Here is a 55,922-nt window from a genome sequence, read left to right as displayed (position 1 = left end):
GCAGGCGATGATCAGGACCGCGACCGCGGCGGTGAAGGCGGCCACCGCGCCCTCGCCGGTGCCGAGCCAGTAGCCGAGGGTGCCGACGGCGAGCGCGATGACGACCGGTACGAAGACCGCGGAGATCCGGTCCGCGAGCCGCTGCGCCGCGGCCTTGCCGTTCTGCGCGTCCTCGACGAGCCGCGCCATCCGGGAGAGCTGGGTGTCCGCGCCGACCCGGGTGGCCTCGACGACCAGCCGGCCGCCCGCGTTGACGGTGGCGCCGGTGACGGTGTCGCCGGGGGCGACCTCGACCGGGACGGACTCGCCGGTGAGCATCGACGCGTCCACCGCGGAGGACCCCTCCACGACCCGTCCGTCGGTGGCGATCTTCTCGCCGGGGCGTACGACGAACCGGTCGCCGACGTTCAGCTCCGCGGTGGGGATGCGGACTTCGCGGCCGTCGCGCAGTACGGCGACGTCCCTGGCGCCCAGTTCGAGCAGCGCCCGCAGCGCCGCGCCCGCCTTCCGCTTGGAGCGCGCCTCGAAGTAGCGGCCGGCCAGGATGAAGGTGGTGACTCCGGCCGCCGCCTCCAGATAGATGGAGCCGCTGCCGTCGGTGCGCGCGATGGTCAGCTCGAAGGGGTGCGTCATACCGGGCATGCCCGCGGTGCCGAAGAACAGCGCCCACAGCGACCAGCCGAACGCCGCCAGGGTGCCCATCGAGATCAGCGTGTCCATCGTGGCGGCGCCGTGCCGCAGGTTCGTCCAGGCGGCCTTGTGGAACGGCCAGGCGCCGTACACCACCACCGGGGCGGCCAGGGTCAACGACAGCCACTGCCAGTTGGTGAACTGCAGGGCCGGGACCATCGCCATCAGGATCACCGGTACGGAGAGGACCAGGGCGGTGAGCAGGCGCTGGCGCAGCGGGGCGAGCGCGTCGGCGTCCCGGTCCGCGCCGGCCGTGCCCTCGTCGTCGCGGGCGGCCGGCGGCGCCGGGACCGCGGCGCTGTATCCGGTCTTCTCGACGGTGGCGATGAGGTCCGCGGCCTCGATCCCGCTGCCCTCCGCGACCGCCACCTCGGCCTTCTCGGTGGCGTAGTTGACGGTGGCGGTGACGCCCTCCATGCGGTTGAGCTTCTTCTCGATGCGGGCCGCGCACGAGGCGCAGGTCATCCCGCCGATCTCCAGCTCGACGCGGTGCGCGTCGGTCGCGGTGGTCATGACTGCTCCTCGGTGGGCTGGGAGTGCCGGACGGGCTGCACGGGCAGTACGGGTTGCGAGTGCTGAGAGTGCTGCGAGTGCTCTGCGGGCCGGGAGTGCGGTGCCGGACCGGCCCGGCCGTCGCCGCCGACCGCGCGGCCGAGGCCGAAGCCGCCGGCGAGGACGACGAGCAGGATCAGTGCGTAGCCGCCGAGCTTCACCGGGGTGGTCAGGGCCGTCATGGCGTACTCCTCATCGCGGGATTCCCGTATGCCGTCGGACGACGGCGGCACCGTCATCCATCACGGAGAACCATATACCCCCCTGGGGTATTCCCGCCATGCGTCCGTCACACGGCACCGGCTTCCTCGTCCGCCGCGCCGGGGGCCGTCTGCGGAGCCGCCCGCGGGACCGCCTTCGGGACCGTCTCCGGGGCGGTGTCCGCGGTGGCGCCCGTTGGCACGCCCGGCCCCGCGACCCCCGTCGCCTCCGTATCCCGTGTATCCCCCGCATCCCTCGCGTCCCCCGCGTCCGGCTCCGCCGCGCGCGTGGCCCGGCCGCCCAGCGCGCGCAGGTACGCGGCCAGTTCCGGCGGTTCGTGGACCGTGAACTCGCAGCCCAGCAGGGCCAGCCGGATGGCCAGCCGCTCCAGCGAGTCGGGCTGGCTGACCACCCGGCAGGACCCGGCGTCGACCGGCTCGACCGTGCCCGCCGCCGGGCCGCCCAGCCGGGCGGAGACCGCCGCGGCCGGTGCGTACACCGTCGCCACCGCCCGGTAGGAGGGGTGCAACCCGCGCATCCGCTCCCGGACGTAAGCGGCGGCGTCGGCGGCGGGCAGCGTGCGCGGCGGGGTCCGGACGCCGGTGGGGAACGGCTCGGTCAGCCGGTCCACCCGGAAGATCCGCCAGTCCTCGCGGTCGTTGTCGTATGCCACGAGATACCAGCGGCGCCCCGCCGCGACCAGCCGGTGCGGTTCCACCAGGCGCTCGCTGCGGGCGCCGGCGCCCGCCCGGTAGCGGAACCGCACCCGCTCGTGGTTGGTGACCGCCGCGGCGAGCACCGTCAGATGCTCCGGGTCGACGGTCGGGTCGTCGCCGGCCGGCATCGGGACGGTGGCCGTGCCGAGCGTGCCGACCCGCCGGCGCAGACGGGCGGGGAGTACCTGTTCGAGTTTGGCGAGCGCCCGTACGGATGCCTCCTCGATGCCCTCGATGGCGTGCCCGGCGGCCGACCGCAGGCCGACCGCGATGGCCACCGCCTCCTCGTCGTCCAGCAGCAGCGGCGGCATGGCGGTCCCCGCGGCCAGCCGGTAGCCGCCGTCCGCGCCCATCGTCGCGTGGACCGGATAGCCCAGTTCGCGCAGCCGCCCGATGTCGCGGCGGATCGTCCGGGGGGTGACCCGCAGCCGCTCGGCCAGCTCGCGGCCCGGCCATTCGCGCGGGGTCTGGAGCAGGGACAGCAGATTCAGCAGGCGTGCCGATGTCTCACTCATGTGTCCCACCCATGTGTCTCACTCATGGCACCGATGATGCCCCTCGATATAGGACCGAAGCCGTCCTACAGGGGACCTAGTGTCGAGACGTCGTCGCGGCAGTGGCGCCGGACATCGGCCCGCCACGGCTCACCCGCGGCTCGCTCCTCGGCGCCGCCCGCAGCCGGTCCTCCGGCCGGTCCGTTCGGCCGTCCGCGCAGCCCTTTCGCTCAGCCTTTCCGCTACTCAGGAGAACGCCTTGACCACCACCGCCCCGTCCGCACCACCCGAGGCGGCCGACCGCAGACGCTGGATCGCGCTCGCCATCGTCCTGACCGCCAGCTTCATGGATCTGGTCGACGCGACCATCGTCAACATCGCCATCCCGAGCATCCGGCGCGACACCGGCGCGTCCTTCACCGCGCTGCAATGGGTCACCGCGGCCTACGCCCTCGCCTTCGCCATCGGCCTGATCACCGGCGGCCGGCTCGGCGACATCTTCGGCCGCAAGAAGCTCTTCCTGCTCGGCATGGGCGGTTTCACGCTCGCCTCCGCGCTGTGCGGGTTCGCCGCGAGCCCGGGAATGCTGATCGGCGCGCGGGTCGTGCAGGGCGCGATGGCGGCGCTGATGGTCCCGCAGGTGCTGGCGATCATCCACGTCAGCTTTCCGGCCCATGAACGCGGCAAGGTCTTCGGGATGTTCGGCGCGGTCATCGGCCTCGGCGCGGTCTGCGGTCCGCTCATCGGCGCCCTGCTCACCGAGGGGGACCTCTTCGGCCTCGCCTGGCGGCCGATATTCCTGATCAACCTGCCGGTCGGCCTCGCCGGCATCCTGCTCGGCCGCCGCTTCATCACCGAGTCCCGGGCGGCCGGGGCACTCCGCCTCGACCTCGTCGGCACGGCGCTGGCCACCGTCGGCCTGCTGATGGTGCTCTACCCGCTCACCCAGGGGCGCGAGGCGGGCTGGCCGGTGTGGGGCTTCGTCTCGATGGCCGCGAGCCCGCTCGTCCTCGCGGTGTTCGTCCGCTACGAGCGCGCCAAGGCCCGCAAGGACGGCTCGCCGCTGGTGGAGCTCTCCCTCTTCCGGGTACGGACGTTCGCCGCGGGCAGCGGTGTCCAGCTGACCTTCGGCGCCGTCAACGGCCTGTTCTTCCTGATCTGGACGCTCCATATGCAGCTCGGGCTGGGCTGGAGTCCGCTGCACGCGGGGCTGACCGGGGTGCCGTTCTCGGTCGCCTGCTCGGCCGCCGCCGGGCTGTCCGTACAGAAGCTGGTGCCGCGCTTCGGCCGGCGGGTGCTGCAAGCCGGTGCGCTGATCATGCTCTCGGGCGCACTGCTCTACATCGGCGTGGCCGGGCACTACGGCACCGCGCTGGTGTCCTGGCAGATGGTGCCCGCGATGGTCCTGATGGGCGTCGGGATGGGCCTGATCGTCGCCCCGATCACCGATTCGGTGCTCTCCGAGGTGCCGGCCGAGCACTCCGGTTCGGCCTCCGGGATCTTCAACACCACCGGCCAGCTGGGCATGGCGCTGGGGCTCGGTCTGTCGTCGGTGGCCTTCTTCGGAGCCGTCGGCGATCCGGACGGCGCCGGGGCCGCCCCGGGTGCCCCGTTCGTCGCCGCCACCACGAACGCCCTGTGGTGGGTGGCGGGCGGTCTGGTCCTCGTCTTCGGGCTGCTGTTCCTGCTGCCGCGGCGGGCACGGACGCGGGGCGCGGCGGCGCCGGCGGCGGACGGCCGGGCCGCGGCGGAGACCGGGACCGAGGCCGGGACGGAGACCGGGCGGGAGCAGCCGGCGCTGGTCTGAGGGCCGGCCCGTGGTCCGGGCGGGGCGTGCCACTGGGCACGTCCCGCCCGGACCCGTCCCGCCCGCCCTGAAAGCCGGGTCCGGCGCATACCCCTGCCCCGCCCCCGCGCGCGATACTGGCCCGGTGTCGATGATCAGCAACCTCCGCAGAGCCGTCCGGCTGCCGCAGCCGCGCACCCGCGGGGTCGACCTCAGCCACCCCGCGCGCTCACCGCTCGGCACCGCCGTCGTCAACTGCGCGGTGTACGCCGACGGGGTACGGCAGCCCGGCGACCACCCGGCCGACGTGGCGATCCGCCAGGTCCGGGAGGGCGGGAACGGTTTCGTGTGGATCGGGCTGCACGAGCCGTCCGAGCGGGAATTCGCCGGCATCGTCGAGCTGTTCGGGCTGCACCCGCTCGCCGTGGAGGACGCGGTCCACGCCCACCAGCGGCCCAAGCTGGAGCATTACGACGACTCGCTGTTCACCGTCTTCAAGACCGTCCGCCATGTCGGGCACGACCGGCTGACGGATATCAGCGAAGTGGTGGAGACCGGCGAGATCATGCTCTTCACGGGCACCGACTTCGTGATCACCGTGCGGCACGGCGGGCACGGCTCGCTGGGCCCGCTCCGCGAGCAACTGGAGAGCGTGCCCGAGCAGCTGGCGCTCGGCCCGTCCGCCGTGCTGCACGCCGTCGCGGACCTGGTCGTGGACGACTACCTGGACGTGACGGCCGCCGTCCAGGACGACATCGACGACGTCGAGAGCGAGGTCTTCTCCGTCCGGGGCAGCCGCGGGGCCGGCCGGATCTACCAGCTCAAGCGCGAACTCCTCGCCCTCAAGCGGGCGGCGGCTCCGCTGGTCCGGCCGGTGCAGGCGCTGGCCGGTGAGCCGATGGACCATGTCGACCCGCGGCTGACGACGTACTTCAGGGACGTCGCCGACCACCTCGACCGGGTCACCGAACAGATCACGGCCTTCGACGAACTGCTGAACTCGATACTCCAGGCGCATCTCGCCCAGGTCACCGTCGCCCAGAACGAGGGCATGCGCCGGATCAGTTCCTGGGTCGCGATCCTGGCCGTACCGACCATGGTCTGCGGCATCTACGGCATGAACTTCACCTACATGCCGGAGAAGGACTGGACGTTCGGCTATCCGCTGGTGGTGGCCGTGACCCTCGCCGTGTGCGGGCTGATCCACCGCGGCTTCAAACGGAACGGCTGGCTGTAGGACCGGCAGGGGTGTGCCGGGCGTCCGGCCGCACCGCCCGCCGGGCCGCCCCGCCTACCGTCCGGACACGTGCCGGGGCCGCGCTGCGCCCCAGCCCACCGCGATCTGCGGCACCAGCAGCACCAGCAGGACGACGAGCGGGACCGTCCAGCTGCCGGAGGCGTCGTGGACGGCGCCCAGGACGGCCGGGCCGGTGGCCGCGAGGATGTAGCCGAAGCACTGGGCCATGCTGGAGAGCTGGGCGGTGTGCCGGGTGTCCGGCGCGCGCTGGACGATGAACAGCAGCGCCAGGCTGATCGCCGCGCCCTGGCCGAGGCCGAGCAGCGTCATCCACACATAGGCGCCGCCGACCGGCGCCACCAGCATCCCCGCGAAGCCCGCCGCGCACAGCACCGCGCCGAGGGTGACCAGCGTCCCGGCGCGCAGCCGCCGGCCGACGACGACGGGGGCCAGGAAGGAGCCCGCGATACCCAGCAGGGACGAGAAGGAGAGCATCCAGCCGGCGTCGCCCGCGCTCATCCCGGCGTCCTTGAGCATCGTCGGCAGCCAGGCGGCGGCCGCGTAGTAGCTCAGCGACTGGAGGCCCATGAAGCCGGTGACCTGCCAGGCCAGCGGGGAGCGCCACAGCCCGCGTACGGGGTGCGCCGCCTGCCGGGCCGCGTCCGCCGATACCCGGGTACGGGCACGGGTCTGCGGCAGCCAGCAGACCAGCGCGACCACCGCCAGCGCGCCCCAGCAGGCGAGCGTCGCCTGCCAGCTCATCCCGGTCGCCTGCTGGACGGGCACGGTGATACCGGCCGCGAGCGCGGCGCCGCCGAACAGCGACATGGAGTACAGACCGGTCATCAGCCCGGCGCGGGCCGGGAAGTCCCGCTTGATCAGGCCGGGCAGCAGCACATTGGCGACGGCGATACCGGCGCCGATCACGATCGTCCCGGCGAACAGCGCCACCACCGAGTCCAGCAGCCGCAGCGCGGTGCCCACGCAGATCAGCGCCATCGTGGCGAGCAGCGACCGCTCCATGCCCAGCCGCCGCCCCAGCCGGGGCGCGAGGGGCGCCAGCAGGCCGAAGCAGAGCAGCGGCAGCGCCGTGAGCAGGCTGGTGGCGGCGGCCGACATCCCGCTGTCGGCGCGGATGGTGCCGGCCAGCGGGGAGACGGCGACCAGGGCGGGCCGCAGGTTCAGCGCCAGCAGGATGACGCCGACGCCGAGGTAGAGCGCCTGCCGTCCGGTGATGCCGGACGGGGCGGCGGTGGGCGCGGGTCCGGCCGGTGCCGGGGCGGCGGGGGAGACGGTGGCGGTGGGGCCACCGGTCGGTATCGGTCCTTCGTCAGGCATGGTCGCCCTCTCCGCCCGAGCTGTCCGCCGGGATGTCCGTGATGGTGTCCGTCGTGGCCGCCGCCGGGGTGCGCCCGGCTCCGGCGCCGTCGTCGGGGCCCGGTTCGCGCAATGCGTCCATGGCCTCGGTGAGGTGTGCGAGCGCCGCCCGCTCGGCGGCGTCGGCGTCCCGCGCCTCGATGGCGTCGACGATGGCGGTGTGCGCGTGGAGCTGATGGCGTACCGCGTCGGGCAGCGGCGTACGCACCACCGCCTGCAGCGTCGCGTGCAGCGCGTCGCCGAGATGCTCGTACAGCTCGGCCAGCACGCTGTTGTGCGCCGCGGCGGCGACCGTGCGGTGGAAGTGCATGTCCGCGTCGATGAAGGCGGCCACATCGCCGCTGTCCCAGGCCCGGCCGCGCTCGGCCAGCGCCCCGCGCAGCGCGGCGAGGTCCGCGTCGGTGCGGCGTTCGGCGGCGTAGCGCGCGGCGTCCCGCTCCAGGCTGGCGCGTACCTCGTACGCCTCCAGGTTCTCGGCCCGCCGCAGCCGCCGCTGCACGGCCGCGCCGAAGTCGCTGCGGGCGCGGACGTAGGTCCCGTCGCCCTGCCGCGGCTCCAGCATCCCGGTGTGCACCAGCGCGCGGACCGCCTCCCGGACGGTGTTGCGGCCGACGTCGAGCTGCTCCACCAGCACCGGTTCCGCGGGGATCTTCGTCCCGACCTCCCACTCGCCCTCGGCGATCAGCCGTTCCAGTTGCTCGATGACCAGGTCCACCAAGCTCGTACGGGCGGTGCTGCGCAGCGGCATCGGGCGCCGTCCTCCTTCTCGTCGGCCACGTCCATGACGTCCCCCGGCGCATGGGCATGCCATCCGCACAGGTATTCCTCACCATGGATATTCCACCGGTGATGGGAACATCCCATGTTTAGCGCTGTCAAATGAGCGGGGTTAACCTGAGGGCGTCGGCGGTCCCCGTGACCGCCGCGCGGCGGTGGGGCCCGCCGTACCCGAACCGCGGCGCATCCGCCGCCAACGGTCCCTGCTTGCACCGGAACGCGACGCGGCGGCGAGTGGGAGACGTATGAGCAAGGAATCGGGCGGGCAGCCGCCCTGGCGCGGGCAGTGGCCGGTGATCGGCGCGGTCGCGGTGGGCGGCGCCCTCGGCGCCTCGGCCCGCTACGGCGCCTCGCTGATCTGGCCCACACCCGGCGGCACCTTCCCCTGGACGACCCTGGGCGTCAACGCCGTCGGCTGCGCGCTGATGGGCGTCCTGATGGTGCTGATCACCGAGGTGTGGTCGCCCCACCGGCTGGTCCGCCCGTTCCTCGGCACCGGCATCCTGGGCGGTTTCACCACCTTCTCGACGTACGTGGTGGACATCCAGCGGCTGGTGGCCGCCCGGCGGGCGGCCCTGGGCATGGCCTGTCTCGGCGCCACGGTGCTCGCCGCGCTGACCGCCGTCTGGGCCGCGATGGCGGCCACCCGCGCACTCCTCGAACGAAGGCGGCGATCGGCATGACGCGTGACGCGATGCGGCGCGACGGGGCGCGCGGCGCCGCCCGCCTCGACGGCCCGGCGCTGCGGCTCACCGTCCTGGTCGGGGAGCGCGATGTGTGGCACCACCGGCCGCTGTACGTGGAGATCGTGCACCGCGCCCGCGCGGCGGGGCTCGCCGGGGCCAGCGTCTTCCGCGGTATCGAGGGCTTCGGCGCCGCATCCCTGATCCACACCCAGCGGCTGCTGTCGCTGAGCGAGGATCTGCCGGTCGCGGTCGTCATCGTCGATACGGAGGAACGGGTGCGCGCCTTCCTCCCGCAGGTGGACGAACTCCTCGTGACCGGCGGCCTGGTGACCCTCGAAGCCTGTGAGGTCATCACCTACCGGGGCCCGGCCCCGGCCGGCGGCGCGCACCCGGACCCGGGCACGGATACGGGCATGGATACGGATACGGGCATGGACGGTACGGACAGGGGAGCGGAGAAGGGCGGGCGCGGGTGAACTGGGTGCTGGTGGTGGTGGGCGCGATGGTGGGGGCGCCGCTGCGATTCCTCACCGACCGCTTCGTGCAGTCCCGGCACGACACGGTCTTCCCCTGGGGGACGTTCACCGTCAATGTCGTCGGCAGTCTGATCCTCGGCGTGCTGACCGGCGCGGTCGTCGCGGGCGCCGCCTCCGCACACGTCCAACTCCTCGTGGGGACCGGGCTGTGCGGTGCGCTGACGACCTATTCGACCTTCTCCTACGAGACGCTCCGGCTGGCCGAGGACGGCGCCCGGTTCTACGCCGTCGCCAATGTCCTGGCCGGTGTTGTCGCCGGACTGGGCGCCGCGTTCGCCGGCGCGGCCATGGCCCAGGCGCTGTGGGGCTGATCCGGCCGGGCGGACACCGGCCGGCCGTGGACCACACCGCCCCGGACCGCCCCCGATCCTGCCCTGATACCCGACTTGCCCCCGTCTCCGCCACCGGCTCGTTTCGTCCCTGATCGCCGACTTGATTCCGACCGGGGCCTGACGAACGATCACCCCGTAAACTTGCGGGTATCTCCGACACGGGTTCCGGCGCAGTCCCGCCGCGAGTTCGGCGGGACGGGTGGGGTCGGCGGGACCGGCAGAACCGCTGGAATTCGCGTAATCGGGAGAATCGGGAGAGCCCATGGCAGAGGTGTTCCTACGGCGTCTGACCAGGTGGCAGGCGGAGACCCAACGGGAGTCCGTGGCCGACCTGTACGTCGCGGCGCGGCGCGGACCGTCCGCCGATGACGGCGAGGGGCGGGAGGAGTTCCTGCGCCGGTTCGCCGAGCACGACATCCAGCGCCCCGGCTTCGAGATGGTCATCGGCGGCGATCCGGCGCTGGCCGGCTGCTGCTACGGCTACGCCGCGGACCGCGACGGCGAGTGGTGCCGCGACTTCCGCGGCGAGGTGCCGCAGGAACTGCGCGAACTGGGCGCCGCCGGGCGGCTGTTCATCATCGCGGAGCTGATGGTGCTGCCCGCCTACCGGCGTACCCGGGTGGCCACCCGGCTCCAGCAGACGCTGCTGATCCGCAGTACGGCCGCGATGGCGGTCGCCCTGGTCGCACCGGACAACGCACCGGCCGGGGCCGCGTTCCGTTCATGGGGCTGGCAGCCCGCCGGCTGGCCGCAGCCGGCCGGTGAGCGGTCCGACCGGGAGGCGTGGAGCCGGTCGTTGCCGTGACCCGGCGGCCGGGCGGCGCCGCGCTCCGGCCGGTGCCGCTCCCCCGGGCGCGCGGGTGCCCCGGGTACGTCCGGGCCGGGCGGCGGCCCCGGACATGCGAACACGGTGGGGCCCGGGAAGAGCCCCACCGTGTGTGCGCATACGAAGGATGCGGTGCTGCCGGGCCGCGCGCCTAGCGCAGGCCGGCCAGGCCGTTCGCCCAGAGCTGGTTGACCCGCGCGCGCTCGGTCGCGTTCGGCTGGGTGTTCTGGCAGGACGTACCGGGGCCGCCGCCGGACATCAGCTCGCTGCACGGACCCGAGTAGTGGTCCGGCAGACCCAGGACGTGACCGGTCTCGTGCGCGGCTACGCGGGTGGAGTTGTACTCCTGGTTCTGCTGGTAGTCCAGGAAGACGTAGCCCGAGCCGTGACCGTCGGTGCTGGCGTACGAGCCGCGCGGGTCATTGCCCTCGCGGTACTGGAAGTCGCCGCCGCTGCCCGCCTGGAGCTTCACGTTCTGTACCGCGCTGTTCCATATCTGCGCGGTCTGCGCTATCTCGCCGGCGAACGTGGGGGCGCCGCTGGCGTCATAGGTGACGGTGACCGTCTTCAGGCCCGGGTGCGCCTTCATCTTCGCCTTGGCCGACTTCATCACGGCCTGGAAGAACGCCTTCGTGTCGGCCTTCTCCGCGGCCGAACCGGTGTACGCGGCGATGGAGGCGCGCGTGCTGTGGGAGGGGGAGGTGGGGGAGGCTGCCGACACCGGTGCTGCAGCGGTGAGTGCGGCGGCGAGGCCCAGGCCGAGCGCTGCCGACAGCGCCGTCTTGGGAGATCTCATGTGGGGGCTCCTTAATTTCCGAGGGCCGTACGGTCGCCGTGTGGGGCGGCGGCCGGGGCCCTGCGGATTTCTTGGTGCCGCCGAGTCTGGACGGAGTTCACCTGGGGGACGGAGATGTCAGGTGGCGATAGCACCAGGCAATACCCCGGACAAAAAAGGAGTGTTCGAGCAGGTTTGAGAGTCTGGTGTGACAGGCGCGAACGTCGTTATGCTCCCGGCGTGGAGCTCGAAGTGAGGCACCTTCGCGCACTGTGTGCCATCGCCGACTCCGGCAGCGTACGCAAAGCGGCCCGACAGCTGGGGATGACCCAGCCCTCCTTGTCGACCCAGCTCCACCGCATCGAGAAAGCCCTCGGTGGCCAGCTGTTCTTCCGAGAAACGACCGGCAGCAGGCCGACGCCGCTGGGCCACTCCGTACTCTGCCGGGCCCGCCCGATACTGGCCGAAATGCGGGCGCTGATCGACGAGATCGCCGCGGCGACCGTGCGTGACCGGGACACCCGGCTGCACATCGGCAGCACCAGCAGCCGCGCGGTGGCCGGCTGGCTGCGCCGGCTGCGGGCCCGGCTGCCGGGGACGGACCCGACGATAAGGATCGACGTCTCCGCCAACGCGCTGCTCCAGATGGTCGCCGTGGGCCAGCTCGACGTCGCCTTCGTGCACGAGGTCGAGGGCGCGCCGCTACGGGTCCCCGAGGGCCTCGCCATACACGAACTCATCGCCCGCGAGCCCCAGTTCATCGCCCTGCCCATCACCCATCCGGCGGCCGCCCGGCCGGTCGTCAAACTGGCGGACCTCGCCGACGACCAGTGGATGGTCGACCCGACGGTGGACGGCGAATGGGCCGGCCTGCGCCGCATCTGGACCGCGGCGGGCGTCAACCCCCGGGTGGTGCACGGCGATTACCTCACCGCCGCGGACCTGGTCGCCGCCGGCGAGGTCGTCACCCCCTGCCAGCCCACCTCCCGCCCCCGCCACGGCATGACCATCCGCCCCCTCCACGGCGACCCCCTGGCCGTCCGCCTCTTCATGGCCTGCCGCCCAGACGCCCCCCTGGCCGCCCCCGCCGAAGCCCTCTTCGCGGACCTGGCCTCCTCCTACCACGAGATCGCCTGGGCGAGCACCGTCTACCGAGCCTGGCTGATGCGGCATGAGGGGCCGCTGCCGGTGGCTACCTGAGATGGGGTTGGGGCGCCCCGCCCTGGACACACGACCGCACCCGGTCTGGCGCGGACTCGGGGTGGGGGCCGGTGGACCGGGGGCGGTTGGTGGGGCGCTGCGGAACCCCTTCCGGCAATTCAACGGTGATTTCGTGCACTTCTGCCAAAAGGGCGGTGGACGCGGTCGAACAGAAGTGAACGAGGAGATCGAGCAACAGCCCCTTCAGCCGCTGCGGGCAGTGGATATCTCTATCGCCAGCCGTCGAGGGAGACCTCGGGGCCTCCCGCAAGGTATTGGTGGAGCGCGCTTGAGGTGGTGTCCACGAAGTCCCCGGGAATGGCGTCGGCATCAACCCAGCAGACCCGGGCGTGCTTGTGCGGCTCGCGATTTTCGGGTTCGCCGGTCCATTCGTGGGCGGCGAAGACGACGGTGAGGAATCCGTTGGGGGCCTCCACGCCCCAGGCGCCGTGGATGATGTGCGCGACCTTCAGAGACCCCCGCTTTACGGTCAGGCCGGTCTCCTCGTAAAGCTCGCGTACGGCCGTTTCCGTGATGGGCTCGCCCGGTTCACTCTTGCCGACGGGGAGGTCCCACATGCCCGGGGCGAATTTGGCGTTCTGGCCGCGTTGGAGGAGGACGACGCGGTTGCTGGTCCTGTCGTGGACGATGACGGCGGCGACCAGCAGGGTCATCGATTCGAGCGCCGGCTTGAGGGCCTTCGGATGGTCGTCGCTCTGCTGGGGCATGGGGGTCCCTTCGCCGGACTGGTTGTTGAACGAGGGCTCCGCGGGTGCGGCGTCGCCGCCACAACAGTTCCGCGGAAGAGAGCAGTTCGGACAGGTTCGCCGCGACCTGTCTGTGATCAGGAGCACGGGAACCACGCGGGGGAGGCTGCGCCACGGCCGGTCCATCCGCAAGCTGCGTCCGTCAGGGGCGATCGATTCGGTGCTGTTGCCAGCGCTGTGCGGCGTCAAGCAAGTTCCTTGTCCAGTCGTCCGGGGCGGCGCCCGCGATCTCTTTCCAGAGGTTCGCGCTGGCGTGGGCGAAGGCGTCCACTGCTCGGGGTGGTGCCGATGCCCAGGCGGGAAGAAGTGCGACCGACTCCTCCGCGTCAGATGGCGTGTGGCCCGCCGCGATAAGCCAGATGACCCAGTGGGCCGGATCGAGCCAGGCGGCTCCGCGGGTTGCCCAGCCCCAGTCGACGAGGTGAGCGCGGTCGTGGGTGATGAGAACGTTGTGGTTGTTCCAGTCCGTGTGGAGCAGCGCGTCCCCTGCGAAAGCTTCCGCGTCCGCAGAGTCGGCGACGTAGTGGGCCAGACGTTGCTCGGCGTGCCGAAGTTCGATGTCAGGGCAGGGGAGCAAGGCAAGCTCTCGGAGGGCGTCGGTGACCTTGGGCAAGTCGGGTGAGCCTGGGGAGTAGTCGGCGTGGTGGCCGTCGATGGCCTCAAAGCCGAGGACGTCCCAGCCGTCGGCGATGACGTGGAAAAGCAGACGAGGGGCCAGCGGGGTCACGTAAGAGTTGATGTCTGCCTCGCGCTGCTGCGTCCAGGCCCAACGGTGGTCGGCGCGCAGCCCCTTGAGGAAGACGACTCCGCCGGTGGTGTGTGCGAGTGCGGAGAGGGAGCTGTTGAGACCGGTACTGACATTTTCGATCTTGAGGATTGGGCCGGTCTCGGCCTGGATGGCGCTGCGGGCGCCGGACGGGAGTCCGTCGAAGGTGATGGGGGTGGCGGGCATGGTCGTCAGGTTTCCAGGTCTACGTGCCAACAGGGGCTCCCAACACGAAGTGCTGCCGGAAGCCCCTGTCTCAGCAATCAGTTGTACGGGTTGTCGTCTCCGCAGCCGGGCGTGGAGGCCGCAGCGAAGGCGTCCACGTCTTCGATGAGGATGATCTCCTCATCGGGCTCGGACTGCGGGCGGATGGGGACGATCTCGACTGCTACTGCGGTCATGGTTCAGCTCCTTGTGGTCGCGTGTCGGCAGTACCTGTCCAGTGGTGCCTTCGCCTCCTGGTAGACCTTGGCCAGCGGTCGGCATACCCGGCAGGTGACGGAGAGCTGACAGCCGGTGCAGCCACCGGTGCGAAGCATCAGGGAGTCGGCGATGCCGCCGAGGCGGCTCAGGCCCTCGACTCCCGTGGTCATGAGGGGGATCGCATCGTCGCGGCCGACCTTGCAGATGGAAGCCATTCCGTGTGGATCGACGTGGAAGAAGGTGTGGCCGGCGTTGCAGCCTTGGAAGGGCTCGCGGTCGGCCAGGTGGTCCGGGGCCTGAGCGGCGAGGGTTTCTGCGCCGCCGTAGATGGTCGGCGACATGTGGGTGTACTCGTGGTACGGCAGCCCGTAGCGATCGGCGAAGGCGCGCATCAGGTCGGCTTCATGGGCGTTGTGCCGCGTGATGATCAAAGCCAGGTCGAGGGGCAGCCCGGCCTCGTGGGCTGCGTCCAGTCCTCTGACGAACATGCGGTACGCGCCCCGACGCCGGGTCAGCCCGTCATAGGACTCCGCAGTGGCCCCGTACAGGCTGAGTGTGATCCGGTTCGGCCTCAGGCGTGTCAGCAGGGTGAGGCTCCTCGGCGCGGCAAGACGCGAGCCATTGGTGAGGATCTCGACCATCATGCCCAGCTCGTACGCCAGTCGGTACGTCTCGGGGAACAGCTTGTCGATCATCGGCTCACCGCCCGTGAGCTGGAGCCAGAGCACCCCGGAGTCCCGGATGGCGTGAAGCAAGTGCTCACGCTCCGGCCAGCCCAGGCCGGCGAATTGCTTCAGGCCGAGGTAGCAGTGCTCGCAGTCGTAGTTGCAGCCGAGGTTCAGCTCGTACGAGGCGCGCCCGTAGCCATAGGGAGAGCGGGCGCGGACCAGGACAGTCTCACCGAGACGTCGGCCGCTCAGATCGATTTCCCAAGCCCGGTGAGCCACGTCGGCCAGCCATGCGGGGGCTGCTGAGGTGTCCGGCGCGGTGTGCAGTTCCTCGTACCGGTGGACAGGAAGGCGTGCCGCCTTCGGACTGCCCGGCCGTACGAGGAGGTGATGGTCGAGGTACGGGGCAGCGATCAGCTCGTGCATACGGACTCCTCACTCGGACTGCCGAGGATCAGGCGGGCCCAGACGGTCTTCCCGACCGGGTGGCGAACGTGGTGGCCGGTCTCCTCGGAGAGCGAATCGACGAGAAGCAGGCCCCGGCCGCCTTCGTCGTCCTCTCCGGCTTCGATGGGGCAGGGCGGGGTGCGACTGGCATCGGAGACCTCGACCAGGCAGCGCGGGCCGTCAACAGTCAGCCGAACTTCGAAGAGGTGCCCGCGTCCGCCGCCGTGCGCGACGGCATTGGCGGCGAGCTCTCCGCAGACGAGGACCACCCGGTCGATGTCCTCCTGGCCATATCCCCAGCTCGCGAGTGTCTTGGAGGCGAGGCTGCGGGCCAGGGGAACGCACTTGCGTACCGGGCTGAACTGCATCCGCCACCGCAACGGGGTGGTCTGTCGGTCGTGCGTCGTCATCGCGTGCATCGCGTCCCCTCGCAGCGGGCGGGCTGTGGGATACAAGTGCACCGCTGTGGCGATCACAGAATCAGGCCACGGTGGTTACCCAACGTGGGTAACCTCTTGGGCGATCGGTCCCACACCAGTCCGCCCGGACGGGCGAGTGAGGGGGATGAGTGGCGCGCTCACAGGCTCACCGGGCTCTGCCGGCCGAACTTCTGGCCAGTGCGGAATGGCAGGAAGCCTGTCGCGGTCGGAACTTCGCCCGTATCTTCCGGCTGGTCAAAAGCAAGGCCGGGATCTACCCGTCGCGGATCGCCGCACTGTGCGGCATGACGCCGAGCCGAGTCGGCGAGATCATGGCGGGACGGCGCTGCTTGGCGCACATCGACGTGATCGAACGCGTCGCCGACGGCCTGCGCATCCCCGGTGCATTGCTCGGCCTGGCCCACCGCCCATGGGAGATCCCTGCCCCGGCCCGCGCCGAGGAGAGGCAGCCCGAGCCCCTTGCTGCTGTACCGGACGAACCTCAGTACACCGAGCCGGCAGAGGAATTGGACGACCTGCTCGCCTTGGTCGATGGCCGTGCCACCCATTCCACCCTCACGGCTCTGCGTTCCTCGGTCCAGGACTACTGGCGGCGCGACAACGCACACGGCGGCGCGACCCTGCGACCGGCGGTCGTGGGGCATCTGCGCTATGCGGGCCGCCTCCTCGACTCCGCCGAGGGTGGCTTACGGCACGACCTTCAAGGGATCGCGGCCGAGCTGGCCCGGCTCTCCGGCTGGGCCTACTTCGACGCCCGCCAGTACAGCACCGCTCGCACCTACTTCACCCAGGCGCTCAAGCTCGCCCACGCGCACGGCGACCGCCTCTTCATGGCCAACGTACTGTCCTGCATGAGCCTGCTGGCCACTTATGACGGCAACCCGAACGACGCCGTCACCCTTGCTTGCCGCGCCCAGGACGCGGCCCGCGCCGCAGGTGAACAGCCGCTCGTCATGTCGATGCTGCACCTGCGCGAAGCGTTCGCCCACGCCACCCTCCGAGACGCCCAGGCTTGCCACCAATCCGTGGGCCGCTCCCGTGACCAGTACGAACGCTCAGGCGGAAACGAAGCCGAAGCACCCTCCTGGGTCCATTACTTCGACGAGACCAAGCTCCTCGTCGACACCGGCATCGCCTACGCGCGCCTTGGCGACCTAGCCCGCGCCGAACCCCTCATCACCGAGGGTCTGCGCCGGGAAAATGCCGACCAGCGGCGAGGCCGCGCCTTTCACGCTTACTGGCTGGCCAGCGCCCAGCTCCAGTTGGGCAAACTCGACGAGGCATGCACCAGCGCCGGCCTCGCCCTCGACCTCACCGCAGCCATCGACTCACCGCGTGTGAGCGGCCACGTCCGGGAACTTCACCGCCGCATGGTGCCGTACGCCCGCGAGGCCCCCGTCCTTGCCTTCGAGCAACGCATGCGTGACACCCTCGGCTGATCCCCTACGAGCTGCCGGTCGCCTCGTCCAGCAGCAGATACAGCAGGCCGACCAGGCTGCCACTGCTGACGACCTCGCGACGGTCGATCATGCCCCGGATCTCCGAGATCGGGATCCACTCGATCCGGTCGGACTCGTTCAACTCGGTCGGTGGGCCCGCATACGAGGCGGGCTCCGCGCGGAAAACGAAGTGCTCGGAGTCGGTGATGCCGTTCGCGGGCTGTGCGTAGACCAGCGGTTTGACCCCTTCCACCCGCCAGCCGGTCTCTTCCTCGACCTCGCGGGCGGCAGCCTGCTCAGGCGTCTCGTCGGCCTCGATGAGGCCCATCGGAAGTTCCCAGCCCCAGGTGTCGGTGATGAACCGGTGCCGCCACATCATCAGCACGCGCTTCTGATCGTCGACCACGGTCGCCACGGCGAGGTGCCGCATCCGGACCACATGGTGTTCCCACCGTCGGCCGTCAGGCTGCTGGACGTCCACGAGCCAGAGGTTCACCCATGGGTTGCTATAGATCTGCCGCTCGCCATGGACGGTCCACTGCATGAGCCCAACTCCCTGGTTTCAGTGAAGTATTCAGCATGTCACTCTGACGAGAATCCGTCCGCCTGGTCGGAGCATCATCGCCCACGCCGCCGAGAGGGCGGAACTCTGGAGTCGACAGGCATGACTGCTGGTGTGCTCGGCCCGGTAGCCGTTGTGCTGCCTGTTGTTGCTGCCGCGACTCGTCGGCCGGACGCGTCATCGAGCCGCCAGATCAGTGCTTGAGCAGGGTGTTCGGCGGTGCCGAGTGCACGTCCTTCGGCGGCCGCGGTCAGAACGGCGGTCGGCGAGTGGCTGCCGGCCTCGGCGCGGCGCAATGAAAAAACCGCACCCGGTCCGTCATGAACGCCGTGCTCGACGTCCTGCGGACCGGGTGCGGACAGGTAGGCGACATGACCAGCGAAACCGCAGGTCAGACGGCCTAACCAGAGATCAAGCCTTCTTGGTCTCCCAGAAGATCTTGTCGATCTGGGCGATCAGGTCGAGGGCCTTCTGGCCCGTCGCCGGGTCGTTGGAGCCCTTGGCGGCGCTGAGTGCCTTGAGGGTGTCGTTGACCAGCTGGTGGAGCTCGGGGTACTTCTCGAAGTGCGGGGGCTTGAAGTAGTCGCTCCACAGCACCGAGACGTGGTGCTTGGCGAGCTCGGCGCGCTGCTCCTTGATCAGGACGGCCCGGGTGCGGAAGTCCGCGTCCTCGTTGGCCTGGTACTTCTCCTGGACGGCCTTGACGGACTCGGCCTCGATGCGGGCCTGGGCCGGGTCGTACACGCCGCAGGGCAGGTCGCAGTGGGCGCTTACCTTGACCTTGGGGGCGAACAGGCGGGAGAGCATGTTCCATCCTTCCTCGTGATCGTCTTCTCAGGTGCGAGATTACTCGGTGCGGGAAGGGTTTTCTCGGGTGGCCCGGAGGCTTAGGGCAAAAGTCCGGTGCCGGGCTGGGACTGAGGGAGGATGGACCGGTGAGCGGGTCGGACCGGCGTGGGACGGGGAGGTACGGGATGCCGGAGCGGGTGCACGAGCGCGGGCCGGAGCGCGAGCGGGGTGACGACCCGGAGGAGGACGGGGGACGTCGCGGGCTGCTCCGGGCGTTCGGGCTGGCGGAGGTCTACAACCCGTCGATGGTGCCGACGCTCCGGCCGGGTGACCAGCTGGTGGTGCAGTACGGCGCGGCGGTGCGGCCCGGTGACGTGGTCGTGCTGCGGCATCCGTTCCGGCAGGACCTGCTGATCGTCAAGCGGGCCGTGGAGCGGCGCGACGGCGGCTGGTGGGTGCAGGGCGACAACCCGTACGTCGAGAACGACAGCCGGGAGTTCGGGACGGTGCCGGACGAGCTGGTCATCGCGCGTGCCTGGGTCCGGGTGCGGCCGCCGCACGGGGTTCAGCGGTCGCCGCGCGCGGCGCTCTCCTGGGTGCTGTCGGCGGTCCGGCCGGTGCGGGCGGACCGCTCGCTCGCCAGGCGTTTGCGGGCGCGGTAGGCGGCGACGTTGGCGCGGGTCGCGCAGCGGTCGGAGCAGTAGCGCCGGGAGCGGTTGGTCGAGGTGTCGAGGTAGACATTGCGGCAGGGGCGCGCCTCGCAGATGCCCAGCCGGTCGACGCCCAGTTCGGTGAGGTGGAAGGCCAGGCCCATGCAGGCGGTGGCGGTGTAGCCGGCGGTGGCGTTGGCCGCGTGGTCGGCGATGTGCAGATGCCAGTCGGGGCGGCCGTCGTCGTCCCGGATCTCGTGGCCGGAGATCTGCGGGCTGACCGGGAACTCCATCATCAGCGCGTTCAGCAGGTCGACGGCGAGCACCTCGTCACCGGCGTCGGCCGCCTCGAACACGGCGCGCAGCCGGGTGCGGACCGCGCGCAGCCGGGTGACGTCGCTCTCCGTCGCGCGCCGGGCGGCCTGCTGGGCGGCGCCGAAGAGTTCGCGTACCGCCTCGACGGAGGTGAGGGTGTCGCCGCCGCGCTCGGGCTGCTCGGTGTTGACCAGCCGCACGGCATAGTCCGAGTAATAGGCCAGTTCCACTTGTAGTCCTTACGGGGGGCGGTCTAAGGTGCGTACCGAGCGTGCGTAATGGGTGTTATCACTTAGAGGGTATTACGGACTGAAGGGGACGCGATGACCGAGCATGTCACCGGTACCGACTGGCAGTCGTGGCAGCACAGCTGGGACCGGCAGCAGGAGTGGTACCTCCCCGACCGCGAGGAGCGGTTCGGGGTGATGCTCGACATGGTCGAGGCGCTGGTCGGTACCGAGCCCCGGGTGCTGGATCTGGCCTGCGGTACGGGCACCATCTCCGACCGGCTGCTCAAGCGGTTCCCGAAGGCCGAGAGCGTGGGGGTGGACCTGGATCCCGCGCTGCTGGCCATCGCCGAAGGGTACTTCGAGGGCGAGGACCGGGTCCGGTTCGTCCGGGCGGACCTCAAGGACCCGCGGTGGACGGAGGCGCTGCCGCACGATTCCTACGACGCGGTGCTGACCGGGAACTCCCTCTAAACACACACCTTACTGGTTCCGTGCTGATCCAGTACGACGAACCCTCGAACGTCCCGGAATCACAGAAGCCCCGCCCGGCACTTGGCCGAACGGGGCGTTTTGCTGCCTATACGGGTGCCTATCGGGCGCTCCCCCTCTCCGAGCATGGGCCCGGGACCGGACGGGGTGGGGCCCGCCCCTGCCTGGGGTTACCTCGGTCCGTGGGGGATGGAGTAAAGGCTTCTCATCCAGGCAGGGGCGGAGTCTCGTGGGGTGATCAGCGCGGCGAAGGTGGGGTGCTTCGGCTTCCCTGGGTCCGAAGCGGTGCCCTCACTGCCCAGGGCAGCACCCCAGCGAAGGGGCGGACCGGGGCGAGAGCCTGAGCACGTCAGCTCAGACGGGACACGACCTGTCCCTACTCAAGGCTTGACCGGCCGGGGGACTGTCCGGCGGTCCGCCACAGAGACAGCAGACACGCCGGAGTTTTTCTACGCCCGTCTCACGGTGTTGGGCGGGACGAGCCACTCCGTTCCCCCACCCTCAGGCTGCAGGAACGCTGTAGGGCGTTTACGGCGTTCCCCGGGCATGTCTGACGGGTCTTCGAAGTCCGGGATCACGTCACGCAGGATGCCGACGCGCCCTACGCTGTCCCGGACCTTCCGCCCGACGTCAGCTTTCGTGATCATCAGTGCGCCTCGGTGCCGTGCGGAGAATCACCCTCGGCGCCCTCGTCCTCCGGCACGGGGATGCGTGCGCCCCGGCTCTCCGCGACCCTGCGAACGTCACGCAGGCACTCGGACAGGCGAATCGCCGCGTACCTGACCTCGGCGTGCGGCGACATGGGGTCCACAAGTACCTTGTCCGCCGCCCCCTGAACGTACGCGGCCATCTCAAGCTGAACGTCTTCCATGTCGTCAGCGAGGCAGGACAGAAAGCTGTGCGACCCACTGTCCGTGCTCAGATAGCACGCTTTGCCGTCCCTGGCCCAAGGGAGCAACCGGGGCGGCACGCCCGACGCTGCGTCGGCAAGGTCTCGCCGCCGCTTCCGGTCACCCTCGGTTCTGTGCGTCACCTCGGCCCCTCGGTCCGCTGGATTCATACAGCGACCGTAGGAGCAGCGACAGGCCCGATCCACGTTCAGAAAGCGGTAGTTCGGAGGGGCTGGTCACCGAAGTGTCACGCTGCGGAGTACCTACCCGGCGACTCCGAGATGAGCAGCCATGCTGCGCATGTCTTCTGTCAACGTCCGCTTGCGCGTCTTGAGAATGTCGGCCATCACGTACCGCGCCATGGGCTGATGCGTGAGCCACTCCCCGGATGTACGGCGGAGTTGCATGAGTTCGTCCATGGCGTCTTGGTGGGACCCGAGCGTGACGTGAGCGTGAGCAACGTCCAGCCGGTGACGCCCCCAGTTCGGCGCGGTGGGCCTGCCGAAGTTGCGCACTGACTTGTCACTCAGAATTCCGTCATCGGTGCGTCGTAGGACGCTCCGAGTGTCCCCCACCAGGGACAGGTCCTCAACGGCCTTCAGCTCCGCTGTGACAGGGCCAAAGCCGCCCCAGTGGTGGGGGAAGCTTTCGTCTTCCGTGTTCAGCGCGCTGGCGGCCGCCGCTGCCATCCTGCGGGCCTCTCGCGCTACCTCCGGGCGGTTGTTCCGTACTGCCGCCGACGCGACCCTGAGCCACAGTTCACCCCACACCGCGAGATGCGCGGGGGTGGCCTCAGACATGCGCGGTTCGATCTCCCGTGCCGTCTGGGCTGCAAGCTGCTCCGCTTCGTCGAAGCGGTCCTGCCTCAGCAAGAGCCAGCACAAGCCCACAACTCCCGTTGATGCCAACTGGGCTTGGTGAGCCTCGCGAGCAAGGCGGATGGCCTCCACCAGGGCGAAGTAGGCCATGTCGTACTGCCGGACCTGAGTCAGGTATTTGCCCGTCAGCAGGAGCGCATGACAGCGCGCAATCATCGCGTGCTCCTGCTCTTCGCCCTCAAGCGCGGAAACGGCGGCCTCAGAGCTACGGAGCAACCCGGGAAGCCGCTTCGCAACCGCTCCATACTGGTCTGCCCAGTAGAGCGCATGCCCCTCCTGTACGCCCCTACGGAGCTCCGACAGCTCGCCGGCCTCGCCAGGATCCGAGAGGGGTGCCGAGAGTCCTACAGCGGGCATCAGGGCACGTCGCAGCTCCGCCAGGTAGCGTCGATTCGCCTCATCCCGCTTGCCCAGCACGGATTTTGGCGCGTCCGTGGCGAACAGCGTGGATGTGCTGACACCCAGTGCGCGAGCGAGGGTGTGAAGCGTTTCCATGCTGACGTGCCCGCCCTGTTCCGCCTTGCGGACCGTGCTCAGGGACAGGTCCGCCGCTTCGGCAAGACCCTCCTGACTCAGACCGGCCGTCCGCCGGTACTTCCTCACGTTGTCGGCCAGGCCAGTGGACATACGATCACCGTTCCTCTCCCCATCCAGCGTATGCCCGCCAACGCGACCCGGGATACGCGAAAACCCCCGTGCACGCTGCCAACTGGGGCAACGAGCACGGGGGCTGGGAGTTTGGCTATGCGATGAGAACGTTCGTCAGGCGAGCGGCTGCCTTGCCGCCGAACAGGGCCAGACCGCAGTAGAAGTCGATGCGAGTTCGGTAGACGGGCTTGTCATGAGCCTCGCCCAGGTCGGTTACCTGGACTCCGCCGTTGGTCAGTCCAGAGACTCCGGCGTCAGCCTCGGTTGCTCCGAAGCGCACCGCGTAGATGTCGCCAGTCTGCTTCCCTCCGGTTCCTGCGGTGAGGGGAAGCACGTCGGACCCGTCGAGCTTCTGCCCGGCGTCCAGGAGAGGCACCCCCTTCCAAGTCACAGCGCTCTTCCCCGCAATGACCTCCCTCAACAGCTCACCGCCGCCGAGCCGGCGGAATCCGGACTCGATCTTCGCCCGGAGGGCAGCGTTCATGTAGAGCGCTCCATTGGATCCGTTGATGCCTCGCACCTGAGCCGTCAGCGCGTCCAAGGTGTCAAAAAAGTCGTAGCCGTTGGCGACCGGCCCCGTCTCCTTCGCGTCCAGAACCTGAGTTCCGAGCAGTCGCTTACGCAGGCCATCGAAGCCCTTTGGGTTGACTTCCACGTCACCGTTGAAGAACTGGTCAGCGAAGTGAATCGACGCCGCCTTGACCTTGAGCGCAGTCTGAATAGCCCGCTGGTCGTTCAGATCACCTCGTGTCTGAACGATGAACTTATCCAAGTCGGCGTCCCCGCCGAGGATGGCGAGAGTTTCGATCCTCTGGTTCAGCGTTCCGGTGCTCTCCGGGTAAGCCTCGTTCACGGCCCGGAAGGACACCCCGGGAAGGGTGGACTCCTCGTTGTACTTGTATGCGTTGCCAGTCACCTGGATGAGGGGCAGCCGGTCCAGGATGGGGGACTCCTGAACGAACGTTTCGATCACGCCACGCTGCAACTGATCGAGAGAGAGCTTCGCTGATTCAGCAAGGGTAAGAGCCATAGTCAATTCTCCCGGTAAGGAATGAGTTGTTTGCGAGTGTTATGGAATTGAGTCAGTCCCAGATATCCGAGTCGTCATCATCGGAGTCCGGCGCGGTAATTGCGGTGCGGGCGCTCGGGGAAAGTCCGAGTTCGCGGACATAGCGGGCGAGTTGTGTCCGGTACTGCGCCGCGATCGTGGCGGCGCCGTTCTTCACGGTCCCGCGCTCGGCGGTCACCATGAGCCCGCGCTCGGATAGGTCCCGCTCGGCCTGGTCGATGCGGGCGACGCACACGCACAGGTCTTTGACCGTGGCGTAGTCCACCTCGCCGATACCGGCGGACACTTCCAGAACAGGGACGACGCGCCGCCACTCTGCCGACGCGACTTCCCGGCAACGGAGGTTCGCCGCTTCAACGGCGGGATCGGGCGAGGACTTGAATACCTCGGACCAATCCGGCTCGGCGAGGATCGCGCGCGGGACGATCACCCCTTCCCGGATTGTGGTCTTCGATGGGTTGCCCTCGCGCATTCGCTGAATTGCGGGTTTGGGCCTGTATCTGTCCGCCATGCATTCTCCTATCTGGACATCGAGCCTGGATGAAGGGTTCCAAACTCTGCTTCAGCCCCGGTGCGAGAAAGTCACCTCCCTCCCGCTCAGCGAGCTGAGGGGGAGGGGGTACCCGCCTGCTCAGAAAGGCGGACGCTCACCAGATTCACGACGAGAAATATTCTCAGCAGCGAACCCGCCGCGCTGATTCCTCGCCGTCTCACCGTTATGGCAATTGACACACAAAGGCCGAAGATGCTTCGCAGCATCAGGATTCGAATCACCCTTTGCCATCAACTCTCGCCGACTCAAAGGGAAATGATCCGCAACATTCGCAGCGCGACCACACAACACACACCACGGATTCGCATACAGGTACGCACGTCGGATGCGCTGCCATCGAGTCGTGTAAACAGCACCACCACGCGACGCACGCTGACTGTTCGCCTCACGCTCATGTGCGGCGCAGCGCCCGCCGGCCCGCGTCAGCTCGGGGCACCCGGGGATGCTGCAAGGGGGCGGGGTTTACGCGGCATGGGGGTACCTCCAGACAGGGGGACTATGCGAGCGAGAAGGTTTCGGTTCCCGCCCTTGAAGTTCGTTGTGAAGGGCTGCACTTGGCTCTCAAGCGCGTTCCTCGATGGCTCTTCGCCCTGGTCACATCAGCCGGCGAAGTCGTAGGGATGTGGTGGGTGCAGCAGTAACCCCCGCAGTGTCAGCAGCTGCCGCTACGATCGTCGGATCCGCCAGACCAAGGGGGCGAGCGATGGACGACAGCGAGCGAGACGAAGTGGATCCGGACCAGGAGGCAGCTTTAGCGGAGCTAGTCGCCAATGCCTTTGACGCCGAGCTATGGGGCAAGGCTTTGTCCTTGGCTGTCATCTCGCGGACGGGTGAGGGGAAGACAGAAGCGGCGCACCACGCCCAAATCCTGCTTGCCGGTCACCATGGCGTGTTCAAGGTGCGCAGGCCCGCTCCGTTTCAGAACCTGCTACAACGCCAGGGACGCACGCATCGTGCGGTACAGGCGGCGGAGTCGGCCCGCAAGCGGTACCGCAAAGCTGCTGGCTCGCTCAAGGTAGCGAACACTTTGGCCGAGCGCCGCAGGGCAGCACGGGCATTCCTCGCTGCCCTTGCCGAGCTTGTGGCCTGCCTGCTGGGGTTCCTTGTAAGTGTTCTCCTCTTGTTGCTCTCACGGTTGTTGGGATGTATTACGGCGGATGACCTACGAGTGTGGAAGCCCGCCCCCATTGAGACCACACCACAGATCGCTCCCCGAGGGCCAAACCCTGCCTTCCCCGTGTACATCAACCGGGGCGGGCATCACCGCAGCACGCTGGGGAGCGTCGTACTAGCTGCGTAGACAGCCCGCCGACCCTGCAAGGTCGGAAGGTCAACAGTCGTGTTCAAGCTGCCGGAGAACGCCCCGTGGTGGGCGGTACTGTCCGTAGTAGTCGTCTCAGGCGGGCTCGTGTTCTGGCGCATCACCTGGCCCCAGAACAGCCGTGACCGCCGCGCACTCCTTGAAGCACGACAGCGTGACCGTGCCGAGCGCCGCAAAGAGCGCAACCAACGAAACCAGCAGAGCCGTTGACTGGGTGTTTTCGGGGCCGTTCAGCGTCGCACCTCATGCCGTGCGAGCGGCCCCGAACTCCGTCCCCGTCTTCAACCGATGGCACCCCCGGCACAACACCTGAACATTGCTGTCTATGTCCTCGCCACCGAAGGACAGCGGGCGCACGTGATCCACCTCCAGCAGGGCAACGGAGAAGTCCTTTAGGCACCAGTCACACCACCCGTGCCCCCATGCCCGAAGCCGCTGACAAAGCCGTTCCGCAGCGTCATACCGCCTCGCACGGCGCCGGCCCCGTACACGCCGGGTACGGACACCGGCCCGACCCTCGAACGCGTCGTAGTGGCTCTTGCAGCGTCCCCGGTGCGTTGCGGGATCCGGACAGTCGATACAGCGCATGATGTGCCCCCTCTTGTTGTTGTCGGCCTGGTCTCCGAGGTCGAGCGTCCGGATAAGCAACATGCCTGTATCCATGGGCAGCGTGCCCAAGGGCATGTGGTTGCTCGTCGTCCTGGCGTTCGTCATCAGTCGCAACCCAGCGAAGATGACAACTTCCTAGAAGCCCGTCACGCGGATCAGATTGCGCTTCGCCGTTGCGTGCCCGCCCCCGGACTCGAACCGGGAACACCAGCGGTCTAAGCGCTGTGCCTCTTGCCATTGGGCTAGACGGGCTGATGGCTGCCCTCGCCGACCAGGGCCGGTCCGGGCATCGTGGGGACTGCACCACCCACCCCCGAAGCGGCGCCCCAAGTGGGGCGGTTACTCATGGGCAGTGCAGTCCCCGCGCGCTGCCACACGACCCCAGCGGCCACCCCCGAGTAACGCGAGGGCGCGTGGTGCACGGGCAACGTCATTCCGAGAGTCGGGCACTCAGTCCGCCGGTTTCGGGCTGGTGGGGTGCGCGGTAACCCGCTCTCACTGTGTAGTAAGGAGCAACGAATTCCCGGTGCCTCGGTGGACCGTCCGGTGTTGCGGTTGCTCCCTCACTGTGGGATAAGGAGCAAAGAATTCCCGGCACCGGGGTCGGAGTGGGAAGCATGACGGAATGACGGTTCGGATGCCGGTTTGGTTTTCCCTTAAGTTTTCTATGTGCATTCGAAAAAGTAGGTAGAACCGTCATTCCGTCATGGTCCGGCCGCTGTAGCCCCGCCGTGCAGCCGTCTGCGGACATGGGGCAGCCCCGGCGGTCACGGGGACCTACCGGGGCTGTCACGGGTGTTACGTGGCGGGCACCAGTTCGGCGGCAGGCTCGGCGACTCCGTACGGTCCCTCACTCTGCTGTGGGGACCACCAGATTCCCGGCCGCCCCATGACGGGATGACGGTTTGGATGCCGGTTTGGTTTTCTCTCTTATTTTTTATGTGTAATCAAAAGAAACCTTCTAACTGTCATACCGTCATGCATCCGCCCGCTGGTCGCCTCGCTGCGGACGTGCGAAGCCTCGGCAGGTCGCGGGACCAACCGGGGCGGTTCGAGGCTCACACGAGGGCAGGCACCCGCTCGGGGAGTAGCTCGGCGACGGTGTTCACGGTCTCGGCCTCAGGGCTGTTTTCCCCCTCTACTTGTTGGGGAGAGCAAGGGTCGCCTGGCGGCGTCCAGTGGCGTTGTGCTGAACAGTGGCCCGGTTTCTCTTCTCTCTTATTTTTTCTACGTGTTCTAAAAAAGTGGTGTAAACCGTCACTCCAACACTCCTCGCTCCGCTGTAGGGCAACCCCGGCCCGGGGCAGAGTCGGTGAGCGGACGCAGAACGGCCCGTAGGCCTGCCTGCGGGCACGGGAGAGCCCCGGTGAGGATCTCCCTCACCGGGGCTTTGGTCGGCTTTTAGGGACGGCTATGCGGCTTCTTCGTCGTCCTCCAGGGCTGCCAACGCGGAAAGCTCCGCGCGTTCTTGCACTGCCCTATGGTCCGCCGCACGCTGCTCCGGATGGATCCCGGTCCTACGGACGCGGTGCTTGGCGCCCCGGGGGTGGAGAGTTACCCGTACGTCGAATTCGGTCAGAGTCTCCCTGCGGGCTGCGTCATCGGGGGCTGCATTCCAGTCGTCCTCGATGGTCCGGCCGAGCGGCACCCATCGCATACCCGCCGGACGTTCGGGGAGTTGCTCCAACTCCTCGATTTCCCGCGTCATCCGGGCGTACTCGGTCCGGTACCACTCCGTATCCGCCTCGGACTCGTACAACCCCGCCTGACGGTCTCCGCGCAGGCGCGTACGGTCCGCTTCGATCTCGGCGATTCGAGCGGCGTACCCCGTTCCCGGGTCGAATTCCTTTCGCACGACCTGGTGGCTCCCGTACTCGGCGAGGAACCAATCCGTCACCTCTTTGTCCAGCAGGGGGACGGACATGGTCGGAGCAGGCTTGCACTTGGCTGACGACGGGACACCGCGTGTGCGCGCTGTGCAGCCGTAGGACGGGTTCTGGCCTGTGCGGGCCACCATGTAGAGCCGTTGCCCGCAAGCGCCGCAGAACGCGAGCCCGGAGAGCAGGCGAACGCCCTTGGGGGCACGCTTTGTCGTCTGCTTCGGGGCTGTCTTCCGGATCAGCGCATCGCGGGTGGCGCGGTCCCACAGCGGATCAGCGATCCGAACGGCGTGACCGTCCGGACCGATGACGGGTCGCTCGTCGTGCATCAGGTAACCCAACGATGCCTCGCTGACCAGCATCCGCTTCAGGGCCTTGGCGTTCCACAGCGTCCCTTTGGGCTTGCGCCCGTACATCACGGCTCGGTGATCGGAGGGCGACAGCACGCCCGCGCGGTTGAGGCGTGCAGCCTCGGTGTGCACGGTTATCGTGCCGGTCTCGTCGGCGAGGATGCGTTCCGCCACGTCCCGGAGAATGAGAGACGCCACGGGGTCCAGCTCCACGTGATCCACGTTGCCGGTGGGGATGAGCCGAACGAACCGGTACCCGTAGCGGTTCTTTTGCTTCGGCTGCCCCGCGGCGCGCGCCCGCTTCGTCTCGTCGCGGTTGCGCTTCTGGATCGCGCGCAGCTCCATCTGAGCGCCGAAGGATTCCATGGACAGCCGCATCTCGTCGGCGGGGTCGTCCAGGTTCCACGGCCCGTCGTGTCCGTGGGTGATGAGCAGGCGGCCGGACTCATGGACCAGGTACGCCGTGTTCAGCACGTCGCGCTGATTGCGGCCGATCCGGTCCACGGCAGAGCCGGCGATACCGTCGTACGGCCCCATCTCGTCCCGCAGCCACGGGCCCAGCTTCGGGCGCGTCACCGGGTCCGTGGCGCCCGAGACCTCCCAGTCGTCTGCCCACGCGATGACGTGCCCGCCTACCGCCTCAACCGCGCTGAGTACCTGGTTCAACTGCTTCTCAGGGCTGTTGGTCGAATCCGACTTGCGAGAGAGGCGACGCACCCCCACCAGGCACTTTCCGCACCCGTCGTACTCACTCGTGATCATGTGGTCCATCTTGCGTGAACTCCACTTCCGCACACATGTGCGTTTTAGGGGAGTTCCTGACCGCCACCGCGCTGCACTGGCTCTACAGCGACGATCTGCGGACGCTGTACGGACAGCTCGGCGCGCTGGTGCGGGGCGGCGGGGTCTTCATGAACGCCGACCACATGCCGGACGAGGCCACCCCGCGGATCAACGCCGCGGAGCGGGAGTTCCGGCACCGGCGGATGGACCGCGCCAAGGAGGCCGGCGCGGTCGACTGGGCCGGCTGGTGGCAGCTGGCCGCCGCCGACCCGCGGTTGGCCGGGCCGACCGCCGAGCGCTTCGAGATCTACGGTGAGCACGCGGACGGCGACACCCCCTCCGCCGCGTGGCACGCCCAGGCGCTGCGCGACGCCGGTTTCGGCGAGGCGCGGACGGTGTGGAGCTCGCCGTCGGACGCGCTGGTGCTGGCACTGAAGTGAGCCGAGCCGGCGCGACGGCGACGGGAGACGGCGCGGCCGGCTGACGCCGCCGGGTACGGACGAAGGCGGTACGGGGCCCCGCGCGGGCCGCGTACCGCCTTTCCGGTCGGGCACGGGGGAAGCGGGCGCGGCGTTCAGAGCACCTTGGACAGGAACGACTTGGTGCGCTCGTGCTGCGGGTTGCCGAGCACCTCGCGCGGGTGGCCGGATTCGACGACCACGCCGTCGTCCATGAAGACCAGCGAATCGCCGACCTCGCGGGCGAACCCCATCTCATGGGTCACGACGATCATCGTCATACCGTCCGCCGCCAGGTCCTTCATGACGTCCAGGACGTCGCCGACCAGCTCCGGGTCGAGGGCCGAGGTCGGCTCGTCGAAGAGCATCAGCTTCGGCTCCATGGCGAGCGCGCGGGCGATGGCCACGCGCTGCTGCTGGCCGCCGGAGAGCTGGGAGGGGTAGTTGGCGGCCTTGTCGGCCAGTCCGACGCGGTCCAGCAGCTTGGTGGCGCGTTCCCGGGCGGCGGCCTTCGACTCGCCCTTGACCTGGATCGGCGCCTCCATGATGTTCTCCACCGCGGTCATGTGCGGGAAGAGGTTGAAGCGCTGGAAGACCATGCCGATGTCGCGGCGGCGGGCGGCCACCTCGCGGTCGCGCAGTTCGTAGAGCTTGCCGTCCCGCTCGCGGTAGCCGACCAGTTCGCCGTCGACCGACAGCCGGCCCGCGTTGACCTTCTCCAGGTGGTTGATGCAGCGCAGGAACGTCGACTTGCCGGACCCGGACGGGCCGATCAGGCAGAAGACCTCCTTGGGCGCCACTTCGAGGTCGATGCCCTTGAGGATGTGGGCCGAGCCGAAGGACTTGTGGACGCCCTCGGCCCGGACCATCGGGACGGCCTTCTTCCCGGCCGTCGTGCTGGTGGTCTTGCTGGCGGTCATGCGGCACCTCCGGCGCGGTTCGGGCCGCCGGACAGCTTCGCCTTGAGGCGCTGGAACGGGGTGGGCGGCAGCTGGCGGCTGGAGCCGCGGGCGTAGTAGCGCTCCAGGTAGTACTGGCCGATGCTCAGGACGGTGGTGGCGATCAGGTACCAGGCGGCGGCGAGGATCAGCATCTCCACCACGACACCGGAGTCGCGTCCGACGTTCTGCGCGGCCTGCAGCAGGTCGTAGTACTGCACGGCGATCACCAGCGAGGAGGTCTTGAGCATGTTGATGACCTCGTTGCCGGTCGGCGGCACGATCACCCGCATGGCCTGCGGCACGATGATCCGGCGCAGTGTCTTGCCGTGGCTCATGCCCAGCGCGTGCGCCGCCTCGGTCTGGCCCTCGTCGACGGCGTTCAGACCGGCCCGGCAGATCTCCGCCATGTACGCGGCCTCGTTGAGCCCCAGGCCCAGCAGCGCGCACAGGAACGGGGTCATGAAGTCCGACCACTCGTCCTTGTAGATCGGCATGATGTCGATGTACTGGAAGACCAGGCCGAGGTTGAACCAGAGGAAGAGCTGGACGTAGACCGGCGTACCGCGGAAGAACCAGACGTAGAACCATGCGACGGTCGAGGTCACCGGGTTCTTGGACTGGCGCATCACGGCCAGGATCACGCCGAGGACGATGCCGATGACCATCGACAGCAGGGTGATCAGCAGGGTGTTGCGCAGGCCCTTGAGGATGTCCGCGTTGAACAAGTACTCCGGGATGGCGCCCCAGTTGACGTTCCCGGCGGCGAAGGCGCGGACGAGCAGGAAGAGCACCGCGAGGACGGCCAGCGCCGCGATCCAGCGCCCGTAGTGCCGGACGGGTATCGCCCTGATGGGCTCGGGTGGGGACGGCGGGGCGTCCGCCGGCGGCTGGGCCGGCTTGTCGACGTCAACTGACACGGGTGTTGCCTTTCAGCGTTCGGCGGGAGTGGCGCGAAGGGAACGGGGGACGGCGGGTGCGGTTCAGGAACCGCCGTTGATCTGCACGTCCTTGACCGCGGCGTCCTTGACGTCCCACTTCTTGAGGGCGTCGGCGTAGGAGCCGTTCTTGATGGCGTTCTCCAGGGCGGCCTTGAGGGCGTCGCGCAGCTGCGGCTTGTCCTTGGGGACCGCGATGCCGTACGGCGCCGCCTTGAGCGGTGCGCCGCCGACCACCTGGAAGTCGTTGCCCTTGCCGGAGATCTTCACCGCGTACGCGGCGACCGGATAGTCGCTGGAGACGGCGTCCACGCCGCCGGTGCGCAGCCGGGTCTGGGCCTCCGAGTCGTTGTCGAACGCCTCGATGGAGATGGCCGCCTCACCGCCGGACTCGCACGCCTTCGACTTGTCCTTGGCCAGGTCGTGCGAGACGGTGCCGCGCTGTACCGCGATCTTCTTCCCGCACATCGCCTCCCAGCCGTCGATCCCCTGGGTCTTGCCCTTCTGCGTGTAGAGCGAGACACCGACGTTGAGGTAGTCGATGAAGTCGACGCCCTCACCGATCTTCTTGCCGGTGCTGCCGTCGATACCCTGCTGGCGCTCCTTGGTGTCGGTCATCGCCGACATCGCCAGGTCGTAGCGCTTGGACTTGAGACCGCCCATGAGGGTGTCGAAGGTGGCGTTGTTGAAGTTGAGCTTGACGCCCAGCTCCTTGCCGAGCGCGGCCGCCAGATCCGGGTCGATGCCCTCGACCGCGCCGTTGGTACGGAACTCCACCGGCTTGTACGTGATGTCCGAGCCGACCTGTATCAGGCCCTTCTCCTGGATGTCCTTGGGGAGCATCTTGAAGAGCGGCGCGCCGGTGTTCCGGTTCTTCTGCGCCTCGCGCTTGGCTATCGCCGCGTCGGTCTGGTCCCCGCAGCCGCTGAGCAGCAGCAACGAGGCCGCGACCGCGGTCGCGGCGGCCACGGCTGAACGAGACCTGCCGACGGCCGGGCGACGGCTGGTGCGTGCGGTCATGCTGTTCCTCCTGCTGATGAGGGAGTAGCTGACGGGCAGCGACCGGGGCACCCGGATTCGACTGTCGAGCCCCCGGTTGATTTTGGGAATCCTGCCATCCGGACACCGGAATGCGGACTGCCGAAGAGGTCAAAATCGGATAACGGGAATGTTCGAGCGGCGCGCGGGCCTTGTGTGCCAAGGAGGACCCGGCGGCGGGGGAGCGCGCGAAGTCCCTGGTGGAGCGCGGCCGTCTCGTCATCCGGACAGCAGGGGTGACTCTTCTGCGCTTATGTGCAGTTCGCCGCTATTGTCGAAACCATGATCCGTGGGGTCGCGAATCCGACTCGTCGGGGCCCGCGCCCGTCGGGTAGAAAGGACCGTTACACCCCTCATCCGGGGCTCAGGGCGCGTGTGCGGCGCGCCCGGCGTCCGTACCTCCCCCGCGCGGTGGCCAACCGCCGCGCCGGGCGCGGACGCGGTGCCCGCCCACCCCTTGACCAGGGAGTGGTCACACCCTCAACTGATTTACGAATAAAGGGGTTGAACAAGTGGCAGCGGAGATCGTCAATCCTCGCAGCGACAGCACCACCGGCGCGGCCGCGGACGCGGGCGCCGAGTCGGGCGCGGGCCCGGACAGCGGCCCCGACGCGCCCTTCGATCCGGCCTTCGCGCTGCATCGCGGCGGCAAGATGGCCATCCGGGCGACCGTCCCGGTCCGCGACGCGGACGACCTGTCCCTCGCGTACACACCGGGCGTGGCCAAGGTGTGCAGCGCCATCGCCGAGCAGCCCGAGCTGGTCCACGACTACACCTGGAAGTCCCAGGTCGTCGCCGTCGTCACGGACGGCACCGCGGTGCTCGGCCTGGGCGACATCGGCCCGGAGGCATCCCTCCCCGTGATGGAGGGCAAGGCCATCCTCTTCAAGCAGTTCGGCGGGGTGGACGCGGTGCCCATCGCGCTCGCCACCACCGACGCCGACGAGATCGTGGAGACCGTCGTCCGGCTCGCCCCCTCCTTCGGCGGGATCAACCTGGAGGACATCTCCGCCCCCCGCTGCTTCGAGATCGAGCGGCGGCTCCAGGAGCGGCTGGACATCCCGGTCTTCCACGACGACCAGCACGGCACCGCCGTCGTCACCCTCGCCGCGCTGCGCAACGCCGCCCGGCTCACCGAGCGGCCGCTCGGCGCGCTGCGCGCCGTCATCTCGGGCGCCGGGGCGGCCGGTGTCGCCATCGCCCGGATCCTCATCGAGGCGGGCATCGGCGATGTGGCGGTCTGCGACCGCAAGGGCGTCGTCTCGGCGGACCGCGACGACCTCACGGACATCAAGCGCGAGGTGGCCGGCTTCACCAACAAGGCCGGGCTGACCGGTTCGCTGGAGGCCGCCATGGCCGGTGCCGATGTCTTCATCGGGGTCTCCGGCGGCACGGTGGCGGAGGCGGCGGTGGCGTCGATGGCGAAGAACTCGCTGATCTTCGCCATGGCCAACCCGACCCCGGAGATCCACCCGGACGTCGCGCACAAGTACGCGGCCGTGGTCGCCACCGGGCGCAGCGACTACCCGAACCAGATCAACAACGTGCTGGCCTTCCCCGGCATCTTCGCCGGTGCGCTCCAGGTGCGCGCCTCGCGGATCACCGAGGGCATGAAGCTCGCCGCCGCCGAGGCGCTGGCCGCGGTCGTCGCCGACGAGCTCGCCGCCGACCGGGTCATCCCCTCGCCGTTCGACGAGCGCGTCGCCCCGGCCGTCACCGCCGCCGTGGCCGCCGCGGCGCGCGCCGACGGGGTGGCCCGCCGCTGACCGCCGGCTGACCGGAAGGGCCCCGCCCGGGGAGCGTTGAACACCCCGGGCGGGGCCCTTTCCGCTGCCCGGCACCGGTCCCGCCGGGCGCCGGGACGCGCCGGTTCCACCGGTGGGCGCGGGGGCGCGGTGCGTGTCACACGCCCGCGCGCTACCGTCGCGCGCACCCGCGGCCTACGTTGGGCTCATGTTTGCTGCCTACGCCGCCCGCATCGACCGTGACCAGCCGCTCAACGGGCTCGAACTGGGGGAGCGGCCGGCTCCCGAGGTACGCCCCGGCTGGACGACCGTCAACGTCAAGGCCGCCTCACTCAACCACCACGACCTGTGGTCGCTGCGCGGGGTGGGGCTCGCGGAGGAATCGCTGCCGATGATCCTCGGCTGCGACGCCGCCGGGACCGACGCGGACGGCAACGACGTCGTCCTGCACTCCGTCATCGGGCAGACCGGTCACGGCGTCGGCCCCGGTGAGAAGCCCTCCATCCTCACCGAGCGCTACCAGGGCAGCTTCGCCGAACAGGTCACCGTGCCCTCCTGGAACGTCCTGCCCAAACCCAAGGAGCTGACCTTCGAGGAGGCCGCCTGCCTGCCCACGGCCTGGCTGACCGCGTACCGGATGCTCTTCACCAACGCGGGCGTACGGCCCGGGGAGAGCGTCCTGGTGCAGGGCGCGGGCGGCGGGGTGGCCACCGCCGCCATCGTGCTGGGCGCCGCCGCCGGGCTGCGGGTCTTCGCCACCAGCCGGGACGAGTCCAAGCGCCGCCGGGCCGAAGAGCTGGGCGCCGAGGCGGCGTTCGGCACCGGGGAGCGGCTGCCGCACCGGGTGGACGCGGTGCTCGAAACGGTCGGCGCCGCCACCTGGTCGCACTCCGTCCGGTCGCTGCGCCCCGGCGGCACCCTCGTCATCTCCGGCGCCACCAGCGGCTTCCACCCCGAGCGCACCGAGCTCAACCGGATCTTCTTCCTGGAGCTGCGGATCGTCGGCTCGACGATGGGCAGCAAGGAGGAGCTGGCGTCGCTGCTCAGCTTCTGCGCCGCCAAGGGCGTCCGGCCGGTGATCGACTCGACGCTGCCGCTGGACCGGGCGCGCGAGGGCTTCGCGAAGATGGCGGAGGGCGATCTGTTCGGCAAGGTCGTCCTCACGGTCTGAGGGATGTGTGAGGACGGGGGCGGCAAGTGAGCGGAGCCGGGGACGAGTTGGGCCCGTCGCGCATCCTGCGGGCGGCCGGGCGCACCGCCGTGGCCTGGCGCAACGGCGGTGGGGTGACCCGGGAGGTGGCGGTCCACCCGCCGGGCGCCGGCTGGGACGCCTTCGACTGGCGGGTGAGCCTTGCCGAGGTGACGGCGGACGGACCGTACTCGCCGCTGCCCGGCGTCCGGCGCATCCTCACCGTGGTGGCCGGCGCCGGTACGGAACTGACGGTGGCGGGCGCCTCCCGGCTGCGCGCGGACCGCTACCGGCCGTGCGCCTTCCCCGGCGGCGCGGCCACCGCCGGCCGGCTGCTCCACGGTCCGGTCGTCAACCTGAATGTGATGCTCCGGGAGGGGCGGGCGCGGGCGACGGTGGAGATGGTGCGCGGGAGCCGGCGGGTGGCGGCGGGGCCCGGGAGCGAGTCCGGGACCGGGTCCGGGACGGATAGTGGCCGGTCCGCAGGGCACGGCGTGCTCGTGATGGCGCTGGAGGGCCGTACGCGGCTGAGTGCGCCGGGGGAGCCGGTGGTGACGCTGGAGCGGTTCGACGCGGTGTGGCTGGCGGGGGCGCGGGCGGCGGCGGCCGAGCTGGGGACGGACGGGGTCGCGGCCGTGGTCACGCTGTCGGTGTGAAGGGGTACGACTGTATCCATTAATGGTCGGGGTCCGGTGTTCCGGCACACTTCACCAGGGCCCTTATCCACAGCTCCAGACCGCCTCTGAGCAGGGATATTCTCCGATATTCGTCACGCTCCGCAGCGCGGTACGCTGGCCGCGTGCGTGCGGAAAAGGGAACGGACGGATGCCTGGTGTGCGGATCGCGACTGCCGGCGGCGGAGCGCGGGCGGCCGCCCGCGTACTGCTCCCGGAGCTGTCAGGCGAAGGCGTACCGACGGCGGAAGCGGGAGCGTGCGGCGACCCCGCGGCTCGCCGCCGCGCCCGCCGAGGTGCCCGCCGCGAGCGCGGCGGCCCGGCGGCGGCGGGAGATCGCCGAGGCGGTGTGGCGGATCGCGGCCGGGCGCGGTCTGGAGTCGGCGAGCATGCGCGAGGTCGCCGCCGAGGCCGGGGTCTCGCTCCGGGTGGTCCAGTACGCCTTCGGCAGCAAACGGCGGCTGCTGGTCGAATCGCTCCGGCTGCTGCACGAGGAGAACGAACGGCGCGCCCGCGACCGGCTGGCGCGGCTGCCCGAGCCCCGCGATCCGCGCGCGGTGCTGCGCGGCGTCCTGATGACGTTCCTGCCGGTGGACGAGCAACGGCGCACCGCGCTGCGGGTGTTCCTCGCCTACTACGTCCGCAGTCTGACCGACCCCGAGCTGGCCGCGGTCCTCCTGCACGGCAGCCATCCGCTGGAGGAACTGGTGGCCACCTTGATCCGGCAGGCGGGGGCGGCGGGGCGGGCCGGGCGGGCGGCCCCGGACACCGACCCCCGGCACGAGGCGGACCTGCTGGTGTCCGGCGTCACGGGGCTGGGCCTGGACGTACTGCACGGCCGCCGCACGATGGCCGAGGTGTCGCGCACCCTCGACTACCACCTCGACCGCATCCTCGGCCCGGCCGGAGCGCGGGGCCGCGGCCGGGCCGCACTCGGCCGGGATCAGCTCTCCGGCGCCCCGTCCGCGAAATAACTGTCGTGCCGGAGCCGGAACTCGTCGAGGTCCCGGCCGCCGCGCAGGGACATCTCCGCGACCCGCTCGAAGTACTCCTCGCGCGGCGCGCCCGGTGCGAAGAGCAGCAGCATCGACGCCGGGTCGTCGGATGCGTTCCGGAACGCGTGCAGCCCGCCCACCGGTACGTACAGGAAGTCGCCCGCGCGGCAGGTGGTCCAGCGCTCGCCGTTGTAGAGCCGCACCGCCCCGGACAGGACGAAGAAGGACTCCGAGATGGTCCGGTGGAAGTGGGTGGCCGCGCCGGGCGCCCGGGGGCTCATGTCCAGCCGGTAGAGGCCGAATTCGCCCCCGGTGGCGGCGTGCGTCGCCAGGTAGTGGGTGCGCTGGGTGCCGCTGACGATGTCGGGTGCGGTGTCCGCCGGGCGGTGGACGGCGCTGATCTCACCGTGGTCACCCAGGTAGCGGGGGTCGGGGTAGGTCATCTCGGTCTCCTCGCGGGGGAGTGGCGGCGCGGCCGGCGGCCGGGGATGCGGTGCCGGCCGGGACGGGCACGTTGATCAGGCTTCGGTACAGGTGGTAACGAGCCACGGCGCGCAGAGGGGACACTCCGGGCTCCGGGGGCGCCGGGAACTCCGGGGGGACGGGCCTGACGCCGTCCATGGCGCGGATCGCCGCGGCCAGCTCCGCCGACACCCCGCGGTCGGCGAATTCCCGCCACGCCGAGAGGTCCTCCCACTCGGCGTAGTTGAGCACCTTCGTACCGTCCTGGCTCAGGTGGAAGTGGGCGCCGAGCAGCCCCGGCACCTGTTCCCGGGCCAGGACGCCGAGCACGGCGTCGGCGAGGGTGTGCTGGGCGGCCGGGCCGGTCGTGGCGAACGCCGGTACGACGAGGAGGGCCGGCCGGCGGCCGGCCGGCCGCTCGGGTACGTAGCTGCGGTACCGCCGGTAGCGCACCAGCCCGGGGCGCCGGATGCCGGGCACCGCCTCGTCGATCCGGCCGACGGCCGCCTCCCGCCGGGTGCGTGCCCACTCCCGGTGGTCGTCGTCGTTCGTCCACTGCGCGTAGTGGAGCAGGTGGCCGCCGTCGGTGCTCAGGAAGGTGGTGAGCGAGAGCATCGCGTCCGGGCGCTCCTGGTGCTCCCACTCGGTGTGGACGGCGTCGGCGGCCGGACGCTGGAGACCGGCGGTGGGCACCAGCCACGTGCTGACGAGGGCGGTGCCGGCGTCGGCGCGCCGTATGTCGGGGAAGTCGGTGGTCAAGGGCATCTCGGGCTCCGTTCCGCGGTGGGTCTCCGGTGTCCGGAAGCCTTCTCCCTCAAGTGCGGTTGAGGTCAAGGAGGGCGGGGTGTGCGGCAGTTCTGGCGTCAACGAGGGTTGACGCATGGCGTCTGTCAACCTAGATTGACACGTATGACCGAAGCAACGGATCTCGCCGCGCGGGCGGGCGATCGGGACCCCCGGACCGGGCTCCGCGCCGTGGCCGCGCTCCGCCGGCTGCTGGAGCAGCTCGAAGCCGTGCAGGTGCGCAGCGCGCGGGCGAAGGGCTGGTCGTGGCAGGAGATCGCCGCCGAGCTGGGAGTCAGCCGGCAGGCGGTCCACAAGAAGCACGGGAGGCGCTGATGTTCGAGAAGTTCACGCAGGACGCGCGCGCGGTGGTGCGCGGCGCCGTCGCACACGCGGACCGCACGGGCGCCACCGCGGCCGGCGAACCGGAGCTGCTGCTCGCGCTGTTGGACCGTACGGACTCGCCCGCCGCCGCGGCGCTCGGCGCGCTCGGCGTCCACGAGCGCCGGCAGTCCGTGGTGGACGCCCTGGCGGCGGTGCGCCGCCGCGGGGGCGTCTCGTCCGCGGACGCGGCGGCGCTGGCCGGGCTCGGGATCGACGTCGAGGAGATCGTCGCGCGGGTGGAACGGGAGCACGGCGTCGGCGCGCTGGCGGCCGCGGAGCCGGCCGGGCGCCGGAAGCGGGTGCGCGGTGCGTTCACCGCGGAGGCGAAATCCGTACTGGAGCGGTCCCTGCGGATCGCGCTCGGCCGCGGCGACCGGCACATCGGTGACGAACATCTGCTGATCGCCCTGACGGCCGGGACGGGACCGGCCGCGGCCGTGCTCGCCGACCACGGCGTGACGCACGACGCCGTGCTGCGGGTGCTGGCACGCGCGGCCGCGGGCGGCTGAGCGGGGCGGGGGTCGGGGAGCGGGGGTGGCCGGTTACGGGTGGCCGGCCTTCACCGCGACGGTTCCCGGGGCGCCGCGCCGGGGTGCGTAACCGGCCTCGAAGATCGCGTCGAGTACGGGGCCGAGCAGCTGGGCCAGCCGTTCGGCGCGGCAGCGGCCCAGGGCCCGCCAGGGGCCGGCGGCCAGCCGGTCCGTCATCCGCTCGATGGCCGCCCGCTCCCGGTGGGCGAGTTGGGTCGCGGTGCCGTCCGGGGCGATCCAGCCGCGGGCGGCGAGGCGGTACCGGGCGTCGTGCCACTCCTGGGCGCTCCAGCCGCGGCCGACGAAGCCGGCGGCCGGTGCGGCGCCGACCACGGCGACCGACACCAGCGCCTCGCACGGATCGAGTCCGCTGGTCAGCAGCGCCGCCAGATGGCCGTCGCCGCGGTGCTCGCGCAGTATGGTCGCGGCCTGCCAGAGCGCCAGATGCGGGGCGTCGGGCCAGGGCAGATCGCGGTTGGCGGCGGCCAGCGGACGGGCCGCGAGGCCGGTGTTCTCGGCGGCCTGGCGGGCCAGCCGGGCCGCCTCGGCGAGCTGCGTGGCGCTCAGCCGGCCGCCGATGAGGGGGACCAGCGCGCGGTCCATGGCCCGCAGCCGTCCGTCCAGCACCTTGGCCGGGTCCGCCGTGGCCCAGATCTGCGGGACGTAGCGGGCGATCATCCGGGGGCTGAAGCTGTAGTACGTCGCGGCCACCAGCTCGGGCCCGGCCGCGCCCAGCGGGGCGGTCCGCCAGGCGAAGTAGCTGGGCCAGCGGGAGGCGACGTCGTACCCGAGGTCCGCGGCGACCTGACGGGCCTCGGGGGCGAAGTAGAGCGTGGCGTGCAGTGGCTCGAACTGGTGCCACATCCGGCGGGCGACCGAAAGGTATTCCAACATCGCTTTACCTCATGGCCTTCACGATGCTTACAGGCAGGGGGAGTTGACCGTGGTCCGGGGGCCAGGGCACGGCCGGCGGTCCGCGGAGTCGGCGGCTGAGGCCCCCACGTCCCGGTGCCGGACGAAAAGCCGTGCGAAAGATTGACTTCCCCGATTACGTGCGGTGAACCCAGGCCGCCGCAGGCAACTCTACGTAACTGTCGGACAGTTGGGCGGGACGGGGGTCGACCGCGGGGCCGGTAGCGGCGGACGGGACCGAGGGGGCGGAAGGGACGCGTACGGGCGGGGCGGAGTCCTGGTGAACTCCGCCCCGCCCGTGCCCCGTCGCCCCCGTGTCCCCCGTCGTCCCGCCCGTCCCCGTGCGCCGCGACCGGCTAATCGTCCGGATCGGTGAGCGTGGAGTACTGCTCCGGATCCCGCAGCAGTGCGCCGATGTGGGCGGCGGCCGTCGACAGCCGGCGGCGGGATTCCCGCAGCTGTTCCGCCGTGACGCCGTGATCGCGCGCCGCGTCCCGCAGATCGTCGCGGAAGCGGTCCAGCAGCCGGTCGAAGTCGCGGGCCGGATCGCCGCTGCCGGGTTCGCCCGCCCAGTCGGGGGCCGGGGGCTCCGGCTCGCCCGCGGGGGCTTCCTTGGACAGGTCCAGGCGCTCGACCGTGACCCGCGTGGCGTCGGCGGCGTCGCTGTCGGGAGCGGCCGCGCCGCTGTGGCCGGTCCGGTCCCGGTCGCCGCCGTGGTCCGCGCCGGTCTGCCCGCCGGTGAAGCGTCCGACCTCGCGGGACACCTCGGACAGCGCCTCGCGCACCGCCCCCGCCCAGTCGCCGGAGCGGACATGCTCCTGGGCCTGCTCCTGGACGCGCTTGATGACCTGCTGGACCTCCTCGCGCGCGAACACCTGGGCGTCCCGGGCCTGCTTACGGGCCCGCTGGGCGTCCTGCCGGGCCCGCCGGCTCTCCTCCTTCGCCCGCCGCGCCTGCTCCTTCCACCCCTCCTTGGCGCGCCGGAACTCCTCCTTCGCCTGCCGCCAGGACTCCTTGTCGGCGAACGCGCCGTCGAAGTAGTCCGAGGCTTCCGGGAAGGGGCGGCCGGTGCCGCCGTCCTGCGGGGCGCCGCTCCGCCCGCCCTTGGCGCCGCCCCCGAAGGCGCTCGCGGCGGACTCCTTGCGGGCCTGCTGCGCGGCCTCCTGCATCTCGCGGCGCAGGTCCCGCGCGGAGCCGCGGACGTCCTCCCGGATGTCGGAGGCCAGTGCGGCCACCGACTCCCGGATCTCCAGCTCCAGATCGGCCAGCTCGCCGCCCCGGTCGGCGAGTTCGGCCCGGCCGGCGTCGGTGATGGAGTAGACCTTGCGGCCGCCCTCGGTGGCGTGCGTGACCAGGCCCTCGGCCTCCAGCTTGGCCAGCCGCGGGTAGACCGTGCCGGCCGAGGGGGCGTACAGGCCCTGGAAGCGCTCCTCCAGGAGGCGGATGATCTCGTAGCCGTGCCGGGGGGCTTCGTCCAGCAGCTTGAGGAGATAGAGCCGGAGGCGGCCGTGGGCGAAGACGGGGGGCATGCTCAGCGCACCTTCTTCTCTGTGGGGGTACCGGTGGGGGCGGCGCCGTCCGCTCCGCCGCCGGGGGCGCCGTGCGGCTCCTCGGCGGCGGGGCGGCGGAGCAGGGCCAGCCCGCCGGAGACGGTGGTGACCTTCAGTGTGCCGGTGCCCGCGCCGAGCGAGCCGGTGATCCGCTTGGCGCCCCACTGGCCGCTGACCCGCAGATCGTCGAAGGCGTTGGAGACCGTGCCGCTCGTGGTGTTGGCCGTCACCCGGGTGTCGGCCGGGTCGGGCAGCCGGATGGCGACCTCACCGGAGACCGTCGTCAGGCTGATGTCCGTCCGGGCGGCGGCGGTCCCGTCCGGGGCGGCGGGCGGCAGGTCCAGATCCAGGACCATGTCGCCGCTGACGGAGTCGGCGCGCACCGAACCGCCCGCGCCCTCGATCACCGTCAGATCCCCCGAGACGGAGTGGAACCGCAGCTCGCCCGTGACGGCCTGGGCCTCGATCCGGCCGCTGACGGTGTCGGCCCGCACCGGGCCGGTCAGCCCCGCGAGGGTGCCGTCACCGGAGACCCCGCGCAGCTCCGTACGCCCCGAGATGCCGGAGATCACCGCGCTCGCGGTGGCCGCGCCGACCTCGACGCGGGTGGCGGCCGGGACGGTCACCGAGATCACCGCGCTGCGGTGCCACCCCGTGGGGTTCCAGCCCTTGAGGCCGTGTCGCCACGCCTTGGGGTCGAAGAGGCCGCGGCCCCATTCCTTGGGGTCGAACTGGCCCAGGATGCCGGGCCAGGTGACGTCCTCGTACCCGATGGACAGGACGCCGTCGCGGCACGAGACGAGCAGTGGCGGGCCGGTCAGCTCGCTGATCTCCAGGCGGGGCGGGCCGCCGTCCGAGGTGCCGACGACATTGACGGTGCCGCCGATCACGCGCACGTTCAGCGCCGTGACGGGCGCTTCGAATTCCAGCTTCTGTGGTGCGGAGATCGACCACTCGGTCCGGTCTGACATTTCTGGCCTCCCCGGGCAGGCGGACAACGCAACATATCGCGTCTTCTTTAGACACGATATATCGCGGGTTCGGGAAGTCAAGCGCACCCCGTGCCGCGACGGGCGCCCCACCGGACCCGTGCCACCCGCCCGTCCCCGTCCGCGCACCGGCGGCCCGCCCGGTACCGGGCCGCCATGCCTCCTCGGCCGGCTGCCGTCCTCAGCCCTCGTCAGTCCTCGTCAGCCTGCGTCAGTCTTCGTCCTCGTCGTCGTCGAGCCGGGCCAGCCAGGTAGCCAGCCGCTCCACCGGCACCTCGAAATCCGGGTTCAGGTCGACGAACGTACGCAGCTGATCGGCCACCCAGCCGAGGGTGACCTCCTCCTCGCCACGCCGGTTCTCCAGCTCCTCGATACCGCGGTCAGTGAAATACACGTGCGCTCCACCAGGGGTCATGGGACATTCCGGCCAGGATAGGCAGGCCCGCACGGCTCTCGCGCCGCGGGCACCCGGGAGCTAACCTGAGCGCCTGTCAACGGTCCTGCGGCGATGGGGAATTGCCGCCAACGGGGAGCGGGAGGCCGTGATGCAAGATCGCGCGCAGCGCATCGCACTGCCCGACGGTACGGAGGTCTGGGCCCGGGTCTCCAGACTGGACGCCGCGGGGCTGGACGATCCGGTCGGGCCGGACGGCGAGTACGCCGACTTCGAGGACGTCGGCACCTGGGAGGCGCTCGGCGCCCGGGTCGAGGGGCTCCGCGAGGTGATCGGCGGGGTCGCCGCCAGCGTCCGGCAGGCCACCGAGCGGGTGGCGCCGCACGAGACCAGCGTGACCTTCGGCGTGGAGGTCTCGGCCAAACCCGGCAAGGCCGTCGCCCTCCTCGCGGACGGCGAGGCGAAGGCGAACCTCTCGGTGACGCTCACCTGGCGGCGCGAGGACGGGAACGCGTCCGGTGGCGAGCAGCCCGCCGTCGGCCGCCGGGAGCCGGCCGACCCGGGCCGCTGATGGCGACCTCGGAGGAGCGGACCCACGGCCGCGGCGACCGGGCGCGGTACGGACAGCTCCTCGCACACGCCGGACGCACCACCGTCGCCCTGCGCGCCGCACCGGACGCACCGGATCCCCGGCTGTGGGGCAGCGGTGTGCTGATCGCCCCCGGCTGGGTCCTGACCTGCGCCCATGTGCTCGCCGCGAGCGACGGGCGGCGGCGCGACCTCGGCCCCGACGGGGTGTTCGGCGTCGCGTTCGGCGGACGGCTGGCGGCCGCCCGGCTGGAGTACGACCTGAGCCGGCCCGACCCGGCGGCCGGACCGGGCACCGCCCGCGCCGATCTCGCCCTGGTCCGGCTGCTCGACCCGGACACCGAGCACCCCTGCGCCTGGTTCAGCGACCAGCCGGCGACGCTCCTGGAGGACGCGTACATCTTCCGGGGCCACGACCGGCCCGGTACGGACCGCCCGCCGCGTACGGACGCCGCGCACGAACGCGTAGTACGTGACGGGGGCGGCGTACGCGCGGCGGGCGATGCGGCCGAGGCGGGCGGCGCAGGTGAGGCGGGTGGCGCTCCCGGCGCACCCGGGGGAGCCGCCGATCCGTTCACCCCGTTCATCGCCGTCCGGTTCGGTGCCCGGGACGCCCGGGGGCTCCAGTTCGGCAGCGACGTCCGGGTCACCCCCGGCGCCTCCGGGGGACCGCTGCTCGACTGCGACCGCGGCGAGGTGGTCGGCATCGTCAAGGGGCGCCACCAGCAGGACCACGTCGGACTCGCGGTGCCGGTCACCGCGCTGCGCGGACTGGGCCCCGAACACCTCGTCGCGGGCGCCACCGGGCTCGGCCCCGACCCGTACCACGCGCTGATGGGCCTGCACGACCGCTGGCACTGGAGCGGACAGGACCTCGGCCGCCCCGGCGGGCCCACCTGGTTCGACGCCCAGCACGCCATCATGGCGGGGCGCGGCCGGCTGTGGGGCGTGCAGGAGCGGTTGCAGGCGCTCGACCTGCTCGCCCGGCTGCCCGCGCCGCGCGATCCGCTCGTCGTGGAGGCGGCGGTCGGCGAGGCGCTGGACCGAGGCGAGGGCCCCGGGGCCTGGGCGCTGCGCACCTGGCGGGACGGCCACGGCGCGCTCTACCAGGGCAGCGACCCGTACACCGAACTCTGCGCCTTCGTGCACTATCTGCGGATCGTGGCACAGCGGGTCGCGGACGAGGTGCGCGAGGCGCCCGGCGAAGCGGCCGCCGAGGCGCGCGAACACGCCGCCCACCTCGCGGAGTTCGTCCAGGCCAAAGCAGTGGTGCTGCAGCCGCAGGACCGCCGCCGGATCGGCCCCGTGCGGCGCCGGCCGCGCTCCGTACTCGTCGAGTTCGAGCCGCTGTTCTACGACGACGGCGAGGGCGAGCTGTTCAACTGGTCGGTCAGCGAGGGGTACGGCCGGGGGCAGTGGCTGCGGGTGGACGTCCAGGAGTCGGACGGCGGGGTGCCCTTCGAGCAGGCGCGGGCGCAGGTCCTGCGGCGGCTCGGGGCCCGGCTGCTGCGCGCCGACGGCGACGCGGGACCGGGCGCCCGGGTGCGCCTGGAGGTCGCCGTCCCCGAGGGGCACTGGCACACCCCGGCCGACCGCTGGGAGGTCGCGGCCTCGACCCGGCGCACCGCACGGGCGCGGCCGGTGGGCCCGGGGCGCGCGGTGATCCTGCGCGACCAGGGGCGCCGCGAGGAGATCGACCCGGCCTGGCTGCGCCGCTGGCAGCGCGTCGCCGTCGCCCCCGCACTGCACGCGCTGCGCGTCCCGCCGCCCCGCCGGGACGGCGCGGGAGCGGCGGCGGGCTCCGCCGACGGGGTCTGGCGGCTCCTGGAGGAGGCGGACGACGGTGCGGTGCCCGCGCTGTGCCATACGGTCGCCGACGGGACCGGCCGGGACGCGGCCGGCGCCGCCCTGGACACCGGCTTCCCGGCCGGACTGTGGTCCGCGGCCGGCCACGGCGAGCGGTCCTGCGACGCCTCCTGCGAGGAATTCCACCGCGGCGTACGGGAGTTGCTCCAGGGGTCCGGCTCACTGGCCCGCCTCCCCGAGCTCGTCCGGGAGCTGCGGGCGAAGGCCGCGGAGGAAGGCGCCCACTGGGCCCGCGATCTGGTGCTCCTCTACGACGACCCCGAGGACCCCATCCCGCAGCTCTTCACGGCCCGGCCGCAGGTGTCGCCCCGGTGACCGCCCGGCCGGTACGCGGCCGCCGCAACGGGCCCCCGCCGGCGGGCCGGGTTGCGCCGCCGTCCCCCTCCTCCAGGCCCCTTCGTCCGTCGGTCCGCCCCGTCCTCCGTACGCCCCCGCGCGCCCGTACGCCCTGCATGCGCCCGGCCGCCGCGACCGGACCCGGCGCCGCCGGATACCGCAAGTCACGTCCCCTGCACGGCACTTGGCGGCGCGTGGCGACGGTGCGGGAGACCGGAAACCGCCCCCGTGAGCTTCCGTACGGCTCGCTCCTGTCATAGCGTCATGAGACATTGATTCGTGAGTGTGCGTGGCGGGCGTGGGGGAAGGGCCGGGGCGGACGCCACCGTCTCCGGGGCGGTCCGCCGCGACCATCGCTCCCTGCCCGATGGCTGGCCGGCGACGAGGAGTTCCGACGTGAGCGACTGGCTCATCTACCGCGGCGCGGGAGCACCGCACGACGGAATCGAACAGCTCCCGCCGCCCCCGCCCTGGCGCGATTTCGACGGCGGGCCCGACATCCCGCCGCCGACCGCCCTCGACCCCGCCTCCGAACGCCGGCTCGGCGTGCTGCGCAGGGAGGCCAGCCACCACCGGCCCGGCGAGACCGAGCGCGAGCTGGTCAACGCCGCGCTCTATCTGCGCAGGCCGCTGCTGGTGACCGGTGCCCCGGGCAGCGGCAAGAGCACCCTGGCCCACTCGGTCGCCTACGAACTCGGCCTCGGCCGGGTGCTCAGCTGGCCGGTCGTCAGCCGCAGCACGCTCCGCGACGGCCTGTACGCCTACGACGCCATCGGCCGCCTCCAGGACCTCCAGATCGCCCGCGCCACCCCGCCGCGGCCCGCCGGCCAGGACGCCCCGGAGGGCGCCGCCGCGCCCGCCCCGGACCCGGACCACACCGCCGAGCCCGGCGGCGGCATCGGCCGCTACATCCGCCTCGGCCCGCTGGGCACGGCCCTGCTGCCCGCCGCCAGACCCCGGGTGCTGCTCGTCGACGAGCTGGACAAGAGCGATATCGACCTGCCCAACGACCTGCTCAACGTCCTGGAGGAGGGGGAGTTCAGGATTCCGGAGCTGGAGCGGCTGGCCGGATCCGCCCCCGAGGTGCGGGTGCTCAGCGACGACGGCGCGCCGGTGACGGTGCGCGACGGCCGGGTGCGCTGCCACGCCTTCCCGTTCATCGTGCTCACCAGCAACGGCGAACGGGACTTCCCGGCGCCCCTGCTGCGCCGCTGCATCCACCTCCACATCCCGGCACCGGACAAGGAGCGGCTCGCCGCCATGGTGCGGGCCCACTTCGGCGAGGGCGCCGCCGAGCGCCACGCCTCGGTGATCGACCGCTTCCTGGACCGCGAGCCCGGCGATGTCCGCGCCGTCGACCAGCTGTTCAACGCCATCCACCTCACACAGCAGGCCGGCTGGACGGACCAGGACGAGGAGGAGACCCGACGGCGCCTGACGGCCGAGCTCATGCGGCCTCTTGACCGGACGAGGTGAACGCGATGGCTGTGGGGGAGTCCGGTCCGGGACCCCTCGACCAGCTCGTCGCCCGGCTGACCGCGGCGGGGCTGCCCGCCGACGCCCGGGGGATGGCCGATGCCCTCTGGCTCGCCCAGTGGATCACGCCGGGTGATCAGCAGACCGCCCGGGACGCCACGGGCGAGGCCGGTTCCACCACCGCCGGATGCAGCGATCCGGCCACTTTCACCGTGGGCCCGGCCGGATCCGTGGAGCCCGGCGCGGCGGCCGCACCCGAGCCCGGCGGCCCGTACGCGCCCCGGGACGGCGCCCGCCGCACGGAGGCGGAGCTGCGGCCCGCCCGGGAGGCGCGGCCGCCCGATCCGGACCGCCACCGGCTCGGCGAGGTCGCCGTCCCGATCGCCGCCGCCTTCCCCGGGCTGCTGCCGCTCCAGCGCGCCCTGCGGCCCGTCCAGCGCTACCACCCGCCGGTCGCACCGGTCCGCCGGGAGCTGGACGAGCCCGCCACCGCCGAACTCTCCGCACACGCCGAGACGGTCATCCCGGTGCTGCGCGGGGTGCACCGCCGGGAGGCCGGTCTGCGGCTGCTGATGGACGGCTCGTCCTCGATGGCCGTCTGGGAGCAGATGCTGCACGATCTGCGCCAGGTCTGCGAGCGGGTGGGCGCCTTCCGCGACGTCACGGTGCACTACCTCCACCCGCACGGCCCGGACGTCGGTGTCGCCGCGGCCCCCGGCCCCGGCCGGCCGCTGCGCCCCGCCGGCCAGCTGCACGATCCCACCGGCCACCACCTCACCCTCGTCGTCAGTGACTGCGCGGGCCCGCTGTGGCAGGACGGCCGGCTCCAGCGGCTGCTCCACCGCTGGGCGGCCGACGCGCCGGTCGCCGTCGTCCAGCCGCTGCCGCAGCGGATGTGGGCGCGCACCCGGCTGCCCGCCGTCGCCGGTACCCTCGTCCGCCACCAGGGCCCGTACCAGGCCCTCGGCTTCCGGCCCGCCAGGCGCCGCCGGGCCCCCGCGGCGCCCGGACCGGCCCCGGACGCCGGCCGCGGCCGCGCCATCCCGGTGCTCTCCGCGACGCCCGCCGCGCTCGGCGCCTGGGCCAGGCTGGCCGCGGCCGATGCCGGCCTGTCGCTGCGCGGCGCCGCCTGTGTGGTCCGCGCCGACCACGGCGCGGAGCCCGGCGGCCGCCCGGCCGAGGCGGAGCCCTCCGCACCGGCCCGCAGGGTCCGCGAATTCGACCGGTCCGCCTCGCCGGACGCCCGGCTGCTCGCGGTGCACCTGTCGGCGGTCCCGCTGGCGCTGCCGGTCATCCAGCTCGTACAGCGCGCGATGCTGCCGCACACCGGACCGGCCGAGCTGGCCGAGGTGCTGCTCGGCGGCCTGGTCACCCAACTCCCGGCGGCGGACCGGCCGGCGGGGGAGGCGGACGGGGCGAGCGGCCCGTGGTACGACTTCGTGCCCGGCGTACGGGACGAACTGCTCGGCCGGCTGAGCGCGGGCGAGGCCGCGCTGGTCCTCAAGCACTGCTCGCTCTACGTGGAGCGCACCTTCGGCCGCGGCGCCCGCAACTTCCCGGCCGTCGCCGTCGCGATGCTCTCCGGCAGCGGCCGGGAGCCGGAGTCCGGCCGCCGCCCCGTCCCCGAACCGTTCGCCCGGGTCTCCGAACACGTCCTGCGCCGCTTCGAACCGGCGCTGCGGCCGCCCGAGCAGCCGCCCTACCCCGGCGACGGCCCGGCCGCCGAGGGCGCCGCCCTACTGGAGCGCTACGAACAGGGCAGCGCCGTACGGGACCTGATCGAGGCCGTCCGGCTGCTGCGCGCGGCGGCCCACCGGCTGCCGCCGGCCGGCACCGACCTGGCCCGCGCCCTGCTGCACGCCTGGGCGAAGTGGCGCCAGCCCGACGCCCTGGCGGAGGCCGAACGCGCGGTGCGCGCCGCGGAGCGGGCCACCGCGCCGGGCCCGGCCGACGACCAGGAGGTGGGGACGGCCGGGGAGGAAGCCGGGGCGGCGGAGGCCGCGGGCCGGGAGGCGGAGCGCACCCGGGCGCTGATCGTGCTCGGCCGGGTCCGGTACGCCCGCGCCCGGGAGCGTGCGGGGGCCGGCGCACCGGAGGAGGAGCGCACCGCGCTGGCGGACGCCGCGCGCCAACTGCACGCCGCCTGCGGGCTGATGAGCCTGCTCGACCCGCGTTTCCTGGAGAGCACGGTGCTACGGACCGAGGTCCTGCGCCGGATGGCCGCCCTGCCGCCGGCCACCGGGGCGCCCGCCGGGCCCGGCGCTCCCGAGGGGGCCGGTCCGCCCGACCCCCTGGACGAGGCGGAACGGTCCCTCACCACCGTCCTCGACCGGTGGCCCAGCGGCGAGCAGGTTCCCGGCGAGGTGTACGCGGCGCGCGGCGGCGTCCTGCTGGACCAGGCCCGCCGGGCCGGCCGCGTACGCCCGGACGGGCCGCGCCCCGCCGAGGCGCTCGCGGTCCGTGCCGCGGACGACCTCGACACCGCCACCCTGCTGCTGCGCCGCCGTGGCAGCGCCGCCGACCGGGTGGTCTGCGAGACGCTGCTGGATCTGGCGGCGGCCCGCTCGCTGACCGGCGGCAGCGCGCTGCCGTCCGTGCTGCCCACCCTGGAGCGGGCCCGCGCGATGGCGCGGACCCTCGCCGAACCGGCCCTGGAGGCCGACAGCCTGCGCCGGATCGCGGCCGCGCAGCGCGCCGTGCACACCTGGACGGGCGCGCCGGGCCCCCTGGACGAGGCCATCGCCGCGCTGGCCGCCGCGCAGCGGCTGACCGTCCCCGATTCCCCCGAGCACAGCGCGCTGCTCGCCGAGCGCGGCGCGGCGCTGCTGCTGCGGGCCCGGCTGGAGCCGGACCCCGAACCGGGCAGGCGGCTGGCCAACGACGCGGTGCACGTCCTGCGGGAGGCGCTGGCCCGGGTCGCGCCGCAGGATCCGGAGCTGGGCGCCCACCGGCTGGCCTTCGGCCGCGCGCTGCGGCTGCGCCACGAACGCCAGCCCTCGCTCGCCGATCTGCACGAGGCCGACTGGATCCTGGAGCTGGCCGCCCGGGGCTCCGGGGTGGAGCCGCTCGTCGCGGCCGAGGCATGGCTCGAAGTGGGCGATGTCCAACTGCTGCTGGACCGCCGCTTCGACTCCCGGGAGCGGCACGACCGGGCCGCCGCCTGCTACCGCCGCGCCGCGACGCACGCCCACCGGGGCGGCAGTCCGCTGCTCGCGGCCCGCGCCCACCACCGGCGCGGCGAGGTCCTGGAGGAGACCGCGGGCCCCCAGCCGGCGCTGCACGCCTACCGCGAGAGCTGGGAGCAGTGGCAGCACGCGGCCGAGGAGAGCGGCCCGGAGGCCCGGCGCACCCGCGCCCGGATGCGCGCCCTCGAATCCCCCGCCTGACCGCCCCCGAGCGCCCCGCCGGCCGCCTGGTCGCGCGGGGCGGAACGTGTTTCTGTGGACGGGAGTTCGGGAACACCCCGTCCAGCCGGCCCAGAGGAGAGCAGCGTGGCGACGATCCCTCGCACCGAACCGGCCGGGGCCGCCCCGTCCGGTCCGTCGGCCGAGCCGCTGCCGGACTTCGGCGGCGTGGACGTGGCCGGTCTGGCGGCGCGGACGGACCACGCGGTGCTGGGAGAAGTGGCGGCGCTGCTGCTGCGCAACTGGCCGTCGGCGGATGACGCGGTGGCGTACTACGAAGACGGCCCGGAAAAACTCTTGCACTGACGGTCAGAAGCAGTTGTTTTTGGGCAAACGCGCAAGGGAATCGGCCAGTTGTCGCGGCAATTCGGTTCCTCAATCGGTGGTGGTGCCATGTATCAGTCAGCGGGCGGGAGTTGACGGTTCCGGCCGCCGACGAGAGCAGGGGGACGGCGCCGTGGTGGCTGTGGAGACCGGCAGGACCACCGTGCCCTTCCGCCAGTTCGTCCTGAAGATGCACAGCCGGTGCAACCTCGCCTGCACCTACTGCTACATCTACGCCGGTCCCGACCGCAGCTGGCGCGCCCGCCCGCGGCTCGTCCCCACCGCCACCCTCCGCCAGAGCGCCCTGCGCATCGCCGAACACGCCCGCGCCCACCGCCTGCGCGAGATCCGCATCGACCTGCACGGCGGCGAACCGCTGCTCACCGGCCCCGGCCCGCTCCTCGACCAGGCCGCCGCCCTCCGCGCCGCGCTGCCCGCCGGATGCACCGCCGAATTCGGCGTGCAGACCAACGGCACCCTGCTCACCCCGGAGCTGATCGACACCCTGGGCGCCGCCGGATTCCGCCTCGGCCTCAGCCTCGACGGCGGCACCCCCGGTCTCAACCACCGCCGCGTCGACCACGCCGGACGCCCCTCCTGGCCCGCCGTCTCCCGCGCCGTACGGATGCTCGCCGACCGCCCCGGCGTCTTCGCCGGCATCCTGTCCACCATCGACATCACCACCGACCCGGCCGAGGTCTACGGCTCGCTGCGCGCCCTCGGCCCGCCCGTGCTCGACTTCCTGCTCCCGCACGCCAACTGGTCCAGCCCGCCGCCCGCCCCCCTGGGCCCCGCGCGCCGCACCCCGTACGGCGACTGGCTGTGCACCGTCTTCGACCTCTGGTGGGACGGCGGACCGGGCCCCCGGGTACGGCTCTTCACCGAGATCATCGGTCTGCTCCTGGGGCGCCCCAGCTCCAGCGAAGCGGTCGGCCTCTCCCCGGTCGTCGCCCTCGTGGTCGACACCGACGGCGCCATCGAACAGGTCGACTCGCTCAAATCCACCTACGAGGGCGCCGCCGCCACCGGCCTCGACGTCTTCCACCACAGCTTCGACGAGGCCCTCGCCCACCCCGGTATGGCCGCCCGCCGGCGCGGCCCGGACGCGCTCGGCGCCCAGTGCCGCAGCTGCGCCCTGATGCGGGTGTGCGGCGGCGGCAACTACGCGCACCGCTACCGCGCGGGCCCCAGCGGATTCGCCAATCCGTCCGTCTACTGCGCCGATCTGGAACGCCTGATCCGGCATATCGCCGCCCGGCTGGCCGCCGCGATGTAGCCCCACCGCCCCGCCCACAAGATCGCCTGACGCACCGTCGTCACAGGGAGCGACACTTGGGCTATCGTGCCAATCAGCCCGCCCACGCACAGCCTCTGCACGCGCGCACCACCGCATCCCAGGGAGACGGTCGCATGGCCGATCAGTCGACGTTTTCTGATTCCTCTGGTTCCTCGGGTACCTCAGGTTCCTCCGGTTCTCCGGGTCCCGCCGGCACCTCCGGTCCCGCCCGCTCCCACGAACACATCACGATCAGCTACGCCGGATTCAACCGGCCCTGGGCGGCGTGGATCTCCCACCAGCTGGAGCAGCTGGGCCACGGCACCACCCTGCTGCGCTGGGACCCCGTCCCGGAGACCCCGCTCGCCGACGAGCTGTCCGGACTGCTCGCCGCCGAGGGCCGCCTCCTGATGGTGCTGGACGACTGGTACTTCCGGCTCGGACCCAAGTCCCACGAGGAGTGGACGGACGCGCTCCAGGAAGTGGTGACACCGCACGCCGACCGGTTCGCCGCCGTCAGCGTCGCCACCCAGAAGCTGCCCGCCACCGCCGCCGTGCTGCGCCCCGCCGACCTGCGCGACCTGGACGCCGTCGAGGCCAACCGCCGCGTCCTGCAACGCCTCGGCGTCACCTCCGCACGGCGCCCGCGCGGCGAACCGTCCCCCGGCGCCCCGCGCTTCCCCAACGACCCGCCCGAGGTCTGGAACGTCCCGCGCCGCAACAACCGCTTCACCGGCCGCGACCACGTCCTGGAGGAGCTGCACGACAAGCTCGCCGGCGGCGGCCTCGGCGCCGGCCCGCCGCTGGAGACCCGGATCGCGCTGTACGGCATCTCCGGCGTCGGCAAGAGCCAGATCGCCGCCGAATACGCCCACCGCTTCGGCAACGACTACGACGTGGTGTGGTGGATCAGCGCCACCAACCGCGGCGCCGCCCGCGAACAGCTCGCCGAACTCGCCAACCGCCTGGGCCTCCCGGTGGGCCATGAACTCGGCGACCGCATCCGGGCCGTCCACGAGGCGCTGCGGGTCGGCCGCCCCTACCGCCGCTGGCTGCTGGTCTTCGACAGCGCCGACGACATGGAGCAGATCGAGGACCTCGTCCCCGACGGCCGCGGCCATGTCCTGATCACCACGCTCACCCGCGACTGGTCGGGATCCGGCAGCGCCCAGGAGATCGAGGTGCGGCCCTTCAACCGGATGGAGAGCGTCGCCTACGCCAGGCGCCGGGCGCCGCGGCTGACGCCGCTGGAGGCCGACCTGCTCGCCGAGGCCGTCCAGGACCTGCCGCTGCTGCTCGCGCAGACCGCCGCCTGGCTGGACGCCAACCCGATGTCCCCCAAGGAGTACATCGAGCTGATCCGCCGCGGCGAACCCAGCCTGGTCGGCATCCGCATCTCCTCCGACTACCCGATGGCCTTCCAGACCAGCTGGGCCATAACCCTCAACACCCTGCGCGAACGCAGCCCCGCCGCGGTGGAACTCCTCAAGCTGTTCGCGTTCTTCACCCCCGACGCCATCCCCGTACCGATGCTCGCCAAGGCCCGCCGCGGCGATCTGCCCGAACACCTCGCGGACCTCGCCGTCGAGCCGATCAGCTGGAACACCGCGCTGCGCCGGCTGACCGAATCCACCGCCGTCCGCCTGGACTACCAGCTCTCCGAGGAGTCCGACCCGGCCGTCGAGACCGCGCAGATGCACCGGCTCTACCACCGTTTCCTGCGCAGCGACATGACCGAGGACGAGCGCGACCAGATGTCCGCGACGGCCTGCCGGGTACTGGTCACCGCCGACCCGCAGAACCCCTCCGACACCCGCTACTGGGAGCGCTACGCCGAACTCATCCCGCACCTGGAGCCGGCCGGCGTCCTGGACAGCCCCGAACCGGCCGTCCAGGAACTCCTGCTCAACTGCATCGAATACCTGCGGGTGCGCGGCGAGAACCGCATGGGCCTGCGGCTGTGCGAGCAGTTCCTCGCGCGCTGGAGCACCCGCATGGAGCCCACCCGGCGCACCATGCTCGTCCTCACCCACCAGCACGCCAACATGCTGCGCCGGATGGGCCGTTACCGCGAGGCCGAGGCGGTCGGCAGCGCCATCGTCGACCAGCTCGCCGCCGAACGCACCCCGGCCGACTCCGATCTGCTGCGCGCCCAGGACGGCCTGGCCGGCACGCTGATGGCGCTCGGCTCGTACGAGGAGGCGTACACCCTCTTCGACACCGTGTGGCGGACCTACACCGAGGTGCTCGGCCCCGAGGCGCCCCGCACCCTCTCCTCGCGGCACAACCTCGGCTCCGCCCTCGCCCTGCTCGGCCGCTACGAGGACGCGCTGGGCACCTTCCGCGATGTGCTGGCCTTCCGGGAGCGCGAGCTGCGCGCCCGCCACCACCTCACCCTCAACGCCGGCGCCTCCTACTCCCGGATGCTGCGGCTGCTGGGCCGCTACCGCGACGCCACCTCCAGCCAGGAGCTGAACGCCCGGCTGCACCGGCAGGTGATGGGCTCGCACACACCGCAGACGCTGCGCGCCGAACACGACCTCGCGCTCTGCCTGCGCCGCTCCGGTGAACTCGGCCGGGCCGACGCCCTGATGGCCGACCTCGTCGAGCGCTCCCGCCGGGTGCAGGGGCCCCGGCACCCCGAGACGCTGATGGTGCGCGCCGACTACGCCACCTTCCTGCGCGAGCACGGCGACCTCGGGCACGCCCGCGACCTCGCCGAGGAGGTCGCCGAGCGCTACCGAGCCCTGGCCGGTGCGGACCACCCGTACACCATCGGCACCCTGGGCAACACCGGCCTGGCCCGTGGCGCGTTCGGGGAGCTCACCGAGGCGCTGGACATCGCCGAACGGGCACTGGGCGATATGACCCGGATCATGGGACCCGACCACCCCTGGACGCTGGGCTGCGCGCTGAACACCGCCGCCGCCCGCAACCGCGTCGAGGACGAGGACGGCGCGGTGGAGCTCAGCCACGACACCCTGGAGCGGGCCAAGGCGGCGCTGGGCGGGACCCATCCGCTGACGCTCTCCGCCAAGACGGCGCTCGCCGAGGACCTGCGCACGCTGCGCCGCGGTCAGGAGGCGGCGAAGCTGGAGCAGGAGGCCGTCCAGCAGCTCGCCGAGACCCTGGGCGCCGAGCATCCGCACACGCTGTCCGCCCGCCGCCGCCGGCGACCGTACTGGGACTTCGAACCGCAGCCCGTATAGGCGTCGCCACGCCATCGGCGCCGCCTCCCAGGACGCGGCACCCGAACCCGAAGGGCCCGCCCCCGCGAGATGCGGGGACGGGCCCTTCGGTCACTGCCGGTGCCGGTGACTACGCGTCGAAGACCTCGGCGATCAGCTGGGCCTGCTCCGCCTGGTGACGCTTGGCGGAACCGACGGCCGGGGACGAGCCGTGCGGGCGCGAGATGCGGCGCAGGCGCTCACCGTGCGGCACATCGGCGCCGACGGCCAGGTCCAGGTGGTCGATCAGGTTGAGACCGAGGAACGGCCAGGCACCCTGGTTCGCCGGCTCCTC

Annotated in this window: 53 protein-coding genes, 1 tRNA gene and 2 pseudogenes (2 of these 56 cut by a window edge); 25 read left to right on the top strand and 31 right to left on the bottom strand. The window is 71.5% G+C overall.

Features of this window, described 5'->3' with window-relative positions:
• The 3 genes from IH09_RS14075 to IH09_RS14065 all read right to left on the bottom strand — a co-directional run.
• The coding region annotated (locus tag IH09_RS14075; RefSeq protein ID WP_052856531.1) for a heavy metal translocating P-type ATPase crosses the window boundary (this coding region is incomplete at its 3' end): on the bottom strand, positions 1–1,203 show 1,203 of its 1,851 nt. The annotated region extends 648 nt beyond the left edge of the window.
• On the bottom strand, positions 1,200–1,424 hold the full coding sequence (locus IH09_RS14070; RefSeq protein WP_190233281.1) for a hypothetical protein: 225 nt from the start codon (positions 1,422–1,424) through the stop codon (positions 1,200–1,202). The genes IH09_RS14075 and IH09_RS14070, both read right to left, overlap by 4 nt.
• A gap of 107 nt (positions 1,425–1,531) precedes the next feature.
• Positions 1,532–2,674 (bottom strand): helix-turn-helix transcriptional regulator, encoded by a 1,143-nt coding sequence (locus tag IH09_RS14065; protein ID WP_110952275.1) that lies wholly within the window; start codon positions 2,672–2,674, stop codon positions 1,532–1,534.
• A 238-nt stretch (positions 2,675–2,912) separates the two neighbouring features.
• On the opposite strand from IH09_RS14065, the gene IH09_RS14060 reads away from it, so the two are divergent.
• Positions 2,913–4,460: an MFS transporter gene (locus IH09_RS14060; RefSeq protein WP_052856527.1), complete on the top strand. Its 1,548-nt coding sequence runs from the start codon at positions 2,913–2,915 to the stop codon at positions 4,458–4,460.
• 130 nt (positions 4,461–4,590) lie between these two features.
• Complete coding sequence (locus IH09_RS14055) at positions 4,591–5,676, top strand: magnesium and cobalt transport protein CorA (protein WP_052856525.1); 1,086 nt, start codon at positions 4,591–4,593, stop codon at positions 5,674–5,676.
• Positions 5,677–5,730: 54 nt separating this feature from the next.
• On the opposite strand, the gene IH09_RS14050 is transcribed toward IH09_RS14055, so the two are convergent.
• Together IH09_RS14050 and IH09_RS14045 are read right to left on the bottom strand one after the other, a co-directional pair.
• The gene (locus IH09_RS14050; protein WP_110952274.1) at positions 5,731–7,014 is read right to left on the bottom strand and encodes a CynX/NimT family MFS transporter; all 1,284 of its coding nucleotides are present in this window, start codon (positions 7,012–7,014) and stop codon (positions 5,731–5,733) included.
• A complete protein-coding gene (locus IH09_RS14045; RefSeq protein WP_110952273.1) occupies positions 7,007–7,801 on the bottom strand; it encodes a FadR/GntR family transcriptional regulator in 795 nt (264 codons plus the stop codon). Before IH09_RS14045 ends, IH09_RS14050 begins: the two co-directional genes overlap by 8 nt.
• A gap of 274 nt (positions 7,802–8,075) precedes the next feature.
• On the opposite strand from IH09_RS14045, the gene IH09_RS14040 reads away from it, so the two are divergent.
• From IH09_RS14040 to IH09_RS14025, 4 genes are all read left to right on the top strand, one after another.
• Entirely contained in the window at positions 8,076–8,513 is a 438-nt protein-coding gene (locus tag IH09_RS14040; RefSeq protein ID WP_052856523.1) for a fluoride efflux transporter FluC, read from the top strand.
• 11 nt (positions 8,514–8,524) lie between these two features.
• A complete protein-coding gene (locus IH09_RS14035; RefSeq protein ID WP_094793139.1) occupies positions 8,525–8,992 on the top strand; it encodes a DUF190 domain-containing protein in 468 nt (155 codons plus the stop codon).
• On the top strand, positions 8,989–9,363 hold the full coding sequence (gene crcB / locus IH09_RS14030; protein ID WP_052856521.1) for a fluoride efflux transporter CrcB: 375 nt from the start codon (positions 8,989–8,991) through the stop codon (positions 9,361–9,363). The genes IH09_RS14035 and crcB overlap by 4 nt, the downstream gene beginning before the upstream one ends.
• Positions 9,364–9,646: 283 nt before the next feature.
• Positions 9,647–10,189, top strand: coding sequence for a hypothetical protein (locus IH09_RS14025; RefSeq protein WP_052856519.1), 543 nt, complete (start codon positions 9,647–9,649; stop codon positions 10,187–10,189).
• A gap of 172 nt (positions 10,190–10,361) precedes the next feature.
• Here the strand turns inward: IH09_RS14025 and snpA are convergent, their stop codons facing one another.
• Complete coding sequence (gene snpA, locus IH09_RS14020; RefSeq protein ID WP_052856518.1) at positions 10,362–11,006, bottom strand: snapalysin; 645 nt, start codon at positions 11,004–11,006, stop codon at positions 10,362–10,364.
• Positions 11,007–11,225: 219 nt separating this feature from the next.
• Here snpA and IH09_RS14015 point away from each other — a divergent pair, with 219 nt between their 5' ends.
• Positions 11,226–12,185, top strand: coding sequence for a LysR family transcriptional regulator (locus tag IH09_RS14015; RefSeq protein ID WP_052856517.1), 960 nt, complete (start codon positions 11,226–11,228; stop codon positions 12,183–12,185).
• A 230-nt stretch (positions 12,186–12,415) separates the two neighbouring features.
• On the opposite strand, the gene IH09_RS14010 is transcribed toward IH09_RS14015, so the two are convergent.
• The 5 genes from IH09_RS14010 to IH09_RS13995 form a co-directional block, all read right to left on the bottom strand.
• Positions 12,416–12,913 (bottom strand): NUDIX domain-containing protein, encoded by a 498-nt coding sequence (locus IH09_RS14010; RefSeq protein WP_052856516.1) that lies wholly within the window; start codon positions 12,911–12,913, stop codon positions 12,416–12,418.
• A gap of 181 nt (positions 12,914–13,094) precedes the next feature.
• Positions 13,095–13,904, bottom strand: coding sequence for an aminoglycoside phosphotransferase (locus tag IH09_RS14005; RefSeq protein ID WP_052856515.1), 810 nt, complete (start codon positions 13,902–13,904; stop codon positions 13,095–13,097).
• 77 nt (positions 13,905–13,981) lie between these two features.
• A complete protein-coding gene (locus tag IH09_RS39010; RefSeq protein ID WP_172450535.1) occupies positions 13,982–14,119 on the bottom strand; it encodes a hypothetical protein in 138 nt (45 codons plus the stop codon).
• Between the two features lie 3 nt (positions 14,120–14,122).
• Positions 14,123–15,235, bottom strand: coding sequence for a radical SAM protein (locus tag IH09_RS14000; protein WP_052856514.1), 1,113 nt, complete (start codon positions 15,233–15,235; stop codon positions 14,123–14,125).
• Positions 15,223–15,666, bottom strand: a complete 444-nt coding sequence (locus IH09_RS13995; RefSeq protein ID WP_240150752.1) for an ATP-binding protein — start codon at positions 15,664–15,666, stop codon at positions 15,223–15,225. Before IH09_RS13995 ends, IH09_RS14000 begins: the two co-directional genes overlap by 13 nt.
• A gap of 158 nt (positions 15,667–15,824) precedes the next feature.
• Here IH09_RS13995 and IH09_RS13990 point away from each other — a divergent pair, with 158 nt between their 5' ends.
• Complete coding sequence (locus tag IH09_RS13990) at positions 15,825–17,135, top strand: helix-turn-helix domain-containing protein (RefSeq protein WP_052856512.1); 1,311 nt, start codon at positions 15,825–15,827, stop codon at positions 17,133–17,135.
• Positions 17,136–17,139: 4 nt separating this feature from the next.
• Here the strand turns inward: IH09_RS13990 and IH09_RS13985 are convergent, their stop codons facing one another.
• Positions 17,140–17,679, bottom strand: coding sequence for an NUDIX hydrolase (locus IH09_RS13985; RefSeq protein WP_052856511.1), 540 nt, complete (start codon positions 17,677–17,679; stop codon positions 17,140–17,142).
• A 429-nt stretch (positions 17,680–18,108) separates the two neighbouring features.
• Entirely contained in the window at positions 18,109–18,504 is a 396-nt protein-coding gene (gene sodN / locus IH09_RS13980; RefSeq protein WP_033298259.1) for a superoxide dismutase, Ni, read from the bottom strand.
• Positions 18,505–18,671: 167 nt separating this feature from the next.
• On the opposite strand from sodN, the gene sodX reads away from it, so the two are divergent.
• The gene (sodX, locus tag IH09_RS13975; RefSeq protein WP_052856510.1) at positions 18,672–19,148 is read left to right on the top strand and encodes a nickel-type superoxide dismutase maturation protease; all 477 of its coding nucleotides are present in this window, start codon (positions 18,672–18,674) and stop codon (positions 19,146–19,148) included.
• Here sodX and IH09_RS13970 read toward each other — a convergent pair.
• A complete protein-coding gene (locus tag IH09_RS13970) occupies positions 19,052–19,681 on the bottom strand; it encodes a CGNR zinc finger domain-containing protein (RefSeq protein WP_052856509.1) in 630 nt (209 codons plus the stop codon). The two genes, sodX and IH09_RS13970, sit on opposite strands and share 97 nt — an antisense overlap.
• A 93-nt stretch (positions 19,682–19,774) precedes the next feature.
• Here IH09_RS13970 and IH09_RS13965 point away from each other — a divergent pair.
• A pseudogene (locus tag IH09_RS13965) lies at positions 19,775–20,149 on the top strand (class I SAM-dependent methyltransferase); the annotation flags it as partial.
• A 667-nt stretch (positions 20,150–20,816) separates the two neighbouring features.
• On the opposite strand, the gene IH09_RS13960 reads toward IH09_RS13965, so the two are convergent.
• The 4 genes from IH09_RS13960 to IH09_RS13945 all read right to left on the bottom strand — a co-directional run bounded on the left by IH09_RS13960 (position 20,817) and on the right by IH09_RS13945 (position 24,127).
• A complete protein-coding gene (locus tag IH09_RS13960; RefSeq protein ID WP_240150751.1) occupies positions 20,817–21,041 on the bottom strand; it encodes a hypothetical protein in 225 nt (74 codons plus the stop codon).
• Positions 21,042–21,323: 282 nt separating this feature from the next.
• Positions 21,324–22,565, bottom strand: a complete 1,242-nt coding sequence (locus tag IH09_RS13955; RefSeq protein WP_052856507.1) for a helix-turn-helix domain-containing protein — start codon at positions 22,563–22,565, stop codon at positions 21,324–21,326.
• A gap of 115 nt (positions 22,566–22,680) precedes the next feature.
• The gene (locus IH09_RS13950; protein ID WP_052856506.1) at positions 22,681–23,616 is read right to left on the bottom strand and encodes a major capsid protein; all 936 of its coding nucleotides are present in this window, start codon (positions 23,614–23,616) and stop codon (positions 22,681–22,683) included.
• Between the two features lie 52 nt (positions 23,617–23,668).
• Entirely contained in the window at positions 23,669–24,127 is a 459-nt protein-coding gene (locus tag IH09_RS13945; protein WP_052856505.1) for a phage terminase small subunit P27 family, read from the bottom strand.
• 784 nt (positions 24,128–24,911) lie between these two features.
• Between IH09_RS13945 and IH09_RS39005 the strand changes: the two genes are divergently transcribed.
• On the top strand, positions 24,912–25,508 hold the full coding sequence (locus IH09_RS39005; protein WP_190233280.1) for a hypothetical protein: 597 nt from the start codon (positions 24,912–24,914) through the stop codon (positions 25,506–25,508).
• Positions 25,509–25,772: 264 nt separating this feature from the next.
• Here the strand turns inward: IH09_RS39005 and IH09_RS13940 are convergent, their stop codons facing one another.
• From IH09_RS13940 to IH09_RS13930, 3 genes are all read right to left on the bottom strand, one after another.
• Positions 25,773–26,117: an HNH endonuclease gene (locus IH09_RS13940; protein ID WP_052856568.1), complete on the bottom strand. Its 345-nt coding sequence runs from the start codon at positions 26,115–26,117 to the stop codon at positions 25,773–25,775.
• A gap of 199 nt (positions 26,118–26,316) precedes the next feature.
• Positions 26,317–26,390, bottom strand: a tRNA-Leu gene (locus tag IH09_RS13935).
• Positions 26,391–27,549: 1,159 nt separating this feature from the next.
• Positions 27,550–29,130, bottom strand: coding sequence for a recombinase family protein (locus IH09_RS13930; protein WP_052856567.1), 1,581 nt, complete (start codon positions 29,128–29,130; stop codon positions 27,550–27,552).
• Positions 29,131–29,186: 56 nt separating this feature from the next.
• Between IH09_RS13930 and IH09_RS13925 the strand changes: the two are divergent.
• A pseudogene (locus IH09_RS13925) lies at positions 29,187–29,591 on the top strand (SAM-dependent methyltransferase); the annotation flags it as partial.
• Positions 29,592–29,725: 134 nt separating this feature from the next.
• On the opposite strand, the gene IH09_RS13920 reads toward IH09_RS13925, so the two are convergent.
• From IH09_RS13920 to IH09_RS13910, 3 genes are all read right to left on the bottom strand, one after another.
• The gene (locus IH09_RS13920; RefSeq protein WP_052856566.1) at positions 29,726–30,478 is read right to left on the bottom strand and encodes an amino acid ABC transporter ATP-binding protein; all 753 of its coding nucleotides are present in this window, start codon (positions 30,476–30,478) and stop codon (positions 29,726–29,728) included.
• 47 nt (positions 30,479–30,525) lie between these two features.
• A complete protein-coding gene (locus IH09_RS13915) occupies positions 30,526–31,467 on the bottom strand; it encodes an amino acid ABC transporter permease (RefSeq protein WP_052856504.1) in 942 nt (313 codons plus the stop codon).
• A 63-nt stretch (positions 31,468–31,530) separates the two neighbouring features.
• Positions 31,531–32,505, bottom strand: coding sequence for an ABC transporter substrate-binding protein (locus IH09_RS13910; RefSeq protein ID WP_052856503.1), 975 nt, complete (start codon positions 32,503–32,505; stop codon positions 31,531–31,533).
• Between the two features lie 530 nt (positions 32,506–33,035).
• On the opposite strand from IH09_RS13910, the gene IH09_RS13905 reads away from it, so the two are divergent.
• From IH09_RS13905 to IH09_RS13890, 4 genes are all read left to right on the top strand, one after another.
• On the top strand, positions 33,036–34,289 hold the full coding sequence (locus IH09_RS13905) for an NAD(P)-dependent malic enzyme (protein ID WP_052856502.1): 1,254 nt from the start codon (positions 33,036–33,038) through the stop codon (positions 34,287–34,289).
• A 187-nt stretch (positions 34,290–34,476) separates the two neighbouring features.
• Entirely contained in the window at positions 34,477–35,439 is a 963-nt protein-coding gene (locus IH09_RS13900) for a zinc-binding dehydrogenase (protein ID WP_052856501.1), read from the top strand.
• Between the two features lie 26 nt (positions 35,440–35,465).
• Entirely contained in the window at positions 35,466–36,113 is a 648-nt protein-coding gene (locus IH09_RS13895; RefSeq protein WP_318279449.1) for a HutD/Ves family protein, read from the top strand.
• A gap of 143 nt (positions 36,114–36,256) precedes the next feature.
• Positions 36,257–37,105, top strand: coding sequence for a TetR/AcrR family transcriptional regulator (locus IH09_RS13890; RefSeq protein WP_318279448.1), 849 nt, complete (start codon positions 36,257–36,259; stop codon positions 37,103–37,105).
• On the opposite strand, the gene IH09_RS13885 is transcribed toward IH09_RS13890, so the two are convergent.
• Both IH09_RS13885 and IH09_RS13880 read right to left on the bottom strand, forming a co-directional pair.
• Positions 37,075–37,569, bottom strand: coding sequence for a cupin domain-containing protein (locus tag IH09_RS13885; RefSeq protein WP_052856498.1), 495 nt, complete (start codon positions 37,567–37,569; stop codon positions 37,075–37,077). The genes IH09_RS13890 and IH09_RS13885 overlap by 31 nt on opposite strands.
• Entirely contained in the window at positions 37,538–38,353 is an 816-nt protein-coding gene (locus IH09_RS13880) for an antibiotic biosynthesis monooxygenase (protein WP_110952269.1), read from the bottom strand. Before IH09_RS13880 ends, IH09_RS13885 begins: the two co-directional genes overlap by 32 nt.
• Before the next feature lie 144 nt (positions 38,354–38,497).
• Here IH09_RS13880 and IH09_RS13875 point away from each other — a divergent pair, with 144 nt between their 5' ends.
• Together IH09_RS13875 and IH09_RS13870 are read left to right on the top strand one after the other, a co-directional pair.
• On the top strand, positions 38,498–38,707 hold the full coding sequence (locus tag IH09_RS13875; RefSeq protein ID WP_052856497.1) for a helix-turn-helix domain-containing protein: 210 nt from the start codon (positions 38,498–38,500) through the stop codon (positions 38,705–38,707).
• Positions 38,707–39,264 carry a Clp protease N-terminal domain-containing protein gene (locus IH09_RS13870; RefSeq protein WP_052856496.1) on the top strand — a complete coding sequence of 186 codons (558 nt, stop codon included), beginning with the start codon at positions 38,707–38,709 and terminating at the stop codon, positions 39,262–39,264. The genes IH09_RS13875 and IH09_RS13870 overlap by 1 nt, the downstream gene beginning before the upstream one ends.
• Positions 39,265–39,297: 33 nt before the next feature.
• Here the strand turns inward: IH09_RS13870 and IH09_RS13865 are convergent, their stop codons facing one another.
• From IH09_RS13865 to IH09_RS13850, 4 genes are all read right to left on the bottom strand, one after another.
• Positions 39,298–40,179 carry an SCO6745 family protein gene (locus IH09_RS13865; protein ID WP_052856495.1) on the bottom strand — a complete coding sequence of 294 codons (882 nt, stop codon included), beginning with the start codon at positions 40,177–40,179 and terminating at the stop codon, positions 39,298–39,300.
• A 374-nt stretch (positions 40,180–40,553) separates the two neighbouring features.
• Complete coding sequence (locus tag IH09_RS13860; protein ID WP_052856494.1) at positions 40,554–41,726, bottom strand: PadR family transcriptional regulator; 1,173 nt, start codon at positions 41,724–41,726, stop codon at positions 40,554–40,556.
• A gap of 2 nt (positions 41,727–41,728) precedes the next feature.
• Complete coding sequence (locus IH09_RS13855) at positions 41,729–42,718, bottom strand: DUF4097 family beta strand repeat-containing protein (RefSeq protein WP_052856493.1); 990 nt, start codon at positions 42,716–42,718, stop codon at positions 41,729–41,731.
• Between the two features lie 229 nt (positions 42,719–42,947).
• The gene (locus tag IH09_RS13850; protein WP_052856492.1) at positions 42,948–43,130 is read right to left on the bottom strand and encodes a DUF6104 family protein; all 183 of its coding nucleotides are present in this window, start codon (positions 43,128–43,130) and stop codon (positions 42,948–42,950) included.
• Positions 43,131–43,281: 151 nt separating this feature from the next.
• On the opposite strand from IH09_RS13850, the gene IH09_RS13845 reads away from it, so the two are divergent.
• The 7 genes from IH09_RS13845 (at position 43,282) to fxsT (ending at position 55,609) form a co-directional block, all read left to right on the top strand.
• Positions 43,282–43,701, top strand: coding sequence for a CU044_2847 family protein (locus tag IH09_RS13845; protein ID WP_052856491.1), 420 nt, complete (start codon positions 43,282–43,284; stop codon positions 43,699–43,701).
• Positions 43,701–45,899 carry a VMAP-C domain-containing protein gene (locus IH09_RS13840; protein WP_052856490.1) on the top strand — a complete coding sequence of 733 codons (2,199 nt, stop codon included), beginning with the start codon at positions 43,701–43,703 and terminating at the stop codon, positions 45,897–45,899. The genes IH09_RS13845 and IH09_RS13840 overlap by 1 nt, the downstream gene beginning before the upstream one ends.
• Before the next feature lie 417 nt (positions 45,900–46,316).
• Positions 46,317–47,396, top strand: a complete 1,080-nt coding sequence (locus IH09_RS13835) for a MoxR family ATPase (RefSeq protein WP_052856489.1) — start codon at positions 46,317–46,319, stop codon at positions 47,394–47,396.
• A gap of 5 nt (positions 47,397–47,401) precedes the next feature.
• On the top strand, positions 47,402–50,782 hold the full coding sequence (locus IH09_RS13830; RefSeq protein ID WP_052856488.1) for an SAV_2336 N-terminal domain-related protein: 3,381 nt from the start codon (positions 47,402–47,404) through the stop codon (positions 50,780–50,782).
• Positions 50,783–50,887: 105 nt separating this feature from the next.
• On the top strand, positions 50,888–51,106 hold the full coding sequence (locus IH09_RS13825; RefSeq protein ID WP_052856487.1) for a YxD-tail cyclophane-containing RiPP peptide: 219 nt from the start codon (positions 50,888–50,890) through the stop codon (positions 51,104–51,106).
• A 154-nt stretch (positions 51,107–51,260) separates the two neighbouring features.
• Positions 51,261–52,400 (top strand): FxsB family cyclophane-forming radical SAM/SPASM peptide maturase, encoded by a 1,140-nt coding sequence (locus IH09_RS13820; RefSeq protein WP_381531609.1) that lies wholly within the window; start codon positions 51,261–51,263, stop codon positions 52,398–52,400.
• Positions 52,401–52,534: 134 nt separating this feature from the next.
• Complete coding sequence (gene fxsT, locus IH09_RS13815) at positions 52,535–55,609, top strand: FxSxx-COOH system tetratricopeptide repeat protein (RefSeq protein WP_110952268.1); 3,075 nt, start codon at positions 52,535–52,537, stop codon at positions 55,607–55,609.
• 109 nt (positions 55,610–55,718) lie between these two features.
• Here the strand turns inward: fxsT and IH09_RS13810 are convergent, their stop codons facing one another.
• Positions 55,719–55,922, bottom strand: partial view of a multifunctional oxoglutarate decarboxylase/oxoglutarate dehydrogenase thiamine pyrophosphate-binding subunit/dihydrolipoyllysine-residue succinyltransferase subunit gene (locus IH09_RS13810; protein WP_052856486.1) — the 3' portion only. It continues 3,600 nt past the right edge of the window; the window shows 204 of its 3,804 coding nt (coding positions 3,601–3,804); the start codon falls outside the window, past its right edge; it ends in the stop codon at positions 55,719–55,721.

The sequence above is a fragment of the Streptomyces celluloflavus genome (genome assembly GCA_000720995.1).
Classification (GTDB): Bacteria; Actinomycetota; Actinomycetes; order Streptomycetales; family Streptomycetaceae; genus Streptomyces; species Streptomyces celluloflavus.
The sequence above is the reverse complement of the archived record's forward strand: the minus strand, read 5'-3'. Positions and strand labels throughout refer to the sequence as shown.

Excerpts from the sequence above, each read along its gene's own strand:
- IH09_RS14035 (WP_094793139.1), top strand. The coding sequence starts at position 8,525 with ATGCGGCGCGACGGGGCGCGCGGCGCCGCCCGCCTCGACGGCCCGGCG.
- IH09_RS14005 (WP_052856515.1), bottom strand. The coding sequence starts at position 13,904 with ATGCCCGCCACCCCCATCACCTTCGACGGACTCCCGTCCGGCGCCCGC.
- IH09_RS13910 (WP_052856503.1), bottom strand. The coding sequence starts at position 32,505 with ATGACCGCACGCACCAGCCGTCGCCCGGCCGTCGGCAGGTCTCGTTCA.
- IH09_RS14025 (WP_052856519.1), top strand. The coding sequence starts at position 9,647 with ATGGCAGAGGTGTTCCTACGGCGTCTGACCAGGTGGCAGGCGGAGACC.
- IH09_RS13840 (WP_052856490.1), top strand. The coding sequence starts at position 43,701 with ATGGCGACCTCGGAGGAGCGGACCCACGGCCGCGGCGACCGGGCGCGG.
- IH09_RS13845 (WP_052856491.1), top strand. The coding sequence starts at position 43,282 with ATGCAAGATCGCGCGCAGCGCATCGCACTGCCCGACGGTACGGAGGTC.
- IH09_RS14045 (WP_110952273.1), bottom strand. The coding sequence starts at position 7,801 with ATGCCGCTGCGCAGCACCGCCCGTACGAGCTTGGTGGACCTGGTCATC.
- IH09_RS13955 (WP_052856507.1), bottom strand. The coding sequence starts at position 22,565 with ATGTCCACTGGCCTGGCCGACAACGTGAGGAAGTACCGGCGGACGGCC.
- IH09_RS13945 (WP_052856505.1), bottom strand. The coding sequence starts at position 24,127 with ATGCGCGAGGGCAACCCATCGAAGACCACAATCCGGGAAGGGGTGATC.
- fxsT (WP_110952268.1), top strand. The coding sequence starts at position 52,535 with ATGGCCGATCAGTCGACGTTTTCTGATTCCTCTGGTTCCTCGGGTACC.
- IH09_RS13920 (WP_052856566.1), bottom strand. The coding sequence starts at position 30,478 with ATGGTCCGGGCCGAGGGCGTCCACAAGTCCTTCGGCTCGGCCCACATC.
- IH09_RS14065 (WP_110952275.1), bottom strand. The coding sequence starts at position 2,674 with ATGAGTGAGACATCGGCACGCCTGCTGAATCTGCTGTCCCTGCTCCAG.
- IH09_RS13940 (WP_052856568.1), bottom strand. The coding sequence starts at position 26,117 with ATGCGCTGTATCGACTGTCCGGATCCCGCAACGCACCGGGGACGCTGC.
- IH09_RS39010 (WP_172450535.1), bottom strand. The coding sequence starts at position 14,119 with ATGACCGCAGTAGCAGTCGAGATCGTCCCCATCCGCCCGCAGTCCGAG.
- IH09_RS39005 (WP_190233280.1), top strand. The coding sequence starts at position 24,912 with ATGGACGACAGCGAGCGAGACGAAGTGGATCCGGACCAGGAGGCAGCT.
- IH09_RS13885 (WP_052856498.1), bottom strand. The coding sequence starts at position 37,569 with ATGACCTACCCCGACCCCCGCTACCTGGGTGACCACGGTGAGATCAGC.
- IH09_RS13960 (WP_240150751.1), bottom strand. The coding sequence starts at position 21,041 with ATGGAAGACGTTCAGCTTGAGATGGCCGCGTACGTTCAGGGGGCGGCG.
- IH09_RS13860 (WP_052856494.1), bottom strand. The coding sequence starts at position 41,726 with ATGCCCCCCGTCTTCGCCCACGGCCGCCTCCGGCTCTATCTCCTCAAG.
- IH09_RS13930 (WP_052856567.1), bottom strand. The coding sequence starts at position 29,130 with ATGATCACGAGTGAGTACGACGGGTGCGGAAAGTGCCTGGTGGGGGTG.
- snpA (WP_052856518.1), bottom strand. The coding sequence starts at position 11,006 with ATGAGATCTCCCAAGACGGCGCTGTCGGCAGCGCTCGGCCTGGGCCTC.
- IH09_RS14000 (WP_052856514.1), bottom strand. The coding sequence starts at position 15,235 with ATGCACGAGCTGATCGCTGCCCCGTACCTCGACCATCACCTCCTCGTA.
- IH09_RS13985 (WP_052856511.1), bottom strand. The coding sequence starts at position 17,679 with ATGCAGTGGACCGTCCATGGCGAGCGGCAGATCTATAGCAACCCATGG.
- IH09_RS14040 (WP_052856523.1), top strand. The coding sequence starts at position 8,076 with ATGAGCAAGGAATCGGGCGGGCAGCCGCCCTGGCGCGGGCAGTGGCCG.
- IH09_RS14055 (WP_052856525.1), top strand. The coding sequence starts at position 4,591 with ATGATCAGCAACCTCCGCAGAGCCGTCCGGCTGCCGCAGCCGCGCACC.
- IH09_RS13900 (WP_052856501.1), top strand. The coding sequence starts at position 34,477 with ATGTTTGCTGCCTACGCCGCCCGCATCGACCGTGACCAGCCGCTCAAC.
- IH09_RS13875 (WP_052856497.1), top strand. The coding sequence starts at position 38,498 with ATGACCGAAGCAACGGATCTCGCCGCGCGGGCGGGCGATCGGGACCCC.
- IH09_RS13880 (WP_110952269.1), bottom strand. The coding sequence starts at position 38,353 with ATGCCCTTGACCACCGACTTCCCCGACATACGGCGCGCCGACGCCGGC.
- IH09_RS13865 (WP_052856495.1), bottom strand. The coding sequence starts at position 40,179 with ATGTTGGAATACCTTTCGGTCGCCCGCCGGATGTGGCACCAGTTCGAG.
- IH09_RS13830 (WP_052856488.1), top strand. The coding sequence starts at position 47,402 with ATGGCTGTGGGGGAGTCCGGTCCGGGACCCCTCGACCAGCTCGTCGCC.
- sodX (WP_052856510.1), top strand. The coding sequence starts at position 18,672 with ATGCCGGAGCGGGTGCACGAGCGCGGGCCGGAGCGCGAGCGGGGTGAC.
- IH09_RS13855 (WP_052856493.1), bottom strand. The coding sequence starts at position 42,718 with ATGTCAGACCGGACCGAGTGGTCGATCTCCGCACCACAGAAGCTGGAA.
- IH09_RS14070 (WP_190233281.1), bottom strand. The coding sequence starts at position 1,424 with ATGACGGCCCTGACCACCCCGGTGAAGCTCGGCGGCTACGCACTGATC.
- IH09_RS13950 (WP_052856506.1), bottom strand. The coding sequence starts at position 23,616 with ATGGCTCTTACCCTTGCTGAATCAGCGAAGCTCTCTCTCGATCAGTTG.
- IH09_RS14010 (WP_052856516.1), bottom strand. The coding sequence starts at position 12,913 with ATGCCCCAGCAGAGCGACGACCATCCGAAGGCCCTCAAGCCGGCGCTC.
- IH09_RS13995 (WP_240150752.1), bottom strand. The coding sequence starts at position 15,666 with ATGACGACGCACGACCGACAGACCACCCCGTTGCGGTGGCGGATGCAG.
- sodN (WP_033298259.1), bottom strand. The coding sequence starts at position 18,504 with ATGCTCTCCCGCCTGTTCGCCCCCAAGGTCAAGGTAAGCGCCCACTGC.
- IH09_RS14050 (WP_110952274.1), bottom strand. The coding sequence starts at position 7,014 with ATGCCTGACGAAGGACCGATACCGACCGGTGGCCCCACCGCCACCGTC.
- IH09_RS13870 (WP_052856496.1), top strand. The coding sequence starts at position 38,707 with ATGTTCGAGAAGTTCACGCAGGACGCGCGCGCGGTGGTGCGCGGCGCC.